Here is a 57,671-nt window from a genome sequence, read left to right as displayed (position 1 = left end):
ATGCGGCGAAAATCGCCACAGAAAAACTAAAAGAAATGGGACCGTTCAAAAAGTCAGAGCTTTCTATGGTGATCGTGTTTCTTTTGGTGCTTGTGCTGTGGATTTTTGGCGGCAGCTTCAACATCGACGCAACCACCACCGCATTGATCGGTTTGGCTGTTCTCTTATTATCACAGGTTCTGACGTGGGATGATATCAAAAAAGAACAGGGCGCTTGGGATACGCTCACTTGGTTTGCGGCGCTAGTGATGCTGGCCAATTTCCTGAATGAGTTAGGCATGGTGTCTTGGTTCAGTAACGCCATGAAATCCTCCGTATCAGGATTCTCTTGGATTGTGTCCTTCTTAATCTTAATTATTGTGTATTTCTATTCACACTACTTCTTTGCAAGCGCGACAGCCCATATCAGCGCGATGTATTCAGCATTTTTGGCGGTAATCGTGGCAGCGGGCGCACCGCCGCTTTTAGCAGCGCTAAGCCTCGCATTCTTCAGCAACCTTTTCGGGTCAACGACTCACTACGGCGCTGGAGCCGCCCCGGTTTTCTTCGGAGCAGGCTATGTTTCGCAAAGTAAATGGTGGTCCATCGGATTTATTCTTTCGATCGTCCATATTATTGTATGGCTTGTGATCGGCGGATTATGGTGGAAAGTACTGGGGATATGGTAGAAAGAAAAAGGCAGACGCGGTCTGTCTTTTTTATATTCACTCCATTCAACGAATCTACATTCCTCCAATATTTTGCCCTTTTCAAGATAATGGATTTTGAAAAATAAGAAAATTAGCTATGAAAAATGGTATGATCTAGGTAGAAAGGACGGCTGGTGCTGTGGTGAAAAAGCGGTTCCATTTTTCTCTGCAAACAAAAATAATGGGGCTGATTGCGGCTCTGCTGGTTTTTGTCATTGGTGTGCTGACCATTACGTTAGCCGTTCAGCATACACAGGAAGAACGAAGACAGGCTGAGCAGCTTGCGGTTCAGACGGCGAGAACCATTTCCTATATGCCGCCGGCTAAAGAGCTTATTGAGAGAAAAGGCGGACATGCGGCAGAGGCGCAAGAGGTCATTGAACAAATGAAAGAACAGACTGGCGCTTATGCTATTTATATTTTAGATGAAAAAGGAGGCATTCGGAGCGCCTCGGGCAAAAACGGCCAAAAGAAGCTGGAGCGCAGCAGAGAAATTTTGTTTGGCGGCTCACACGTTTCTGAAACAAAAGCGGATGAACGGCGGGTGATCAGAGGGAGCGCCCCGATTATGAAAGAACAGAAGGGATACAGCCAAGTGATCGGCAGCGTATCTGTTGATTTTCTGCAAACGGAGACAGAGCAAAGCATCAAAAAACATTTGAGAAATTTGAGTGTGATCGCTGTGCTTGTGCTGCTGCTTGGATTTGCCGGTGCCGCCGCGCTGGCGAAAAGCATCAGGAAGGATACGCTTGGCCTTGAGCCGCATGAGATCGCGTCTCTTTATCGGGAGAGGAATGCAATGCTTTTCGCGATTCGAGAAGGGGTTATTGCTACCAATCGGGAAGGCGTCGTCACGATGATGAACGTGTCGGCTGCTGAGATGCTGAAGCTTCCCGAGCCTGTGATCCATCTTCCTATTGATGATGTCATGCCGGGCGCCGGGCTGAAGAATGTGCTTGAGCAAGGAGAGATGCTGCCGAACCAGGAGGTAAGTGTCAACGATCAAGTCTTTATTATCAATACGAAAGTGATGACTCAAGGCGGGCAGGCGTATGGGATTGTCGTCAGTTTCCGGGAGAAAACAGAGCTGAAAAAACTGATCGACAAACTGACAGAGGTCCGCAAATATTCAGAGGATCTTAGGGCTCAGACCCATGAATTTTCAAATAAGCTTTACGCGATCTTAGGGCTGCTTGAGCTTGGGGAGTATGATGAAGCCGTTGATCTGATTAAAGAAGAATACACGATACAAAATGAACAGCATGATATATTATTCCAGAACATCGATTCACAGCAGGTACAGGCGATTTTGCTGGGGAAAATGGGCAAAGCTTCGGAAAAAAAGGTCAAGCTGGCTATCGATGATAACAGCTCGCTCGCGCCTCTTCCTGCACATATCGGCTTATCCCATCTCATTACGATTATCGGGAACCTAATTGATAACGCTTTCGAAGCTGTAGTCGATCAAAGCGTGAAGGAGGTATTGTTTTTCATCACGGATATAGGGCATGACATTGTCATCGAAGTATCGGACACAGGGCCCGGTGTGCCGCCCGATAAGATGGAAGCTGTGTTTCAAAGAGGCTTTTCTTCAAAGGGGATGAAGAGAGGCTACGGTCTGGCCAATGTCAAAGACTCAGTGCATGAACTGGGCGGCTGGATTGAACTGGCGAATCAAAAAACTGGCGGTGCGGTATTCACTGTATTTATACCGAAGGAGAAACAAAGGGGGAATCCATTTGATTCACATCGCGATTGCGGAGGATGATTTTCGGGTTGCGCAAATCCATGAGAGATTGATTGAACAGCTTGATGGATTCAAGGTTATCGGCAAGGCGGCAAACGCTAAAGAAACAATGGCGCTTTTGGAGAAACAAAGGGCTGATTTGCTTCTGCTGGATATTTATATGCCGGACGAGCTTGGGACCACATTGATACCTGAGATACGAAGGCGTTTTCCCGAAGTGGATATTATGATTATCACAGCGGCAACAGAAACCCGGCATTTACAAGAAGCACTCCGGGCCGGGATAGCCCACTATTTGATCAAACCCGTAACGGCTGACAAGTTCAGACAGGTGCTGCTTCAGTATAAAGAAAAAAGGAAGCTACTTTTGTCTCAGCCGGAGGTCAGCCAATCTTTAATCGATCATATATTCGGGAACGGTGTGAAGACATCTTTGCCGGCAGAGGAGTTGCCGACAGGCATTAATTCGATTACACTGCGAAAAATTAAGGAAGCGCTTCGGAATGCGTCAGCAGGATTGACAGCGGAAGAGCTTGGGGAAAAAATGGGGGCGTCACGAACGACTGCCCGCCGTTATGCAGAGTACCTTGTGTCAAAGGAAGAAGCAAGAGCCGAGCTTGAGTACGGGATTATCGGCAGGCCGGAGAGAAAATATTATTTGGCGGCGGATTAGATATGAAAAAATGTATGATTCTATTGATTGCGCTATTGCTTTTTATGCAGGGTGACATCCGGCAGGCGGCTGCGCCGCGCCTGCCGGACGGGCCGGTTGAAATTGTCGTCCCCGCCGAGCCTTCTGGCGGCTGGGATGTCACAGCGCAGGCGATCCAATCCGTTCTGCGGCAGAAGCAGATCGTAAAGGGTGAAGTTCATATCGTCTATAAACCGGGCGGCGGGGGAGATAAAGGCTGGAAGTATGTCAACAAAAGCAGTAAACAGACCATCAGCATGACGTCCAGTTTAATCCTGAGCAATGATCTTCTCGGGCAGAGCAAATTAAAAACGGGCGATTTTACTCTGCTTGCCATTCTCTCTAAGGAATGGCATACGGTTGCATTGCCAAAAGGATCGGCGATAGCAAACGGCAAGGATTTGCTGAATAAGATTAAGATGAATCCCGGTAAGGTAAAAATCGGCTTTGCGCCGGGGTTTGGAAATGATGATCAGCTTTCGTTCGTCAGAGCGGCAGATATGTACGGCATTGACCCTTTTAATATTCAATTTTTGCAGTATGAAAGCAGTGAACAGCTCATTCAGGCGCTGATCAGACATGAGATAGAAGCGGCTTCAATGACACTTTCTGAAGCGAAACCATATGAGCGGCACGGAGATATCACGTTAGCTGCTGTAACGTCTGATAAAAGACTTTCCGGTTTCCCGGACGTACCGACGTGGAAGGAGCAGGGGATCCCATTTGTGTTTTCTCATTGGAGAGGGATTTTGGGCCCGAAAAACATGTCGGAGGAAGAGATTTCTTACTGGGATCAAGCGCTAAAGAAGGTCACATCTTCGCCCGAGTGGAAGCGGAAAATAAACGAACAGGACTGGGAAAGCTTTTATTTGAACAGCAGGGAAACGAAACGGTTTCTTGAACAGCAATCCGCTTTTTATCAAAGCATTATGACAGGAAATTAAGATCCCGGCATGTCCGGGATTTTTTTCGTGTCGAAAAACCCTCGCATTCATTGTCAAGTCTGCGCGTCGGTGCTCACCAGTTATGAAAGGAACGGCGGCTAATCGCTCGGGCGTCCTGCATAAACGCCACCGTCATCACATCCTGTGAAAGTCTGCTCCAATGCTCGCCTTTCCTAGACTTCAAAGGGTATCAATCACGCTATCTTTTTATGTGCCCAGAAATGATCAAAAAGAACATAACGGTTTTTAAAATTTAAAAATACAAAAAAACCAAATTATTTACTTGTGATTGGTTTTCCCATACGATGGCAAAAAGGCAAGACAAAAAGGGGAGTAAGGGAGAAGAAATGTAAGCGGATTCATTTAAGGGGGAATGGATGTGTTAGCAATCTTAGGCTTTCTCATGATGCTCGTGTTTATGGCATTGATCATGACAAAACGGCTCTCTGTACTGACAGCGTTAGTTTTGACGCCGATTGTGTTTGCGCTCATCGCCGGATTTGGATTTACTGAAGTCGGGGACATGATGATTTCTGGGATTCAGCAGGTAGCGCCGACTGCGGTCATGATAATGTTTGCGATTTTATATTTTGGAATTATGATTGATACAGGACTGTTTGATCCTGTGGTTGGGAAAATCTTAAGCATGGTCAAAGGCGACCCGTTAAAAATTGTTGTCGGGACCGCGGTTCTCACGATGCTCGTCGCCTTGGACGGGGATGGTTCGACCACTTATATGATTACGACAAGCGCGATGCTTCCTCTCTATCTGCTGCTCGGCATCCGGCCGATTATCCTGGCGGGCATCGCGGGTGTCGGCATGGGGATCATGAACACGATTCCGTGGGGAGGCGCGACGCCGCGGGCGGCGAGTGCGCTGGGGGTTGATCCGGCTGAGCTAACAGGGCCGATGATTCCTGTCATCGCAAGCGGGATGCTTTGTATGGTTGCGGTTGCGTATGTGCTTGGAAAAGCAGAACGAAAACGCCTTGGCGTCATTGAACTGAAACAGCCGGCCAATGCCAATGAACCGGCAGCTGCGGTTGAAGATGAGTGGAAGCGGCCGAAGCTATGGTGGTTCAATTTATTGTTAACGCTTTCTTTGATAGGATGTTTAGTATCGGGGAAAGTCAGTTTAACCGTACTGTTTGTCATTGCGTTCTGCATCGCACTGATTGTGAATTATCCAAACCTTGAGCACCAGAGACAGCGCATTTCGGCGCATTCCGCCAACGTGCTTGCGATTGGCTCGATGATTTTTGCTGCGGGGGTTTTTACGGGGATTTTGACAGGCACCAAAATGGTTGATGAAATGGCGATTTCGCTCGTGTCTATGATTCCAGAACAAATGGGCGGGCTGATCCCGGCGATTGTGGCCTTAACAAGCGGCATTTTCACATTCCTGATGCCGAATGACGCGTATTTCTACGGGGTGTTGCCGATTTTATCAGAAACGGCTGTCGCATACGGTGTGGATAAAGTGGAAATTGCCAGAGCTTCTATCATCGGCCAGCCCATTCATATGCTGAGCCCGCTTGTCCCGTCCACTCATTTGCTTGTCGGACTTGTCGGGGTTTCTATTGACGATCATCAAAAATTCGCATTGAAGTGGGCGGTTCTCGCAGTCATCGTCATGACGGCTGTTGCTCTATTGATAGGCACCATCTCTATTTCCGTATGATAATTCAGGCGTAATGACATACACTAACGGCATCAACATACCGGAGGTGTCTTCATGAGTGATCCTTATATGCCGCTGACTTCAGTCAGAAGCGGAACGGGGTTTGAAGCGGCAAAAGGAGTGCACGGCGTAACTGTGCAAATTGCGAATGTTTATTTTATTCAGCTGCCTTCTGAACCTCACTCATTTGTTTTAATTGATGCCGGCATGCCTCAATCAGCCGACATGATAGTCAATGAAGCTAAACAACGATTTGGCGATGATTTTCAGCTCAAGGCGATTATCCTTACACACGGGCACTTTGATCATATCGGGGCAATCGAAGAGCTTCTTGAGCATTGGGATGTTCCTGTTTATGTCCATTCTCGGGAAATGCCTTATGTAACAGGTAAAGAGGATTATCCTCAGGCTCGTCCTGACAGCAAAAGCGGGCTGGTTGCCAAGCTTTCGCCGCTGTTTCCGCGGCACTCTATCGATATTTCGTCACAAGTGCAGGCACTGCCGGAAGACGGCTCTGTACCGTTTCTTGACGAATGGATGTGGATTGCGACTCCCGGACACACCCCCGGCCATATTTCGTTATTTCGCGAGGAGGGGCGTGTGCTTGTGGCAGGCGATGCTGTCATAACAGTGGAACAGGAGAAAATGGCTGACGTCTTGATTCAAAAACAGGAGCTTCATGGGCCGCCGGCTTATTTTACGCCTGATACAGAGACGGCAGCAGAATCCATTCAGAAGCTTGCCGGCCTTGAACCGGAAGCGCTGCTGACCGGGCACGGCATACCGATGACCGGCAAAAACTTTCGCAGCGACTTAACTGAATTGGCAAATCGCCTATCGTCTCTTTGACACCCGCACACGCGGGTGTTTTTATTGTTTTTCCAAGAAGATGCAGGGAAACCATTTGTCTTCCCGCTTAAAAACGATACAATGAGAAGCATGAATGCGATTTGAAGGAGAGAGTTTGTTGAAAGAAAAAGAAATACTCTGGAACGAAGCGAAAGCGTTTATTGCAGCATGCTATCAGGAGTTGGGGAAGGAAGAGGAAGTGAAAGACCGTCTCGATAGCATAAAAAGTGAAATTGACCGGACCGGGAGCTATACACATACGAAGGAAGAGCTTGCTCACGGAGCGAAAATGGCTTGGAGAAACAGCAATCGCTGCATCGGCAGATTGTTCTGGAATTCTCTGAATGTCATCGACAGGCGTGACGTCCGTACGAAGGAGGATGTGCGGGGCGCCCTTTTTCATCACATTGAAACCGCCACAAATAACGGGAAAATCAGGCCGACCATTACGATTTTTCCTCCGGAAGAGAAGGGTGAAAAGCAAGTCGAGATTTGGAATCATCAGCTGATACGGTATGCTGGTTATGAGTCAGGCGGAGAAAGAATCGGCGACCCGGCTTCCCGTTCCCTTACCGCAGCCTGCGAGCAGCTTGGCTGGCGCGGAGAGCGAACCGATTTTGACTTGCTGCCGCTCATTTTTCGCATGAAAGGCGACGAACAGCCTGTCTGGTATGAACTGCCGCGTTCACTTGTCATCGAGGTTCCAATCACACATCCGGACATCGAAGCGTTTTCTGATCTGGGGCTGAAATGGTACGGCGTGCCAATTATTTCTGATATGAAGCTCGAGGTCGGAGGCATTCATTATAATGCCGCGCCGTTTAACGGCTGGTACATGGGCACGGAGATCGGAGCAAGAAACCTGGCGGATGAAAAGCGATACGACAAGCTCAAAAAAGTGGCGTCCGTTATCGGCATCACCGCTGATTACAATGCTGATTTATGGAAGGATCAAGCGCTTGTTGAACTGAATAAAGCGGTGCTGCACTCGTATAAAAAGCAAGGTGTCAGCATCGTTGACCATCATACGGCAGCAAGCCAGTTCAAACGGTTTGAAGAACAGGAGGAAGAAGCGGGCAGAGAACTGACGGGGGACTGGACGTGGCTGATTCCGCCGATTTCACCCGCTGCCACTCATATCTTCCACCGTTCCTATGATAACTCAATCGTTAAGCCGAATTACTTTTATCAGGATAAGCCCTACGAATAAACAATGGAAAATCGTTGATGGCCTTCTAGGCTGCTGGATTCAGTGACTGAGAGGTCGGTAACCTTTGAGAAAGGACTGCCTTTTTTTACAGCCTCAAGAAACGATTGTAACGTGTTTTCCGGGCCTTCCGCCAAAATCTCGACACGGCCGTCATCACGGTTTTTGACCCAGCCTGCCAGTTTTCGCTTGTCAGCTTCCATTTGAACAAAATAGCGAAAGCCCACACCTTGAACCCGGCCGTCTGCAACGATTCGATATTGAAGCATGGAAAAACCACCTTTTCTTTTTATGATAATCAATCATTTTACAACCTGTAAAGGGGATGTGTTCGTATGAAACCACCGCACTATTCAGTTCTTTCTCTTAATCTCGGGAAGCCGCAGACGCTTGAATATGACGGAAAGAAAATCGAAACCGGCATCATGAAGCAGCCGGCTGATTCCGCTGTCATGCTGTATCGGGAGAATTTTGATGGAGACGGACAGGCGGATCTCATCAATCATGGGGGACCTGATAAGGCGGTCTGTGTCTATCCGGCAGAGCACTATCCGTTTTGGGAAGAGTTCCTCTCAAGACCGCTGCCAAGCGCTGCGTTTGGTGAAAATCTGACCGTCAAGGGCCTGACCGAGGAGAACGTTTGCATCGGGGATGTGTACAAGCTTGATGAAGCTGTTGTCCAGGTCAGCCAGCCGCGCCAGCCGTGTGTAAAGCTGGCGAAAAAGTTTGGCGTAAAGGATATGGTGATGAAGGTTCAAGAAACCGGCTATACCGGATTTTATTTTCGCGTGCTGGAAGCGGGCAGAGTGTCTCCCGGCGCCAAACTTGAATTGCTGTCCAGAGGCGAGAAAGACATATCCGTTCAATTCGCAAACCGTATCAAATACCATGATGCGAAAAACCTCGCCGCCATTGAACGGATTTTAAGTGAAGACACACTGTCGGAAAGCTGGAGAGCGTCCTTTATGAAAAAAAGGGACAGGCTGCAGCCGGCTGAATAGAAAAAAAGCCGCGCATACAACGTGCGCGGCTTTACTATTCTTAAGATCAATTTTTCTTTGTTTCAAGCAGGTTGGCAAGAAAATAGGTTTTATAGCTTTGAAGCTTTCTTCCTTCATAGTGCGTGATCCCCTGCTTTTTTAATTCTGCCACATACCAGCCTTTACTGCCGTAATGCATGTCAGAAAACTCCTTTCCCTATCTCTCCCGCTGGAGAGGATTTTACCAAGCGATTGGCATTGTAACATCTATGGAAAGATGCTGAAAAGAGGTGCGGGAAAAACTGAGCCTTTTGCACTAGCTGTAAGAATCTTCTTCTGTATGTATATGCGGAGAAAAGGCTGAGTATGATTTAATGGCCGGTCAGTTTGATGATGACAACGCCCAATGTCATAATGCTGAAAACAATGCCGATATATGTGAGCATCCCGTTTTTTTTCTTCACGCCATAAACGGTCATAATAATACCTTCAATGAAAAAAATGATGCCGAAAATAATAAACCACATGCAGATAAAGGCTCCTTTCGCAGACATAATAGTAGTGTAGCATATCTTGAAGAGCCGGGCTGTGACAATATCAAGAAAGCCGGGCAGCATATGCGCCCGGCTCTTGTTTTTTATTGTTTATCAACCAATTTGACCAGCAGCTGTGCCAAATGTTTTTTCTCGTCTTCATCCGCAACACTCCAAAGCTCTTGCAGGAGCATTTCTTCACTGTTGTGCGGCTCTTCATGCTTCGCGAGGTAGTCTCCCAGAATCGCGGCGCTTTTCACAAGCTTGCCGTCGTCCAATCCCAGCTTTTTGCCTCGGTTGACTTGTTTACTCAGGTAGTCTTTAAATTCCTCAAAGTCTTTTAAGATTTCTTCTTTTGTTATGCCATGCATGGCATTCATTTCGTTTTCAATTTGGATTTTTTCTGGATCTCTGTTCATCGCAATACCTCCTCCTGCGGGATAGTGATGTTTTACCTGCAATTGGAGGAGGTTAAACCTTCCGGCAGCCCGGAATGTGTTTTACAGTTTTGTCAGGATAATCGGCTCATCTTTTGTGATAACGATGGTGTGTTCAACTTGGGCAACCATGCTTTGATCAGGCGTCTTGAACGTCCAGCCGTCTCCAGCTTCAACAATTGTTTCCGCTTTCGTTGAAATAAACGGTTCAAGCGCGATAACTGTGCCGTTTTTGAAAAGCGCGTTATCAAACGGATCATAATAATTCATGATGTGGTTTGGCGCTTCATGCAGGCTTCTGCCGATTCCGTGGCCGGTCAGGGTTTTGATGACGGTAAAGCCTTTAGAGCGTGCTTCATGATAAACGGCTCTTCCGATTTGGTTTTGGCGCTTGCCTGCTTTTGCCTGCTGCAGCCCTTTTTGGAAAGCGTCTTCCGCGCATTGGCAAAGCTTATGAAGGCGTTCTTCTCCTTCGCCGAGCACAAATGAGATGCCTGTGTCGGAATAAAAACCGCCGAATTCAGCGGAGATGTCAATGTTCACAAGATCTCCCGCTTTTAAAATTTTGGAAGTGCTTGGTATGCCGTGAGCCACTTCATCATTTACGCTGATGCATGTCACACCCGGAAAATCGTATTCCTTCTCAGGAGCTGAAACTGCACCGTGCTCATCAAGAACCGCTTTTCCGATAAGGTCAAGGTCTTTTGTGCTCATGCCGGGCTCTGCTTTCCGTTTCATTTCTTCACGCGCCAGCGCTACGATTCTTCCGATTTTTTTCAGGCCTTCTAATTCTTGATCGTTTGTTACAATCATCTGTCATTCCCGCTTTCTTTTTAAATAATCTATTTTAAGCTTACCACAACTGCCTTAAAAATAGGAAACACACGGACCTGGGAAAAAAGAAACACCCCGGGAAAATTGGTATAGATCACTAGATATCCTATATGGTATATTTGAAAAAAAAGGGTATGAGGGGGATGGGTATGCTTTCATTTTTACAAAAACTCGGGAAGTCATTTATGCTTCCGATTGCGGTTCTTCCTGCGGTTGGAATTATCCTTGCGCTTGGCAGAGAGGATTTATTGAATATCCCGTTTGTCTATCAAGCGGGGGCGGCGATTTTTGATCATCTGCCGCTCATTTTCGCGATCGGAATTGCCATCGGCATTTCAAAGGACAGCAATGGGGCCGCGGGTTTATCAGGCGCGATTTCATATCTGATGCTGGACGCAGCGACAAAGACAATTGATAAAACAAACAACATGGCGGTGTTTGGAGGAATCATTGCCGGTTTAATTGCCGGTTACACCTATAACCGCTTCAAGGATACAAAGCTGCCTGAATATCTGGGATTCTTCAGCGGCAGGCGGCTTGTGCCGATTGTAACAGCCATTATTACGATTATTTTAGCCGGCATCTTCGGAACCGTCTGGCCGCCGATTCAATCAGGGATTAATACGTTTGGAGAATGGATGCTGGGGCTCGGCGGCATCGGGGCTGGCATATTCGGCCTGTTCAACAGGCTGTTAATACCGCTTGGTCTTCACCACGTGTTGAACAATATTTTCTGGTTCCAATTCGGAGAATATAACGGAGTGACGGGAGACCTGGCGCGCTTTTTCGCGAAAGATCCGACTGCGGGCACATATATGACCGGTTTCTTCCCAATCATGATGTTCGGTCTTCCGGCGGCGTGTCTGGCTATGGTTGTGACTGCAAAGCCGTCAAAACGGAAAGCAACGGCGGGAATGATGATCGGATTTGCCTTGACTGCGTTTATCACAGGGATTACGGAGCCGATTGAGTTTGCGTTTATGTTTTTGTCTCCGCTATTATACGCTGTTCACGCGGTCTTAACCGGGCTGTCTTTATTTATCGTCAACTTGCTCGGCATCCGCTCAGGCTTCTCTTTTTCAGCAGGAGCCATCGATTATGTGCTCAGCTACGGAATTGCAGAAAAGCCGCTGCTTCTGCTTCTGGTAGGCATATGCTATGCGGCTGTATACTTTATTGTGTTTTATGTGCTGATTAAGGCATTGAATTTAAAAACGCCGGGACGGGAAGATGATGATGTGGATGAAGTGCTGGATGAAAATACCGTTCAGGATGTGAATGAAAACATCATGCTCAAAGGGCTCGGCGGAAAAGAAAACCTTCAAACCATTGATCATTGCGCCACAAGGCTGCGGCTGACTGTGAAGAATACCGCTTTAGTGGATGAAGCGCTGCTAAAGAAAGCAGGCGCAAAAGGGGTTGTCAAATCAGGCGGACAATCGGTTCAAGTCATCATTGGCCCAAATGTGGAATTTGCGGCGGAGGAATTGAGAGCTGCGGTAAAATAAAAAAGCGGAGAGGGCATCCTCTCCGCTTCAGCGTGTCGACAAACCTTCGCATTCGTTGTCAGTCCTGCGCGTCGATGCTCACGAATTCCGACATTCGCTGTGCTTCGATGCTCGTCCTTCCTAGAATTCAAGGGTTTTCAATCACGCTGAAAAGATGACAAAATCCTAAAACTTAACCGTTTTAGGATTTTGTCAACAATATGAAGCGGAGAGGGCATCCTCTCCGCTTTTTCTTATTGATCTGCATCTTCCGTTGACGTTTCGGAAGAATCTTCGTCACGTTTTGTGTAATCATAATCAGAAGGGTTCACCTTCGTAAAACCTTTCGGCTCGTAGAAACGCAGCAGGTCTCCGTTTATGATTTTATCGGACATTTCAAGTTCTTTCTTGACGAGGGAGTCTTCTGACTTGTCGACTTCAGATTCCTCAAGCTCTTTTCCGGTTTTTGTATCGTAATACTTTCCGGATACTTTCGTGTACTTCGGTGAAACAAAGTCTCCGTTACGGAACGGAATCACTTCACGGTGTTCTTTAGATAAAATATCAGAACCGGACATCAGATAGTCTTTCGTATCCACTCCGAGCAAATGCAGAATGGTAGGAGCCACATCGACGTCTCCGGCATATTTATGAACTCTCTCGCCCTTCACGCCGGCAGCGTGGATAAAGAGCGGAACCCGTTGAAGCTGGGCGTTGTCATAATCGGTAATTTCATCTTTGTCAAGCACTTTGGCCATCGCTTTATTGTGGTTTTCAGAGATGCCGTAATGGTCTCCGTACATCACGATAATCGATTGGTCATATAGCCCGTCTTTTTTCAGGTCATTGAAAAATTGTTCAATAGACTGATCAAGGTAATGGGCTGACTGGAAGTAGTTGTTGACGACAGAGTCACCAAAGTCTCCAGCCGGGAAGTCTGTATCCCCCTCATCCATTCCGAATGGGAAGTGGTTAGACAGGGTAATAAACTTCGTATAGAATGGTTGCGGCAGGCTTTCTAACAGCGGCATTGATTCTTTAAAGAACGGTTTGTCTTTCATGCCGTAGTTTTTCGTGTTTTCTTCGTTCATGTCATAGTAGGCAGAATCGAAGAACTTATCAATGCCTTCCGCTTTGTACATTTCGTTACGGTTCCAGAACGTCTGCGTGTTTCCGTGGAACGAAGCAGATGTGTAATCCTTAGACTTCAGAATCGCCGGAACGGATTGAAGCGTGTTTTGCGCTTTGTTTACGAAAACGGAACCTTGAGCCAGCGGGTACAGAGAGTTTTCCATCATAAATTCCGCATCGGATGTTTTACCCTGTCCCGTTTGGTGGAAAAAGTTATCAAAGTAGAACGTTTCGTTATCATGTGCCAGTTTATTTAAGAACGGTGTGACTTCTTTGCCGTCAATTTTATAGTCGATGATAAAGGACTGCAGAGATTCAAGTGAAACATAAATGACGTTTTTTCCTTCCGCTTTGCCGAAATACACGTTATTCGGCACGTCGTAATTGGCTTTCATGTAGTTTTCCACTTCCGTCACGTCGCTGGAATCGGCAAGCGCGCGCTGACTGTTGGACTTGATATTCTGGACAGCGTCATAAATCGTGAAATTGTATGTGCCTAAGTATTTCACCAGATAGTTTCGGTCGAATGATCTTGTCAGCAATTCAGGGCGGTCTGATTCCGCAACTGCCAGGTTGATGAGGAAAACAAGAATCGAAGACGCAAGAACGATTCGGAACGATTTTTTGCTCGACGTTTCTACAGGCTTGTTCACTTTGATCGCCAAGATGATCAGAATGATCGTATCGATAAAGTAAAAGACGTCAGCCGGGCTCATCAGCGAAAATGCGCTGTCGCCGAGTTGGCCGCCGTTTGTTTTAGCCTGCATAAGGACCGGAATTGTAATAAAATCATTGAAAAATCTGTAGTACACAATGTTTGCGTACAGTAAAAAAGACATTAAAAAATGAATCACTATGATGGCTGTCTGCTGTAATTTTTTCTTGAACAAAAGTCCAAAGCCAAGAAAGAACAAGCTTGAGCTGAGAGGATTCACAAAAAGCAATATTTTTTGTATCGTGTTGTCTATTCCTAAGTTGAAATTCAGGACATAACCGACATACGTTTTGATCCATAATAGGACGACCGCGATTAAGAAGAAGGCCAGTCCTCTTTCTTTTATAAATGTTTTCATTGTTACACTCCTTTTTTCCGATCACAGTTCGAGCGAAACGATAGAAAAAACGAACGTATCAAATATAACACGAATCAGCAGATTAGAAAAGTGAAAATCGTCTGGTGGAAAAAGTGGCGAAAAACGCCGTCGAATCAATGTTTTTCTTTACATAGTGCCCTAATATAAAAAAGGTTTCTTTGTGGAAACGAAGGAATAAAATGGAACGATGGCTACTGTATGGTAAAATAGAGGAAATGGCTGAAAAGAGGTGAAAGGATGGATTTTTCCCATATTGTGTCTGAAGATAAAATAAAGCGCGCCATCAAAGACGGAGAATTTGAAAACCTGCCGGGAATGGGAAAACCGCTGCCGAAGGATGACGCGGCACACTTGCCGGAATCGCTCCGCATGAGCTACCGTATGTTAAAAAATGCGGGGATGGCAGAGGACGAGGGCGCGCTCAAAAAAGAACTCATGACCATCGACCATTTAATCGCAAAGTGTCTTGACGAAAAAGAACGGGAACAATTAATCAGAAAAAAAACTGAAAAGCAGATGATGCTTGATAAGCTTGTCGGCAAAAAAGGCATGTTTTCAAAGCCAGCATCCGCTTTTTATAAGAATAAAGTATATGACCGGCTTGGACGAAACAGACCTTCTTCCAGCTGATTTGTCTTGTCTAAAAGGATGGTGATTGATAAAAGCCATCCTCTTTATGTTCCAATGGTCTCTGTCTAAAATGTTTATGTTTATCCGTCGTGGGGGAAATGACTCATAAACGAAAAAAGGGTGATGGGATGGAACGACTATTAGAATGGGTAGAACGTATATCTGATTGGCTGTGGGGGCCGCCGCTAATCATCTTGCTGACGGGTACGGGATTGTATTTCACCATTTTGCTGAAATGTTTTCAATTTCGCTATCCTTTATACATTTTCAAGCAAACGATCGGCAGCGTAGGAAAGAAGCCGAAGGGAGAGGGCACAGTCACACCGCTTCAGGCATTGACGTCAGCCCTCAGCTCAACAATCGGTGCGGCGAATATTGTCGGTGTGCCTGCCGCTATTATGTTTGGCGGTCCCGGAGCGGTTTTTTGGATGTGGTTTATTGCCTTATTTGCCATGGCGATTAAGTTTTCTGAAAGTGTGCTTGCTGTTCATTACAGAGAAAAAAATGAGCAGGGGGAATTTGTCGGGGGACCGATGTATTACATAACAAAAGGGCTACGCATGAAATGGCTCGGCGTATTTTTCTCTGTAGCGCTGATCGTGGAGCTGATCCCGAGCATTATGGTTCAGGGGAATTCGGTTTCAGTCTCTCTTGCCCAAACGTTTTCTTTCAATAAAATATATGCGGGAATCGGCATTGCGTTTTTGATTGGATTAGTGGTGATAGGAGGGGTAAAGCGGATTGGAAAAGTAACAGAGTTCATCGTGCCTCTTATGGCAGGGGCATATGTTGGGGCCGGTCTCTTGATTTTTCTCACGAATCTTTCAGCGGTGCCGGCGTTTTTCTCTCTTATCTTTTCGAATGCGTTTACCTCAACTTCAGCAGTTGGAGGGTTCGCAGGTGCTGCGCTGGCTGAAACCGTTCGCTGGGGCTTTGCCCGCGGGCTGTATTCTAATGAAGCCGGAATGGGAACAGCGCCGATTGCACATGCGGCGGCCATGACTGATCACCCTGTGAGGCAAGGGTTCTGGTCTGTGATCGGCATTGTCATTGACACCTTGATCATCTGCACTACCACGGCTTTTATCGTCATTACATCCGGTGTTTGGACAGGAGGAAATGCCTCAAATGACCCGGCAGCACTGACAACGGCTGCGTTTCAGCACTATTTCGGTTCCGGCGGAGGGTACTTCGTCTCGATTGCCCTTGTCTTCTTTGTGATATCGACCATTATGGTTGTTATTTTTTACGGCGTTAAGCAAGCTGAATTTCTGTTCGGACGGCTGGCAGGACATGTGATCAAAATCGTATATTTAGCGGCTATTATCATAGGGGCCGCAGGCGGAGCAAAAGCCATCTGGGGATTTCTGGACTTAGCATTAGTTTTTATTGTCGTTCCGAATGTGATTGCGCTGCTGTTATTGAGCAGAAAGGTAAAAGCACTATATACCGAGTTTTTCACATCTGAACAGTACTACCTGAAAGACAGAGGAAAAACCAAACAGAATGCTGTTTATCAGACAAAAGAAACCAAAAACTCTTAGTGTTTTGCCCTCGCACCGGCTAGCGATTTCGTTTTGACAAATAGATAAATGAGCAAAGGCAGCAAAAAGGAAATGAACACATTGATGACCGGTTTGACTCTGTTAAAGTCGATCAGATGGTTTGTGTTTTGGAAAAACCAAAAGCTGCATACTAGAGAAAACATGCCGGTCGGTGTGTACATAGCTTTTACCTCAATTGTTGAATGTAAGAAGGAAAGCCCGTATACCACCTGCGATTTTCACCATAATGACGGGGATCCGCAAGGCTGCGATCTGAACGGTCTAAAAAATCAGTAATTCGGATATGCCTGATCACCATATAGGCCGGATCAAAAAAAGTAGATGTCAGGTTGGGACATCACCGCTAGCAATAAAGCTCCTAGCAGTATCGCGATAATGGTGTGTTTCAGCGGGATGCTCCAGCTTGAGAAGAGAAGCGGAAGGATGATCAATACCTCCATCGTCCCAAAGGCATCAAAACTGATTGGAGGTATTGGATCGGTCCTTCAAAGACCGGTGTTACATTTTGCAGCTCAATTTGTTCGGCAAGTGTAAACGGAAGGAACAAGGCCAAGGTGCCGAATGGAACTAAAAAGAGCCGCGCCATTCTGTTCAACGTTTCTTTTCCTTCTCTGGCAATACAGATCACTGCAGAAATAATGACGCCGCCAAGAACGGCCATTGGTGTTCGGGAGAAATAAAATATGAATCAGATTGATGAAAAAACCTATATCATGAGCGTTGATTAACAGGAAATAGAAAGAAAACAGAAAAATGATAAATCGGCCTTCTAGAAGCTGGGCGGCGACGGTATCGGGTCTTTCCGTGTATTGCAGCTGGGGAAAGGCGAGTACGTGTCGTCTTCGATAAACTCTTCAATATATCCGCTTTCTAACACGGCATCAATCTTGATGTTTTTGCTTCTTTTTTCACTTTGTCAATGACCTTTGGATCAGCAATCCCGTCAATATAGGCCAAGGCAATGTACCGATTTTAAAAGAGATCATTTTTAGCTGAAGCGTTTTGACGCGAAAGCGCACAAGAGCGGTACCCCTCTCTTAATCCTCTGATGATCGATTCTGTGATCGGTTCCTCAATGCTTCTTCTTTGCCCACCTTTTATTTTAAGGATCAGGCATTTTGAATGCCCGTCTGCAAACAAAACCGCGTTTCCCTCAATGATGGATTCAGCCACTTTGCTTACACTCGTTTCTGCCGCTACGTTTGATATCGATAGAGTGTTTTGCAGCGCTTCCTCATGTTCATCAATTTGATCTGTCAGATGCCTCAAGAAAGGACGGAGGGCGTTGTCCTGTATTTGTTCAACTTCAATATAAACAATAAACCCGCACAGCCCGTTTTCGAAGTCAAATTGCCTAAATACGATGTCTGAGCAGCCTTCTGTTCATAAGGTCAGATGATCGAGGTTTTCCTTAAATCAGGAGAGATCGGTCTGTCCTGATTGTCTTCAAGCTCTTTGATGAGCTGAAGCGCTTTTTCGCGTTTATCCCAAGTGGTTGATCCTGCTATTTCAATGTCTTATTCAACAAGTGCTTGTGACTTTTAGGGTAACCTTGTCTGTTTCAGATATTCTCAGTCTGGGATGAAAGCGCTATAAAAAGTTGTTGACTACATGTATATACAGGAATACAATGTAATCATGAGTTGTATATACAAGTTATAAAAAACGGATACGGAGGGGTTGGCATGGGGGAACTGAACACATCGGCACGGCAGATTGTCGAAGCAGTCGGCGGCGCCGAAAATATTGCAGCGGCAACTCATTGTGTTACACGTTTGCGTTTTGCATTGATAGATGAAAGCAAAGTTGACCAAGAAGTGCTTGATCAAATTGACATTGTAAAGGGATCGTTTTCAACAAACGGGCAATTTCAGGTCGTGATCGGCCAAGGAACGGTCAACAAAGTATATGCAGAATTGGTCAAGGAAACGGGGATTGGCGAGTCAACAAAGGACGAAGTGAAGAAGGCTTCAGAAAACAATATGAATCATTTGCAGCGTGCTGTGAAAACGCTTGCAGATATTTTTATTCCGATATTGCCTGCGATTGTCACGGCGGGTCTCTTGATGGGGATCAATAACATTTTAACGGCGCAAGGCATTTTCTTCAGCACAAAATCGATTGTGCAGGTCTATCCGCAGTGGGCGGATCTTGCTAATATGATTAACCTGATTGCGGGAACGGCCTTTACGTTTCTGCCTGCGTTAATCGGCTGGTCAGCGGTCAAACGGTTCGGTGGCAACCCGCTGCTTGGCATTGTGCTCGGCGTGATGCTCGTGCATCCTGATTTGTTGAATGCGTGGGGATATGGCGCTGCAGAACAAAGCGGAAAGATTCCGGTATGGAATTTGTTCGGCCTTGAGGTGCAGAAAGTCGGCTATCAGGGACAGGTGCTCCCGATTTTGCTTGCTTCTTATATGCTGGCGAAAATCGAGGTGTTTTTAACAAAAAGGACACCTGAAGGCATACAGCTGCTCGTTGTCGCGCCGATTACGCTTCTCGTAACAGGTTTTGCCTCTTTTATTATCATCGGCCCGGTTACATTTGCGATCGGAAACGTGCTGACTTCAGGGCTTATCTCGGTGTTCGGCTCTTTTGCCGCAGTGGGCGGTTTGTTATATGGCGGTTTCTACTCGGCGCTTGTGATTACCGGCATGCATCACACGTTTCTTGCAGTCGACCTGCAGCTCATCGGCTCAAAGCTCGGCGGCACATTTTTATGGCCGATGCTGGCGCTTTCGAATATCGCACAAGGTTCGGCAGCGCTGGCCATGATGTTTATCGTGAAGGATGAGAAACAAAAAGGCCTTTCCCTCACGTCAGGGATTTCTGCTTATCTCGGCATTACAGAACCTGCCATCTTCGGGGTGAATCTGCGATACAGATTCCCGTTTATCATTGCGATGGTCAGCTCCGGGATTGCCGGAATGTATATTTCTACTCAAGGGGTGCTGGCAAGCTCCGTCGGTGTCGGCGGCGTGCCGGGGATTTTCTCAATCATGAGCCAGTACTGGGGCGCGTTTGCAATCGGGATGGCAATTGTGTTGATCGTGCCGTTTGCCGGAACATACGCGTATGCAAGATTCAAACATAAATAACGAATGGGAGCGGGACGTGTTTTAACGTTCCCTTTTCCCGTTTTTATTTTATAAAACGGTGGTGGAGACAGATGAAAACAGAACAAACACCATGGTGGAAAAAAGCTGTGGTCTATCAAATTTATCCGAAAAGCTTTAACGATACGACGGGGAACGGTGTCGGCGATCTGAACGGCATTATTGAAAAGCTTGATTACTTAAAAACACTTCAGGTGGATGTGCTTTGGCTGACACCGATTTATGATTCCCCGCAGCATGATAATGGGTACGATATTCGTGATTATTACTCGATTTATCCTGAATATGGGACGATGGACGATTTTGAGCGGTTACTGTCCGAAGCGCATAAAAGAGGCCTGAAAGTCGTCATGGATCTTGTCGTCAATCATACGTCAACAGAGCACAAATGGTTTCAAGAGGCGATTTCGTCAAAAGACAGCCCATACCGTGATTTTTATATATGGAAAACCCCGCAGGAAAACGGTTCTGTTCCGACAAACTGGGAATCGAAATTCGGCGGCTCCGCATGGGAGCTTGATGAAGCATCGGGCCAATACTATTTGCACCTGTTTGATGTGACGCAGGCTGATTTGAATTGGGAAAATGAAGAGGTTAGAAAGCATATCTATGACATGATGCATTTTTGGTTTGAAAAGGGAATAGACGGCTTCAGGCTTGATGTCATTAACCTGATCTCTAAAGATCAGCGCTTTCCGAATGCGGAAGGCGGAGGCGATGGCCGTTCCTTTTACACTGATGGGCCGCGGGTGCACGAATATCTGCATGAAATGAACGAAAAGGTGTTTTCGCATTACGACAGTATGACGGTCGGCGAGATGTCTTCAACGACCGTAGACCATTGTATCCGGTATACAAATCCCGCCAATAAAGAACTTGATATGACGTTCAGCTTCCATCATCTCAAGGTCGACTATCCAAACGGTGAAAAATGGGCCTTGGCGCCGTTTGACTTTTTGAAGCTGAAGAAGATCTTATCCGAGTGGCAGACGGGGATGCACGTTGGAGGGGGATGGAACGCTCTGTTCTGGTGCAATCACGATCAGCCGCGCGTTGTATCCAGATATGGAGATGACGGCGCGTACAGGGTGAAATCGGCGAAAATGCTCGCTGCCGCCATTCATATGATGCAGGGCACGCCTTATATTTATCAGGGCGAGGAGCTGGGAATGACGAATCCGAAGTTTACCGACATCAGCTCCTATCGGGATGTCGAATCACTGAACATGTATCACGCTTTTAAGGAAAAAGGGATGGCTGATCAAGAGATCACAGCGATTTTACAGGCGAAATCCCGAGACAACTCCAGAACGCCTGTCCAGTGGGATGATACGCAGAATGGCGGTTTTACAACGGGCGCGCCATGGATACCGGTCGCCGGAAACTATCATGAAATCAATGTCGAAGCGGCGCTGAAGGATCAGAACTCAGTGTTCTATCATTATCAAAAACTGATCCAGATTCGAAAAACGTATGACATTGTGACAGAGGGGACGTATGAGTTAATCGCAAAGGATGATCCGAACATTTTTGCATATCTCAGACACGGCAACAATGAAAAGCTGCTCGTGATCAATAACTTTTACGGGATTGAGGCAGCCTTTACAATGCCGGACTCTTTAGCGCCTGGCGAGTGGAAGGCAGAGGTGCTGTTGAGCAACGATGATGTGAGGGAAGGACTGCAGAACATGACGCTCCGTCCGTATGAGTCCATTGTTTATCGTTTAACGAAACCGTGTTAAACTAAGCTGGGTGGTCCATAATGAAGGCGAATAAATTTATTGCAATTTATAAAGACATCGCACAGCAAATTGAAGGCGGCCGGTGGAAAGCGGAGGAGATTCTTCCGTCTGAACATGAGTTGACCGCACAGTACGGTACATCGAGAGAAACGGTCCGAAAGGCGCTTCACATGCTTGCGCAAAACGGCTATATCCAGAAAATCAGAGGGAAGGGCTCCGTCGTTCTCAACCGTGAAAAAATGCAGTTTCCCGTCTCGGGCCTTGTCAGTTTCAAGGAGCTCGCGCAAACACTTGGCAAAGAAACGAAAACAACTGTACACAAATTCGGGCTCGGGCCTCCGTCAGAGCTGATCCAAAAACAGCTCCGTGCTAACTCGGATGAGGACATCTGGGAAGTCATCAGGTCAAGAAAGATTGACGGAGAACATGTGATTTTGGACAAGGATTACTTTTTCAGAAAGCATGTGCCCCACCTGACGAAAGAAATTTGTGAGAACTCTATATATGAATATATAGAAGGAGAGCTCGGTCTTTCGATCAGTTATGCGCAAAAAGAAATTGTAGCCGAGCCGTGTACGGATGAGGACAGGGAGCTGCTTGATTTACGAGGTTATGACCATATGGTCGTGGTGAGAAACTACGTCTTTTTGGAGGATACGAGTCTCTTTCAATATACGGAAAGCAGACACCGCCTGGACAAATTCCGGTTTGTCGATTTTGCGCGGCGGGGAAAATGAGAAAGGCGCCTGCCTGCGGCAGCGCGCTTTTTTTGTTTGGTATCAAAATTGATACTATCCAACAAAAATGTGCGTACTTTTACTTTTTGCGATAACGGCTACAATAGAGTTGAGAGTAACCAAAAGGAGAGGTGTTTTACATGGCAGATCTAAAGAAACAAATTCTGGATGCGTACCATTTCAGACATGCGACAAAGGAATTTGACCCGAATAAAAAAGTATCAGACAGCGATTTTGAATTTATTTTAGAAACAGGAAGACTGTCTCCGAGCTCACTCGGCCTTGAGCCTTGGAAATTCGTTGTCGTTCAAAATCCGGAATTTCGCGAGAAGCTTCGCGAATACACATGGGGCGCTCAAAAGCAGCTTCCAACCGCAAGCCATTTCGTTCTGATTCTTGCGCGTACAGCGAAGGATATCAAATACGATGCGGACTACATCAAACGTCATTTAAAAGAAGTGAAACAAATGCCTCAGGACGTTTGCGAAGGCTATCTCAGCAAAACGGAAGAGTTCCAGAAACACGATCTGCATTTGCTTGAAAGTGACAGAACATTGTTTGACTGGGCTTCAAAACAAACTTATATTGCGCTTGGCAACATGATGACTGCCGCTGCGCAAATCGGTGTTGATTCCTGCCCTGTGGAAGGCTTCCAATATGATCACATTCACCGTATTCTTGAAGAAGAAGGCCTTCTGGAAAACGGAAGCTTCGACATTTCTGTGATGGTGGCGTTCGGCTACCGCGTGAGAGACCCTCGCCCGAAAACAAGAGCGGCTGTTGAAGATGTTGTGAAGTGGGTGTAATAAAGAAAGCTGCTCGATGACGAGCAGCTCTTTTTTATGCTTGATTCGCTTTATTTTGTTTTCTCCTCTGATGCAAGTACAATGCCGTTCCGAGCGCGCTGATCAGAAATCCGGCCAAGAGGATCGAGTACATGGATGTGGCTGTGTCCGGAAGCAGGCCGCCAGCCGGGCCGTCCGTACCTGATCCGTTTCCTCCTGATCCGTTTGTCGGGTCAGTGCCGGGAGGTGTATCATGTCCTCCGTTTCCGTCAGTCGGCTGTTTTCCGCCTGGTTTGTCAGAACCTCCGCCATTGCTGCCGTTATCACCGCTTGTCGGCTGATCGGACGGGAATGCCGGCGGTTTGTTGTTCGCACCGGAATTTAAGATCGTGTATTCGCTGAAATGGGTTGTATATCCTGTCACGATATCATCGTCGACTGAACCCTTTTCAGTCTTTGTGAAAGTTTTCTTTTTCCGGTCAACGTGGTAAATAGCAGGGTTATGGGCTTCTTCAATATCAAACATGCGAAGCGAAAGCTGAACAGGTTCCTTGAATGATTTTATTTCTTTTCCTTTTTGTTTCACTGTAAAGTCATATACATCTGCAAGTGAAACATTCAATTCTCCCGTTGACTTGATGCCGATTGCAGTGTCTGCGGTTTTGAGGTTCGCCATTGGCAGCTTCATGCTGTACCAATAGTTGAATACCGTCAATGAAGGATCTGACTCTCTTTCTTTCAAAAGTTTGACCTGATCTTCTTTTACTTTAAGATTGATAGGCTTCTCGTGAGATCCTTCTGATGTTTCATAATAGACAAACGGCGTGTTGGCATTTTTGGCATATATCGAAAATTTGTCTTCATCGAGTGTCCAGCTGCCATCCTTCTGCTTTGTCGGCAGGAATACTTCTTTGATTCGTCCTTCGATTTTAGGAGATACCTTGTTTCCTAGTTTTTTCAGCTGTTCAGTGAAAATCTCATAATCTACGTAACCAAGGTCCTCACCATGGGATGCTTTCGTAAAGACAGAGTATCCGTCTCCTCCGGCGCCGACAAAGTTATTCGTTGCCACGCGGTAGGTCTTATCGGAATCGAGATGAACCATGTCTCCGTTAGGTGATTCGAGTTTGACTTCAAGAACTCGGTGTCCGGGTTCCTTGTTTAATGTAAACGTATATTGGATTCCGGCCACCTGAGGGAAGGCGCCGCCTCCGTTTTCCACATTGCTCAATCCTTGTTCAAGGGCTTCTTTAATTTGTTTTCCGGTTAAGTCGGCCACGTAAAGCGTGTTGCCGAACGGCATGACGTTCAGCACCTCGCCGAGTGTGATATCGCCTTTGTCAATGCCGGCTCTGATGCCGCCGCCATTTGTGATCGCTATTCTGGCGCCAGCTGCTTCTTTCGCTTTTGCCAGCATGCCGTCCGCGATGAAGTTTCCGAGGTTCGTTTCCTTCGTGCGCACATGCTCACGCTGGCCGTCAAGCGCTACATCCGTGTAGCCGACTTTTTCCTTTTTGATGTCCTCTAATTCATGTTTGAACTGATCAAGCTCTTTTTTTGCCTCTGCGTTTTCTTCTGTATGTTCATCAATTGGCAGCACGCTCAGATTTGATTTGTCTGTTTGCACAACGCCGTTTTCATCAAACACGACATCGACGCGTCCCAAATATTCGCCGTATTCTTTTGCCTGCGCCACGATCGTCGGCTCTTCATTGTTCACGACTTCCATTTTGTCTACGAGGGTGTGGGTGTGTCCGCCGATGATCAAGTCAATGCCTTTTACTTTTTTGGCCAGCTCAAGATCACGGTTATGCCCGATATGGGTTAAAGCGATAATTTTATTTGCTTTTTCTTCTTCCTGAATCGTTTTGACAGTGTTTTGCGCTGTTTCAAACGCGTCATGAAATACGATGCTTTTGCCCGGGCTTGACGTAGTGGCTGTATCTTCCGTTGTCAGTCCGAATACAGCGACTTTCTCACCGTCAACATCTAACAGAATGTAAGGGTGGATGCCGGGCTCTTTCTTTTCACCTGCCGTAAAGGTTTGCGGCTTTTTGACATAGGAAGTCAGCTTAGGTTCGTTTGACACATCTACGTTTGCGCTGACGAACGGAAATTCAGGCGCTTCAAAGTGATAGCGGTTCGCCGGATCGACTGTTGCGCTGTTTCCGCTGAGAAAATCAGAAAGCACTGTCGGGCCTTTATCAAATTCATGGTTTCCAAAGGTCATGGCGTCATAGCGCATCATATTCATCAATTTCAAATCGGCTAAACCGTTCCACTTTGTGAAATACAGATCGCCGGAAAACACATCTCCCGCATCAAGGAGAATGTTGCGGTCTGTTTCGTTTCGCACTTCGTTGATTTTCGTCATTCGTCTCGCCGCGTCATCGAGGTGGGCATGCGTATCATTGGTGTGCATGACAGTCAGATCCCACAGTCCGTCCTTAGGGGGCTCGGGATTTGAATCATCGTCGAATTGCAGCTTGTATACACCATAGCCTTCATTCGCAGACTCGCCTACATAAGCGACATCGTCTGCTTTATCCGCAAATGGCTTGGCCAAAAGTGAGGACTCAAACGTCAAATTCGTGCCGGAAACAGCCGCGATTGACCAATTGTTGTCCGCTTTTGGATTGACTGTTTTCTGTTCAATAATGTAATCCATCAGCACCTGCCTGTTTTCAACCGCGGAGCCGTGGACGATTTTATCGCTTGTCAGGTGAGGGAAACCGCCGCCTCCGGACGCACGATAATTATTGGTGACGACGAGAAATTCCTGGTTTGTGCTGATGGGCTTGCCTTCATAGGAAAGGTTGATGATCCGGGACGAGCCCGCGTTGATCACTTTTCCGTTCTCATCGTATTTCGTCGGTTTTGTGACATCGACCTGATATGTGACGCCGTCAATCACGTCAAAATTATAGGAGCGAAAATTCTCATTCAGTAAGGCTTGATCGCCGCCTTTTGACGGATCAATTTGATTGAATTGGCCTGCTGACATCTCAAGCCAGTCCTTGACCTCGCTTCCAGTCAGCTTGACGATCTGAACGGTATTATCGTAAAGATACAAGTCACCGACGTTTTTAATGGCGAGATCTCCGGCTGGAATATTCGTATAGTAATTGGCTCCGTTTCTGCCGCCTGCTTTAAACGGCGCCCCAGCGGACAAAATCGGGAGGTCTTTGTACTCGGTATCCTTCATTTCCTTTTCCGCATACCATTTTTGCGCGTCTGTCACGATCTGAATGGAAGGGTCATCTTTGACCTGAGCGAAGAAGCTGTTAATATCGGCTTCTGTGTTGCCGACTGGTTTTCTAACATACTCCAGTGTGTTTTGATGCGTTTGCTTGATGGTGTTTGTGACGGTTTCATTTCCGGATGTGACGGTGCCTGCGATAGATTCAACACTGGCCTTCGAATCTGCTACCTTCCATGAGCCGTCCGTCTTTTTGAGTTTAAGGTCAATCATGCCCAAGTATTTGCCCCAGCTGCTTGGCATGACGACTGGAATGCCGTTGATTGTGCCTTTTTCAACATCGAATTGGGCAGCGCCTGCATACTCGGCGGAAGGGAAAAGTCCATGCTGATGGCCAGAGATGATCGCGTCAATGCCTTTTGTTTTGGTGGCTAGGTCAAATACAGCGTTTTCCGCGCCTGGCGATTGGGCTTGCTTTTCAATGCCGCTGTGGGCGAGGGCGATAATGACATCAGCGCCTTCCGCCTTCATTTTCGGGATCGTTTCATTGGCGGATTCTACGATATCCTGCACCTGCACCTGACCTTCGAGATGCTTTTTGTCCCATGTCATAATTTGCGGCGGAACGAAGCCTATGTAGCCGACCTTTATTTTTTGCTCATGGCCGTTTTCGTCAGTGACGGTTTTATCTGTAATGACATACGGCGTATACCGGTTTTCACCGCTTGTTGTTTTGACATTTGCATTTACAAGCGGGAAATCGGCTCCTCTAATCGTGCCGTCGAGAAAGTCGAGCCCGTAGTTGAATTCATGATTGCCCAGTGTGCCGGCGTCATATTTCAGCGCATTCATGACACTGATAATCGGGTGGGTTTTCGCGCCGGAAATAATGTCGTCTTTTTCATACTTCACCGCGTATTCTCCAAGCGGATTCCCTTGAATCAAGTCCCCGTTATCCACAAGCAGGGTATTGGGGTTTTGTTGGCGGTGCTTTTGGATCAGCTGTGCCGTTCTTGCCAGCCCGAAATCCGTCGTTTCTTTGTCGCTATAGTAATCGTAATCCATCATGTTGGCATGAATATCAGTCGTGGCCAAAATACTCAGATGCACCTGAGGAGCCGCGCTTTCTTCTGCATGAATGGGTGGTGTTGGAAGGATTAGGCTAAGTATCATAATAGGGGGCAAAAGAATACGGAGAATGTTACCGACGTATGTTCGTCTTTTCTGTATTCTCACCAGTTCTCCACCTTTCAACGAAATTTGTGTTACAACTACTATTGTAAGAATATTTTGTAATCATTTGTAGGTATTTCTTTATGATTATTGTAAAAGGGAAAAAAATGAGTATTATGTAATATCGTCAAACGACAAATGCCGGGTATTTATGCTTATTGTTTGTCAGGTCTGCGAAAATGTTTATTTTAGTGTGGCTGGGGAAGAGTGTTTTATGTAGACAGATTAATCGGGAGGTTATGAAAAATGGGGAAAAAAATAGCAGTTGTTTTGACAGATTATTTTGAGGACAGCGAGTACACTGAACCTGCGAAAGCCTTTAAAGAAGCGGGACATGAACTGACTGTCATCGAAAATGAAAAAGGCAAAACAGTAAAAGGCAAGCAGGGGAACGCGGAAGTGACAGTAGACGCGTCCATTGATGATGTAAACCCTTCAGACTTTGATGCGCTTTTAATTCCCGGAGGATTTTCACCAGACCAGCTTCGCGCTGATGACCGTTTCGTCCAATTTACAAAAGCGTTTATGACTGACAAAAAACCGGTATTCGCCATTTGCCACGGTCCGCAGCTCTTAATCAACGCGAAAGCGCTCGATGGCCGAAAAGCGACAGGCTATACGTCCATTCGTGTTGACATGGAAAACGCGGGTGCCGACGTTGTGGACAAGGAAGTGGTTGTTTGCCAAGGGCAATTGGTCACTAGTCGCACACCGGATGATATTCCGGCATTTAATCGTGAATCGTTGGCATTGCTTGAGAAATAAGAAAAACGGACGCCTGGCGGGGCGTCCGTTTTCGGTTGATTACAGTTTGACATCGGCCTGAGCACCCGTCAGTTTCTTGTATCTGTAATACAAGAAGGCGGCTGCAGCTGTTCCGATAACCGCAATACAGAAGTCGAACATAAAGATATGGGCGATGCCTCCCGCTTTTGCGATAAGCCCTGTGGCAATCGGCAGCAAAATCGACGCGAGGCTTGAAGCGGTCGCTACAATTCCGGTAACGGTTCCTTTTCGCTTCCAGAAAAGCTCTGTCATTAATGTAATGGTGATTTGAAACACACCCGCGGTTGAAAAGCCTAAGAAAAAGGCGGTGATGTCCAGCACAACCGGCACATGAACCGTCAGCATGACCGCAAGCGTACATAAAGTAATAACCGGATACAAGAGCGTAATCATGACTGGCTTTACCCATCTGTTCAGCAAAAGGGCTAATAATAAAACGGATGCCAGAGATCCAACACTATAATAGCTCAGCAATTGCACGGAAGCTGATTCAGCTAAACCGGCTGCTTTTTGCGCGTAGCTCGGAAGCCAGATTTGAGAAACCGTAAATAAAGCTGTTGATGTAAAACCGATCATAATCAGGGCGGTGCCTTCTTTCCGAAAAACGGGTTCAGACAAGAAAGCGGGAGCTTCCTGTTGGCCGCTGTTATTTGGTTTCTTCTGTTTCTTAGGAAACGAAAGCGTTGATAAATAAACGATATTCAGTACATAGACGGCAGCCGGGAGATAAAAAGTAAATCCGTAAGACATGCGGTGGTCTGCTAAAAATGTGATCAAAAGCGGCAAAAGTGCGGCCCCCAGAGACATAAAGGCTTTGACCAGAACATTTGCCGAGCCGGGCGCAGCCGGGAAGAGCTCGGTCAGGGCCGGATATGTTCCGGCATCCATCGCTGAATTTGCGACTCCGGCTAATAAGGCGAACACAAACGCCAGTTCATAGCTCGGTGATAAAGGAATACCGACTAAAAAGACGGCCATGATCCCCGCGGAAGCGACAACAAGCGGTTTTCTGCCGATTTTATCTGATAACACGCCGGAAATGCCGTAGGTCAGCAGCTTGCCGAACCCGATAGCGGCAATGACATAACTAATGCCGGTCGGGTCGGTATTCCACTGTTTTGTTAAGGAGGACATATTGGATGCGAGAATAATGTTGACCATTCCCAGAAAGAAGTAGTTGATATACATTCCGGAGGCTGTTTTGATAGATGTCGTTTTCATGGCTTGTACTCCTTCAAATCTTATTCGAACATTTTCATTAATATGGATTTCTTTACCGAGGAAAGCGAACAGCCGGCATGCCGGGTGTGTTCATCATGTGAAGCCTTCTTCACCCGCTTTGATCAGGCCCAAGCCCTTATAACCTGCTTTATAACCGCTCAGTGCTGCAATCATCCGATCAGCTGTGTTCTCCAATGATAAAAAAGACTCGCCGGGTTTCCGGCCAGTCTCAATTATTTACGAAGCGAGGCGAGCTCTTGAGCTATCGCCTGCATTTCACTAGGGCTGAATGATTCTTTTTTCATCACCATGCTGTGAAGGTACGTGAGGTCTTCTATCTTTTCATCACTGAAATCCTCCGCTTTGATCACGCCGACGTTCAGCATGTTCAGTTTTTGGGAAATCTCTTCAATCATTTGAGTCAATGTCTCTGTATTTGGGCTGGACAAATGGTTCCATCCTTTCTTTATGCGATATTCGGTATGTTTTATTCTAACAGAATTCAATCAGAAAAAAACCCTCTTCTAAGAGCAAGCTTTTGATTTCAAAAAAGTGGAGTCATCAGTTGAAAAGAAAATGAACATCCTACTAAGATATTCATGAAGGTTTTTTTTTAGAGAAATATGGGCAAAGAATAGGGAGGTTGCACAACATGATAAGCGTGTTATTTGTTTGTTTAGGAAATATTTGCCGGTCTCCGATGGCAGAAGCGATTTTTCGGGACCTGGCAGCCAAAAAAGGATTAGAGGGGAAAATCAAGACAGACTCAGCAGGTATCGGCGGCTGGCACATCGGCAATCCGCCGCATGAAGGAACACAGGAGATCTTGCAGAGAGAAGGAATCAACTTTGAGGGTATGCTTGCACGTCAAGTCAGCGAACAGGATCTGGCCGATTTTGATTACATCATTGCGATGGACGCAGAAAATATCGGGAGCCTCAGAAGCATGGCGGGTTTTAAGAATACCTCGCATATCAAAAGGCTCTTGGACTATGTTGAAGATTCAGATCTTGCCGATGTTCCTGATCCTTACTACACAGGAAATTTTGAAGAGGTCTGCCAATTAATCAAGTCGGGCTGTGAGCAGCTGCTTGCATCCATTCAAAAAGAAAAACAATTGTGAGTGAAAGGAGAATTTGCATGAACAACGAACGTTTAATGCTGAAAGGTATTTTTCTTGGAGCTGCGGCAGGCGCGGCGTTATCGCTGCTCCATAAGCCGACAAGACAGGCATGCGGCATGAGATGGCTGACATGCAAGCATAAACTTTCACTGTACAAAAGCAATCCGGAGCTGTTGAAAAACACGGTCAGCACAAAGATGGATGAGGCCAAAAAGCTGGCCCAATCCTTGTCAAATGAAGTCGGGTTTGTCAATCAGCAGGTGAAAGAGCTGAAGAAAACAACGCCGCAAGTGATGGAGCTTGTGCAAGAAACGAAAGAGCATTTTTCAAAAAAATGATCAAATATGCGAGGTGAGGCGACATGAATTTTTTGAAAGAGCTTTTCAGCAGATACACCCTTCATGAAGGGCCGAGCAAATCAGCGGAGCTGGCGTATTTTTTTCTTTTGTCATTGTTTCCGTTTTTGATTTTTATGCTGACGCTCACCGCGTATCTTCCGATTTCTACCGATGATGTTCTGGGAGTTGTCAAACAATACGCGCCCGCCAGTGCGATGTCCCTCGTTGAATCCATTACACAACAAACCTTAAACAACCGAAATGGCGGTTTGCTGTCATTCGGGATTATCGCGGCTTTGTGGTCTGCGTCTAATGGAATGAACGCCATCGTCCGATCGCTAAACCACGCGTATGAAGTGGATGAAAACCGCTCTTTTATCATCGTTCGTCTAACCTCAATTTTTTTGACGATTGCCATGGTATTTACGATTTTAGTGGCCTTGCTTCTGCCGGTATTCGGCCGGCAGATCGGGGTGCTCGCTTCAGACTTCGTCGGCGCGTCGGATCTGTTTTTATCCGTTTGGGCAGCAGTGCGCTGGGGTGTCAGTCCGCTTGTGCTGCTGATCGTTTTTTCCGCACTGTATTTCATCGCGCCGAACAAAAAACTGTCCCTCCGGTTTGTCATGCCGGGTGCGGTGTTTGCGGCCTTTGGCTGGATAGTTGTCAGCACCCTGTTTTCATTTTACGTCAGCACGTTTGCGAACTTCAGCGCCACGTATGGGAGTATCGGGGGAATCATCGTCCTGATGATTTGGTTTTACTTGAGCGGCATTTTAATTATCTTAGGGGGAGAAATCAACGCTCTTTTACATAAACGTAAAAAGCTTCCTGATGAAAATCCCTATCTTTAGCGCACCCTATAAATGAACTTCGGTTCAAAAAGATATAGGGGGGCCAACGTGATGAGTAAGCAAAAAGGCGGAAGCCATAATAAACAAAATTCGAAAAGCAAACCGAGCCATAAAACAAGCGGAAGCGCCAACGGGCAAAACGGCTATCATTAGTATAAAAGCCTCCTGACACCATGTCAGGAGGCTTTTTGGTTTAAGAAGATGAAGAATAGGTTTCGGCTGGCGACCAGCTTTTCGGTTTGCCCAGCACAAGAGCAAGCCAGACACCGCTAAGCGTGAGGGTAATAAAATAAAACAAGTTTGCGCTATCAAATGTCTGCATATACCAGCCGCCGGCAATCGGGCCGAGGATGCTGCCGAGGCTGAATGTAATGCCGCAAAGCAGGTTCCCCGCCGGCAGCAGGTGGGGCGGAAGAAGATCCGTCATATAGCTGATGCCAAGTGTAAAGGTTGAGCCGACTGCCATTCCCGCCATAAAAAAGCAGCATCCGATCACGTAAGGTAAAGGGAATACGCCGGCGATCAAAAAGCAAAGCGCCCCTGTCAGCAAAATCACAAGCAGGACATTCCGCCGCCCGTATGTATCGCTGAGGATGCCGAGTGGAAACTGAAAAATAATGCTTCCGATCGCAAATGCGGGCAGGATCAGCGCCACTGCGTCCACAGAGATCCCCAGCCGGAGCGCGTACACCGGAAAGCTTCCGTTTAGCGCCGTCTCGAGAAAGCCATAACCGAATGTGGGCATAAAGGCAACCCATCCAAACAGTATCGCTTGATAAAACCGTCTGAAACTATTGTCTGATTTGGTTTCGTGAGGACTGGTTTGCGGGTATGCGTTTTGTAGAAAGAAAACAAAAAGCCACGCAAACAGGCTGAAGCAGCCGGACACGATAAAAGGCAGCGCCGGGTTCAGCTTGACAAGCGGAACCATGAACGGACCCGCGGCAAAGCCAAGGCCGAAGGAAAGCCCGTAAACAGACAGGTTTCTTCCACGATTTTGTTTTGATGACATGGAAGTCACCCACGTTTGCGTAGAAAAGTGAAGCATGTGGTCGCCGATTCCGATAAACAGGCGAAGCAGGAACCAGATCCAAACCGACTGAAGCCAAATAAATCCAAATAAGCTTAAAATGACAATGCTTCCGCCAATGACGATCAGCGGCTTAAATCCGAGCTTTCTAAGCGGCGCTTCCATAAACGGAGAAGCCAAAAGCACGCCGATGTACAGTCCCGTCGCGTGCAGGCCGTTGATAGCGGCCGATTCACCATTTGTTTCAAAGATGATCGAGATAACAGGCAGCAGCATGCCTTGCGAAAACCCAGAAATGGAAACGAGCAAGACAAGGATAAAGAAATGAAATCGTGACATTTTGTCTGTTCTCCTTATGTGGAATCTATGTTGATCGTACAATGTTTTCCAAAAGCGGGCAACCTGAAAAAAGCCTATATCACATGTGAACATGCGACCTCGTGTAAGCATGATGATTTTTGTGAAGAATAAAAATAAAACAAGTCATATAAAAGGAGCCAATTCACCATGAATCGTATTTTTTTTATTTTAGTGGCGGCGGGTGTTCCGCTTTCTGTGATCGGCAGTTTGATGCATTGGCCTTCTGTCATTCTCTTTGCCTTGTATTGCGTAACGATTATCGCGCTTGCAAGCTATATGGGAAGGGCGACAGAATCATTGTCCATCATCGCAGGCCCGCGGATCGGCGGTTTGTTGAACGCCACCTTTGGGAACGCGGTTGAGTTAATCATCTCTTTATTTGCACTAAAGGAGGGCCTGACCGGAATCGTGCTTGCCTCTTTAACCGGTTCAGTGCTGGGGAATTTGCTGCTGGTGGCGGGGCTATCGTTTTTTGTCGGCGGTTTAAAATATAAGCGGCAGGAGTTTAATATCCATGATGCGCGCCATAACTCCGGTCTTTTGATTTTTGCCATTATTGTCGCTTTTGTGATTCCGGAGGTATTTTCCGTTGGTATGGGTAACGTGGGCAAGCTCAATTTAAGCATAGGCATCAGCATCATTTTGATGCTGTTATATGTGGCGGCTCTTTACTTTAAACTTGTCACACACCGCGGTGTTTATCAGCCGAAGAACAATTCCACCCAGCACGTGGAAGAGGAAGAGCCGGAATGGTCGGGCAAAATTGCCACAATTGTCTTGTTTGCGGCAACGATTGCTGTGGCATACATATCCGAAAACCTGGTGCACACGTTCCACTCGGTAGCTGAGCAGTTCGGCTGGAGCGAGCTGTTTATCGGGGTTATCATCGTGGCAATAGTCGGTAATGCCGCGGAGCACGCATCAGCCATTATCATGGCCTATAAAAATAAAATGGACGTTGCGGTTGAAATTGCGGTTGGTTCGACGCTGCAGATTGCTATGTTTGTTGCGCCGGTTCTTGTGATCTGTTCCATCTTTTTCCCGGTAAGCATGCCGCTTGTGTTTACATTGCCGGAGCTCGTTGCGATGGTATCATCGGTTTTCTTGATGATCGCGATTTCGAATGACGGCGATTCCAACTGGTTTGAAGGAGCGACACTGCTTGCCGCCTATGTCATTATGGCGATCGGCTTTTTCCTTCTTTAACTTGAAAAAATGATGGATAACAACAAAGCGGGTTGAAAAGACTAAGGGAAAATGCCATAGAAAGAGTGATATGATGAAAAAGCTATTTCATTCCACACTTATTGTGCTGTTATTCTTTAGTTTTTTCGGCGTTCAGCCCATCCACGCGAAAAAGCAGTTTAAGGTTCCTGACTCTGTCGCAAGCATCTCGAAGGAAAACACGTATCCGAATGCTTCACAGGATCAGCCGATGCTTCAGCCGAGCAAGCTTGCAAAGGAATTGCTCGATCATTCTGATGTGAAGATTGAAAACCCGCACCTCATCAAAATGCTGAATGAATCCAACATATCCGGCACACCGCTTGCGGTCGGCTACCGGGCGACAATCTTTCTCGGGAAATGGGCGCTCGGCTATGAATCAAACGAAACAGTCGCAAATTGGGAATATAAAAAAATCAATACAAACCGTGCGGATAACCGCGGCGGAAAAGAAACGGCTGAAATGCACTATGCCCAGGAACAGCAATACAAAGTGAAGGGCGGCCTGACAGCTAAGGTTCCAAATGCTGAAGATGTTAAAAGCATGATGATGCTGAAAGCAATGAAGAAAACGAACCTTCCGCTGGCATTTGATACGGTCGTCGGAGCGGGTACAAAGCGGGATCAAATTTATAAAGTCGCTCCTAAGAAACTTGGTTATCTAAACGCATATGCGCCGGCTGTGAATGAAAAAGGAAAAGTGACTTACGGAGAAGTATACTTAGTGCTGAAAGGGAATAAACGAAAACTTGTCGTGAAAAATGTCACATCACAGGGTATCGGTGCTTGGATTCCGGTTCAAGACCATGTCACATTTGGCTTTCAGCTTTCCTCGCAGCCAAGATAAATAAAAAACTGATTCCATTCAGGCGGAATCAGTTTTTTTGTTTATTGTGTTCTCTCGATTCTGACCGCTTCTTCAAGCATTTGCACATTGTTTTGGTACAGCTGGCGAACGAGAATCCTTCTGGCTGCAAGGCTGGCGCTGAAATAATCGTCATCTTTGACCATGCCTTTTACCGTAAATTCGACGCCGCGATTGATATGATTCAATGCGGTGATCCCGTGTATTTGAAAGGGTTCTGCCGGATTGCCGAATTCATTCAGCTTCAATGAATCCCGAAGCTCTTCATTCAGCGTGTCGCATGCCTCTTCTAATACACTGTACACGCGGTCCGGATCTTCCTTAAAGCTGATGACAAAGGATTCGGTAATCCGCATAAAATCAATATTATAGTTCTCTATCTGCCTGACTTCGCCGTTGCTGATGGTGAGCAGCTTCCCGCTCCATTCCCGGATTTGCAGCGAGCGAAGGCCGATTTCCTCAACAGTTCCGTTAAACAAATTGTTAACGGTGACATAATCGCCTTTGTGCAGCTGGCGTTCATAAATCAAAAACACACCTGCCAGCACATCTTTAATCAGTGATTGGGCGCCAAAACCGATGACGATACCGGCTACACCCGCCCCGGCTAAAATTTTGCCGAAATCATGAACAAATAAAGACATAACATAAAAGATAAAAGCGATTGTCGCTGTGTACTGGGTGACAGAACGGATAAGGCTTTCAATTGTTTTTTCTTTTCTTTCTTCAATGAAGTCCGTCCGTTTAAAAAATAGCTGGACCAGCCGGTTGATGATAAAAACACCGATCCACAGAATGACAGCAACGAGAAGAATATCGACGATTTTATTCTGGAAAATCTCTGTAAGTTTTTCTTCCATTCGCATCTAACTCCTGGCTTGACGTTTTGTGAAATCTGCATCCTGATAATAACTGTTTTTGACGAGAACATTCGGCCCGAGGCATCGGACATTCGGGCAGTGGCAATTCAGCTCTTTGGCAAGCTTTGTCTCTCTCCATTTTTCATAGGCGGAAGGGAGGCTGTCCGTCTGGATATTGCCAAGCGGCGGTGTATCGCCGAAATCTGTTACGATAATGTTTCCGTCGAAAATGTTCACATTCAGGCGGGAACGGCCGTCAGGGTCGTTTCTCACCGTGACGTTTTTCGCGGCGCGAAGCCGGTGAAGCAGCTTTTGATCCTCTTCGTTCGAACTGCAGGCATAAAACGGGAGTGTCCCGAACAGCATCCATGTATTTTCATCACGAATGTCCAGCAAACGGTGAATGGACTGTCTCATCTCTTTCAGGCTGAGAGATTCAAGAGCGCTTGCGAAATCGCTCGGGTACATCGGATGGACTTCGTGACGCTGACATTTCATATCTTCTGTGATTTGGCGGTGAATATGCTCAATATGCGGAAGTGTCCGTTTGTTCAGCATCGTTTCCGCAGAAACCATCACCCCGGCATCCACGAGCGTGCGGCTGTTTTCGATCATTTTTTCAAAATAACGCGCGCGCTGTTCGAAAGTCGGTTTTCTGTCCATCATGGCAAAGCCGATCTCTGCAAAATCTTCAACTGTACCCCAGTTATGCGAAATATGCAGGACATCAAGATACGGAATAATCCATTCGTATCGATCAATATCAAGGGTCAGGTTGGAATTGATCTGCGTCCGCACGCCCCGTTCATGGGCGTATTTTAATAACGGAACGACATATTCCTTTACTGATTTTAATGAAAGCATCGGCTCTCCGCCTGTAATGCTGATGGATCTCAGACGCGGGATTTCCTCCAGCCGTTTTAACAGAAGGTCTATTGGCAGAGCATTCGGGTCTTTAGGCTGCAATGTATAGCCTACAGCGCAATGCTCGCATCTCATATTGCACAGTGTCGTTGTTGTGAATTCAACGTTTGTCAGCTGCATGTCTCCATACTGTTCAACATCCATATAGGCTTCCCAAGGATCAAACTCGGGTGTGATGGGATGCAGCTTCGTGTTTTGTGTCATGACTATCTAACTCCTTTATAAATGGGGCATACTAATGCTGCCAACAGTTAATTTTAGACCTGATTTGTCAAGATCGCAAGTAGCGCAGCGATTGAAAAACGGCAAAAAATGAGCTACCATAATAAAAAATGAATGGAGGAACAGAATGGGAAACGCCGTAAATAATAAGGATCAGCAGCTTGATTATTTAAAGAACAGACTCGACATGTTTATGAACGTCGTTGATTCATTAGACCCTGAAGCAACTGACGTTGAAGATATAGACAGACTCATCAGCATGCTTGATGATCTGGAAGCGAAATACGAACGCTTTAAAAAAGACTGGGAATAAAACCGCGCGCACGCTGCGGTTTTTTATTTTGACATAAAGCGTCAGTATAAAACGAAGCGCCTTTCTGTAAAATATAAAAAAATGCAGAAGGAGCGCTGGCCATGAAGTGGATGTGTTCAATATGCTGTGCCGCCGTCTTGCTTGCCGGGGGAGCAGTACAGGCGAGAGCAGTGCCGAATGACCCGATTAACTGGGGCTTTAAACGAAGTGTCAATCATCAGCCGCCTGATGCCGGGGAGCAGCTGAACCGTTTAATTGAAAAATATGACGCGTTTTATTTAGGCAATACAAAGGAAAAAACGATTTACTTAACGTTTGATAACGGCTATGAAAATGGCTATACGCCAAAAGTGCTTGATGTCTTAAAAAAACACCGCGTAACAGGAACCTTTTTTGTCACCGGGCATTTCGTGAAGGACCAGCCTGAGCTGATTAAGCGCATGTCAGATGAAGGGCATATTATCGGCAACCATTCGTTTCACCATCCGGATCTGACGAAAAAAACAGCGGACCAGATTCAGGACGAACTCGATTCAGTCAACGAAGAGGTCTATAAAATTACGGGAAAGCAGGACAACCTGTATTTGCGCCCGCCGCGCGGCGTGTTCAGTGAATACGTGCTGAAAGAAACGAAACGCCTAGGCTATCAAACCATTTTCTGGTCGGTCGCTTTTGTTGATTGGAAAATCAAAAACCAAAAGGGGAAGAAATATGCCTACGATCATATGATCAAGCAGGCGCACCCAGGAGCCATTTACCTGCTTCACACCGTATCGAAGGACAATGCCGAAGCACTGGATGATGCGATCACAGACCTGAAAAAACAAGGCTACACATTTAAAAGCATTGATGATTTGATGTTTGAGAAAGAAATGAAACTGCCGTCCTTGTAACGAGAAAGCCTCTCCATGAACGGAGAGGCTCAGCGTGTCGACAAACCCTCGCATTCGTTGTCAGTCCTGCGCGTTGATGCTCACGTGTTATGAAAGGAACGGCGGTTAAATGCTTAGGCGTCCTGCCTAAACACCGCCGTCATCACATCCTGTGAAAGTCTGCTCCAATGCTCGCCCTTCCTAGACTTCAAGGGTTTTCAATCACGCTGAAAAGATGACAAAGTCCTAAAACGAAAACCGTTTTAGGACTTTGTCTGCAATCTGAAAGCCTCTCCATGAACGGAGAGGCTTTCTTCTTATTTGATACATTTAATGAGTGCGGCCCAATCCAGATCTCCAAAGCCTTTTTCAATCCCGCTTTCAAAATGGCTCTTGGCCAGCTCGGCAAGAGGGAGGTGTGCAGACACTTGTTCAGCGGCGGCAAGTGCCAGATTGGTATCCTTCAGTCCTAAAGACATTTTGAAACCGGCAGGCTCAAATTTCTGCTCAGCCATGATGGTTCCGTAATTTTGATAGACAGGAGAGCCAAAGAGAGCGCTGGCGATTTCTAAAAATTGTTTTTGTTCTAAGCCGTACTTCTCCATCATTAAGAATGATTCAGATAACGCCTCCAGCATAGACACGAGCAAGAAATTGATGCTGATTTTGGCCGCGTTTGCCGTCTTGCTTTCTTCGCCAACGTCAAATACCTGCTGGCTCAGGCTGTCAAGCAGAGGCTTGGCGGTTTGCTTCGCTTCCGCCGGCCCGGCTGTTATGATGCGGAGCGCGGCTTTGGCGGCCGCATCCGGTCTTCCGAGTACTGGAGCGGCGAGGAAGGATTGTCCTTTTTCCGCATGAGCCGCTGCGAGCTTTTCAGAGGACTCGACACTGATTGTGCTCATTGAAATGTGGATGCCGTTCTGGGCTAATCCTTCAATCAGCCCGTCTTCTCCGAATGTCACGGCGCTGACAGCATCGTCATCTGAAAGCATCGTTATGACAATATCAGCGGACTCTGCCGCCTGTCGCGGCGTGTCAGCTGCCTGTGCACCTTCTGTTACAAATTCCTTCGTCTTTTGTTTCGTCCGATTATAAACAGTCAATTCATAGCCTTCCTGAAGCACGTTTCGGGCAATGGGCTGTCCCATATTGCCGAGTCCGATAACAGCAATTTTCAAACTGATCACTCCCTGAACATTTTTTCCATTATAAACAAATTGAACATCATATGCATGAAAAGCGGCTTGCCAATATAAAAAAGAACAGCTTTACGCTGTCCTCATTTAAATATGTTGAACCATCCTTTATGTACAAACCATATCAGCATCCCGATCACAAGCGCAGCCATCAGGCCGAGTACGGCGAAATATCCGTAATCCCAATGAAGCTCGGGCATGTAGTCGAAGTTCATCCCGTACACACCGGCAATAAAGGTCAGTGGGATGAAAATGGTCGACACGATCGTCAGTGTCATCATAATCGCATTCATCCGGTTTGTATTCAGTGTCACATAGCTGTCGCGCAAGTCGGACGTCATGTCACGGTTGGATTCCACAATCTCAGATAATTTTAACAAATGATCGTATATGTCGCTGAAATAGGCTTTCGTTTCGTGATGCTCTTTCACATGATCAAGGGTTAAAATCCGATAGAGCAAATCACGCATCGGAATAACCGTCCGTCTCAGATGCAATAGATCTGTCCTCAGATCAAACACCTCATTCATCAGTGTTCCATATGTTTTATGGGGCCGGCTTTCTTCAATTTCGTTCAGCCGGTCTTCAATTTTGTATACGAGTGGAAAATATTCATCAACAAGCTGATCCATGATCATATAAGAGATATGCCCAGGCCCTTTTTTGAATAGGTCCGGTGAAGCATACAAACGCTCCCGGACTTTGGCGATCCCGGGCGTTTCGTGTAAATGGAAGGTGACGACAAATCTTTCGCCTTGAAAGATATCCACTTCCTCAGTCTCCAGCGTCTCTTTATTCAGCGCATGAATCACGTAAAAACGATAGCCGTCATAATGGTCAAGCTTCGGCCGCTGCATATGCTGGAAGCAATCTTCAATGGCAAGCGGATGAAAATGAAAAAAATCTCTCAATAATGCCGTTTCCGTATCCTCCGGGCCGTATAAATCAACCCAGTACCACGCAATATCAGGTTGTTCCACTCGTTCGATCGGTATATTTTTCAGCAGCTGATGCTCTGTTGTCATTGCGGTAATGTTGATCATAAACAACCCTCCACCTGCCATTATATCATGCGGCCTTTATGAGAAAAGTATACGGTGTTCTGCCTATTTCCAGCGGCGTGTTATACTGGACAAAAAACGGAAAAAGGGTGGATTGCATGTGGAAGGAAAACGTATCTGTCACGCCTCCGTACCATTTTGACCGCGTGTTGGACAGACTGTCTTTAGACCCTCTCAATGCGGCAGATAAAGAAGCGCGGGAAATACGCGTGCCGATCAGAAACCAAGGGGGAGACGTGTGCATTGTAAAGGTACAGGCGTTGGGCCATGCTGATGAGCCTGAGTTTCTCGTCAGCGGGGAAACGGATCAGGAAGAGATGATGAAGGAAATCAAGCGGATTTTTCAATGGGAACATGATCTGCAGCACGTTCTCGATCATTTTTCAAAAACGAGTCTGTCCGCCATTTTTGAAGCGCATGCAGGCACGCCGCTTGTACTGGACTATAGCGTGTACAATTGCATCATGAAATGCATCATCCACCAGCAGCTCAACCTCTCCTTCGCTTATACGTTAACCGAACGGTTTGTTCATGCGTTTGGCGAACAGAAGGACGGCGTGTGGTGCTATCCAACGCCGGAAACGATTGCGGAACTCGATTATCAGGATCTGCGCGATCTGCAATTCAGCATGAGGAAAGCGGAATACGCCATTGATACGTCAAGGATGATCGCTGAAGGCACACTCGACTTGTCGAAGCTGCCGGAGATGACAGATGAAGACATCATGAAGAAGCTGGTCAAAATCAGAGGCATCGGCCCGTGGACCGTGCAAAACGTTCTCATGTTCGGGCTTGGGCGCCCAAATTTGTTCCCGCTTGCCGATATTGGACTCCAAAATGCGCTCAAACGCCATTTTCAGCTGGACGACAAACCGGCAAAGGATGTCATGCAGGCGATGAGCAAGGAGTGGGAGCCTTATTTAAGTTATGCGTCTTTGTATTTGTGGAGAAGTATTGAATGAAAAACGGCTGCCTTTTCGGCAGCCTCTGAGATTAATCAATCTTCACTGTCATGCTTTGGCCTGAATCGGCACTTTTAACAGGTGAAAACGTGATTTTTAATTGGTGAAGATCTTCCGCTTTTCCGCTGTATACCGCTCCTATCACACCTTCGTTTTCTGTATGCGGCGCAATCTGATGTTCATTGCCTTTTAGGATATTATTATCTGCAACTGTCAGCTTTTGACCGTCATCTGTTTCTACTGATTCGATACCTTGCCACTCCATTTGTGTGTCTCCGGTATTCTCGGCTTTATAAGTGATTTGAATGTATCGAAGCGGCTCAGACACTTTTTGATCTGTCATTTTTTTAAAGAGTTTCAGCTGTAAAGGGCTGATATTGGTACGCGACAGCAATTTGACTTGGTCGACAGTAATCGTTAAGGGTTTCATTGCTGTCTGTTTCTGGACATCAGCAATTTTGTCTAATGTAACAATTTCTCCATTGTCCTCGGTGGATGTTTCACCGGGCTTAGAGAGGATTTTTTTCCGTTGTCTTGGCTTGAATCATCTGGTTAATTGTCGGTATCCAGCGGCTGATCGCTTTCCTGAATTAGCTGGTTGTCCAAATCAATAAATCGAATGGTCGGTTCGCTGCCGTCATAATAAGACGAATGCTTATACAAATCGCGAAGAAACTGATCAAAGAAAATTGCAGAGAGACCGTTTTCCATCGATTTTCCGTCTGAGTTGTTAAAAGTGATGACAACTGTATTGTTTTTTATTTCCACTTTTTTAACCACTTTTTCTCCATTGGAATTGGTTTCAGTCATTTTTTCAAACGCGCCGTTCAGATCCTTTTTGGAAATGTGGATTTTTTTCCAATCTTCTTTGGTGATGCTGTTAAAGTCCTTTTTCAGCAAATCCAGATTTTTGCTTTCATCTTCTGATGCTTTTTCGGTTTTTGCAGAGCTCGAGCTGCTGCTGTTTCCGCATCCTGCCGCACTAAGTAATAATCCCAATGCGCAGACAGCAGTTAGAAATTTCTTCATTTTATCCCTCTTTTATGTAATAGTCATAAACTGTATCGGTTGACTTGCTAGATTATTGAGTATAAATGGAAATGTTTTTGAAAAATATGAAGGAATACTGGGAAGCGTGTTATACTAGTTAGATGTGAAAAAACATTTCACTTTCTGCCATCCGCAGAAAGCTTCATATAGAAACGGAGAGAAAAACGTGAACCAACAAAAGAAACAGGCGCCCGTCGAACTGAAGGTCGGACAAACCTTTCCGCTGACGATTAAGCGTCTCGGCATTAACGGAGAAGGTGTCGGCTATTTTAAGAAAAAAGTCGTCTTCGTGCCCGGCGCGCTTCCTGGTGAAGAGGTTGTGGTGCAGGCCACAAAGGTCCAGCCTAAGTTTTCGGAGGGCCGCATTAAGAAAATCCGCAAAGCGTCTGAGCACCGGGTGGCACCGCCTTGCCCCGTGTACGAACAATGCGGCGGCTGTCAGCTCCAGCACCTTGCATACAGCCAGCAGCTTCGGGAAAAACGCGACATCGTCATTCAGTCTCTTGAACGCCATACGAAGTTTAAAGTAGAGAACATGGAAATCAAAGAAACGATTGGCATGGACAATCCGTGGAATTACCGCAACAAAAGCCAATTCCAGATCGGGCGCTCGCAAAGCGGCAGCATCATCGCGGGCTTATACGGCCTTGATTCTCATGACATCGTTCCGATTAAAGACTGTATCGTTCAGCATCCGGCAACCAACAAAACAACAGGCATCATCCGCCGCATTTTAGAGGACTTCAATGTGTCTGTTTATAATGAAAGAAAACGAAAAGGCGACGTTCGCACGATCGTGACGAGAGTCGGCTTTGAAACAGGCGAAGTGCAGGTCGTACTTGTAACCGCAAAAGAAACGCTTCCGCACAAGGAAGAAATCGTCAAAGCCATTCAAAAGCGATTGCCAGAGGTCAAATCCATTATTCAGAATGTAAACGGGGAGAAAACCTCAGTGATTTTCGGTGAGAAAACGAAACCGCTCGCCGGAAAAACAGTGATCCAAGAGGTGCTCGGCGATGTATCTTTTGAATTGAGCGCCCGCGCTTTCTTCCAGCTCAATCCCGAACAGACCGTCAAGCTGTATGACGAAGTGAAAAAAGCGGCGCAGCTGACCGGAAAAGAAAAAGTCGTAGATGCGTATTGCGGCGTCGGCACTATCGGCATGTGGGTGGCGGACGGAGCGAAGGAAGTCCGCGGCATGGACGTCATCAAGGAATCAATTGACGATGCCAAGAAAAATGCCAAAAAACACGGCATGGCAAATGCCACATACGTAACAGGAACAGCCGAGCACTGGCTCCCGAAATGGACGAAAGAAGGCTTCCGCCCGGACGTCGTCATCGTCGACCCGCCAAGAACCGGCTGTGACAGCACGTTCCTGGACACGATCAAAAAAGTCAAACCGAAACGCTTCGTCTACGTTTCCTGCAATCCATCCACGCTTGCGAAGGATTTGCAGGCGCTGTCAAAAGACTATCGTGTAGAATATATTCAGCCTGTGGATATGTTTCCGCAGACGGCTCATGTGGAAGCCGTGGCGAAGCTTGTATTAAAATCGTCTAATTAAAAGAAACGATTCCTAATCAGATCTGGATTTCGGCGAATGAACACTGCCGATTTCCGGGTCTTTTTCATGCGCCAGCGTTGCCCTGCTGTCTTTTATGTAACTAGGGCCAAAGAAACAATATGTGATAAGCCCCCAGCTATTGATAAGAATAATGTCAGAGCCATAGAGCAGAAACCCGAGTCATGTGCCTAACCCTGTGATCGGTGTACTTTATCGCTATTTATGTGTTATGGGTAAAGGTTTAAATGTTCAAAATTTACTATCGTTTGATAAGAAGCGCTTCAGCATGCTATAAGTGTAAAAGAACATTTTTGCTTCATTACGTTTGGCCTGGTATCCATAATGAAAGGATTTGAATGTGTGATGATAGATAATTTCTGGCGTGAATTGCCACGACCATTTTTTGTACTGGCACCAATGGAAGATGTGACTGATGTTGTTTTTCGCCATGTTGTGAGTGAAGCAGGCAGACCTGATGTGTTCTTTACGGAGTTTACAAACTCGGAGAGCTATTGTCATCCAGATGGAAAGGATAGTGTGCGAGGCCGTTTGACCTTTACTGAGGATGAACAGCCAATGGTGGCGCATATATGGGGAGATAAGCCTGAAAACTTCCGGCAAATGAGTATTGGCATGGCGGAATTAGGGTTTAAGGGTCTAGATATCAATATGGGCTGTCCTGTACCTAATGTGACGGGGAATGGAAAGGGAAGCGGCCTTATTTGCCGTCCTGAAGTTGCGGCAGAATTAATACAAGCAGCAAAAGCAGGAGGATTGCCTGTGAGTGTGAAGACAAGGCTTGGTTACACGGATGTGGACGAATGGCGCGACTGGCTGACACACGTACTGAAACAAGACATTGCGAATCTTTCCATCCATCTGCGTACAAGAGCGGAAATGAGCAAAGTAGATGCGCATTGGGAACTGATTCCGGAAATTAAGAAACTTCGTGACGAGGTGGCACCAGATACACTTTTGACGATCAATGGAGATATTCCTGACCGTGAAACTGGCATGAAACTTGCTGAACAATACGGCGTTGACGGGATAATGATTGGACGCGGTATTTTTACAAATCCTTTTGCTTTTGAAAAAGAGCCGAAAGAGCATAGCAGTAAGGAATTGATTGATCTTTTGAGACTGCATCTGGATCTCCATGATGAATATTCAAAAACAGAAGCTCGAGCATATAAACCGCTTCCTCGCTTTTTTAAGATATATCTCCGTGGATTCCGCGGGGCAAGTGAATTAAGAAACCAATGTATGAACACAAAGTCAACAGATGAAGTGCGTGCATTGCTCGATGAATTTGAGAGAAAGTATCTTAATGGGGCGGAGCAATAGCAGAGATCCCAATTCAAGGGTAAAGCGAAGTGGGACGTTAAACTGGTGGAAGCGGTATTGAACCCGATTATTCCTGCCAATTGTCATCATTTGAAAAATTTGATATGCGGGAAGACATTCTGCCGAGAAGCTGTTGAAGTATGATAAGAATCAAGATAGCAGGGATAATTGTCCTTGCTATCTTTTTTTATCTAAAAGGATCAGATAAAATACATGGTAATAACAGGAGATGGTGCGGATACAAAGAAGGGGGAGTTTATGGTGAAAGAATTTCCTATAATTGAAACAAAAAGATTATTGTTAAGAGAAGTAAACGTTGAAGATGCTAAAGATATGCTAACATATCTTTCAGATCAAGATGTTGTTAAGCCGATGGGGTTAGAACCCTTTGAAACAACTAGTGATGTTTGGGAAGAGATTAGGTGGTATAAATCCATATATGAAAAAGGTACAGGTATCAGATGGGGCATTACACTTAAAGATTCTGGCATCGTCATAGGAAGCTGTGGATTTCTTAATAGACTTGCAAAACATTATCGAGCTGAAGTTGGGTATGAATTAAGCAAAGATTACTGGCGAAAAGGAATCGTCAGTGAAGCACTAGAGGCTGTTGTCAAATATGGATATAACCACTTGCAGTTGGAAAGAATTGAAGCTCTTATTGAACCTTCTAATATTTCATCGATAAAACTAGTGGAAAAACAAGGTTTTAGCAGAGAGGGCTTGCTGAGACACTATGAATTTGCTTGTGGTAAATTTGAAGATTTATATATGTATTCAATGATCAAAGAAGATTTTACATCTGGTTTGGGAAAATGAATTTTAACTAATGCCTCTTTCACAATAATGTGAGGAACTAACTGCCCGGGATATGAAAAATGAAACAGGGGACACTTGTTATTTCAACTATTATATGAAACAGAAATAGGGGGAAGAGAAAAATGAAACGACTATGCATCATCCCCTGCGGCAAGAAAAAAATATGGGACGTCCGGCCTGACGCGGGTCCAACAAGGGCGGAAGACGCTTATCTCAGCCCGTTTCATCAGGCGTGCGAGCGGTATGCAAAAGCGTTTTTTGACGAGTGGGTCACTTTGTCTGCAAAGCACGGATTCCTTCGCCCAGATGATATCGTACCCGAAAATTACGATGTGGCTTTTGGAACCGGTCATCCGGAGATCATGACAGCGGAGGAGCTGAGCCGCCAATTTCGCGAAAAGGACTTTTTCGAAAAAGAAGAGGTCGTCATGCTCGGCGGGAAAAAATATCGCAGTGTCCTTAACGCCGTCATCAGTGAACACCAGCACATCAGCTGGCCGCTAACACCGTACAAAGGCATTGGCTACATGCTTCAGGCACTGAACAGAGCGGTTGAAGAAAAGCATGAACTGTAAAAATATATTTTCGGAAAAGAGTGTGAAAATGAAAAGAATTGTGTTCGGCTTCCTTGCCATTGCTGTATTTGGATGTGGCTTGTATATCTATCATGTTTTATTCGGTGATCCTTTTTCGAAAAATGCCGCAGAGCAAAAGCTCACATCATATGTGAAACAGACCTATCCTAAAAAAGAAATCAACATCACGAATGGGGTATATAGCGCTAAAACCACTGAATATGTGTTCCAAGCAAACATCCAATCTCATCGCTATCCAATGTGCACGAAGGGATTTCTCCATCCGAAAGTCACGTGCGATGGAATTGAAGAAGCGTATACCGAATCAGTAGCAAAACACTTAAATGAAGAAGCATCGAAGGAAATCAAAGCAGATCTGAAAAAAGAGGTGCCGCAAATCATAAAAGCTGACGCTGCTTTGATCATTGAAAACGGCCAGTTCACATTAGATACAAAATGGAACAAACAGCTGGCTGAAAAAGCGCCTATGAACATGGCGATTCAGTTAGACGCGAGCGGGTTATCAAAAACAGAAGCCGCAAAGATGGCGGAAACAGTAAGAAAAACACTTAATGAAAAGGGATATACATACTCAAACGGCACGGTAGACTGTATGCAGAAGGACGGGGACGGCGGTTTCGGATATGTCAAATATTCAATTGATTTTCTTCCGAAAACAGCCATTCAGCCAAACGATGCAGAGGAATTAGGGAGTTAAAAGATTTCCGAGGAAATAAATACGTCGATCATTGTCAAAGACTGGGTGATGCCCGGTCTTTTTTGCATGCCATAAAACGAGACAAATGGATCAGATCGAGACAAAATGAGACACCTGTCTCAAACTGTCTCTAGTGTAAAAATGAAAAGACTGATTTTACGGGCATCAAAGACTGGCACACTTCTTGCATTGATAAATGTGAACCCTAAATAGAAGGAGGCGCACAAAATGGAATTGTTAAAACGTGAAGGCTTGTCATTAACTGAGGAGAAAGCGTTGTGGATGTACCAAAAGATGCTGGAAATCAGGGGCTTTGAAGACAAAGTGCATGAACTGTTCGCACAGGGAGTGCTTCCCGGCTTCGTCCATTTGTATGCTGGTGAAGAAGCGGTAGCGGTAGGCGTGTGCGCTCATTTAGATAATGGCGACAGCATTACAAGCACCCACAGGGGACATGGACATTGTATCGCCAAAGGCTGTGATCTGGACGGCATGATGGCGGAAATTTTCGGGAAAGCGACCGGACTGTGCAAAGGCAAGGGCGGTTCTATGCACATTGCGGATCTCGATAAAGGCATGTTAGGGGCAAATGGAATCGTCGGGGGCGGATTTACGCTCGCATGCGGATCAGCGCTCACCGCTAAATATAAACAGACTAAAAATGTAAGCGTTTGCTTTTTCGGAGACGGAGCAAACAACCAAGGCACCTTCCATGAAGGGCTGAACTTAGCGGCAGTATGGAACCTTCCTGTCGTGTTTATCAATGAAAACAACGGCTACGGCGAAGCCACCCCATTTGAATACGCGTCGGCCTGCGATTCAATCGCTGATCGGGCGGCTGCCTATAATATGCCTGGGGTCACGGTGGACGGAAAAGATATTTTAGCAGTTTACCAGGCAGCCGAGGAAGCGATAGAAAGAGCAAGAAACGGCGGAGGCCCGTCTTTGATTGAATGTATGACCTACAGAAATTACGGCCATTTCGAAGGGGATGCCCAAACGTATAAAACGAAGAATGAAAGAGCTGAGCATCTTGAAGAAAAGGATGCCATTCAAGGCTTTAAAAACTACCTTTTAAAAGAAACTGATGCCAATAAACTGTCAGACATTGAAGAGCGTGTCAATGAATCAATTGAAAAAGCCGTCTCGTTCAGTGAAGACAGTCCTTATCCAAAAGAATCAGAACTGCTGACAGACGTCTACGTGTCATATGAAAAAGGGGGAATGTGAGATGGCGAGAGTCATAAGCATGTCAGACGCGATCAATGAAGCAATGAAGCTTGCGATGAGAAGAGACGAAAATGTGCTTTTGATCGGCGAGGATGTCGCCGGGGGAGCGGCGGTCGATCATTTGCAGGATGATGAAGCTTGGGGCGGTGTATTAGGGGTCACAAAGGGGCTCGTACAGGAATTCGGGCGCACAAGAGTGCTGGATACACCGATTTCTGAGGCGGGCTACATGGGTGCGGCCATGGCTGCGGCATCAACAGGGCTGAGACCGATTGCCGAGCTGATGTTTAACGATTTTATCGGCACGTGCTTTGACCAGGTGATCAACCAAGGCGCGAAATTCCGCTATATGTTCGGCGGAAAAGCGCAAGTGCCGATTACCGTCCGCACCACATATGGAGCGGGGTTCCGGGCCGCTGCCCAGCATTCACAGGCGCTGTATGGCCTTTTCACCAGCATTCCGGGACTGAAGACGGTTGTTCCGTCCAATCCGTATGACGCTAAAGGACTGCTGCTTGCAGCAATCGAAGACAATGATCCGGTGTTCTTTTTTGAAGACAAAACGTCCTACAACATGAAGGGCGAGGTGCCGGAAGATTATTATACAATCCCGCTCGGAAAGGCGGACATCAAACGCGAAGGCGGAGATATCACGCTGTTTGCGGTCGGCAAGCAGGTCAATACCGCGCTTAGTGCGGCTGCACAGCTTTCAGAGAAAGGCATCGAAGCCGAGGTGCTTGATCCCCGCAGTCTGTCTCCTCTGGATGAGGAAGCGATTTTCACATCGTTGGAAAAAACAAACCGGCTGATCATCATTGACGAAGCCAATCCGCGCTGCAGCATTGCAACGGATATTGCTGCGATTGTCGCCGACAAGGGCTTTGACTTGCTTGATGCGCCGATTAAACGAATTACAGCGCCGCATACACCGGTGCCGTTTTCACCAGTGCTTGAAGATCAATATTTGCCGACAGCAGATCAAATTGTCAGCGTCACGCTAGAATTGCTTGGCGAGCCGGCAATGAATTAATGGGGGGGACACAAATGGCGGTAAAAGTAGTGATGCCAAAATTGGGAATGGCCATGAAACAAGGGGAAGTATCGATATGGAATAAAAAAGTAGGCGATCCGGTTGAAAAAGGAGAAAGCATTGCCAGCATTCAATCGGAGAAAATTGAAATGGATGTTGAGGCGCCTGAAAAAGGAACGCTGATCGATATCAAAGTAAAAGAGGGTGAAGAGGTTCCGCCCGGCACAGCGATCTGCTACATCGGGGACGCCAATGAATCGGTGCCGGAAGAGGCGAAAGCACCTGTTGCAGAAGATAGCGAACCGCTAGCCGTCCAGCCCGAAAAACAAGAAAACAAACCCGTAGCCGCGAAAAAAGAACGAATCAAAATATCTCCAGTCGCCAGAAAAATAGCGGAAAAAGCGGGATTAGACCTGAAACAGCTGAAAGGCACAGGGCCAGGCGGGCGAATCGTAAAAGACGATGTGACAAAGGCGCTTGCTGAACAGAAAAAAGATCGGCCAGAGCCGGTTTCTGAGCAGAAGGCGCAAGAAACGCCGGTGACAGGGATGAGAAAAGTCATCGCGGCCCGAATGCAGGAAAGCCTGGCAAACAGCGCGCAGCTGACGATTACGATGAAGGCTGATATCACCAAGCTGGCAGCCCTTCAAAAACAGCTTTCTCCAACAGCGGAAGAGAGGTACGGCACAAAGCTGACGATGACTCATTTTGTGTCGAGAGCCGCCGTTCTCGCCCTGCAAGCTCATCCTATGCTGAACAGTTTTTATCAAAATGAGCGCATCATCACCCATCCTTATGTGCACCTCGGAATGGCTGTGGCCTTGGAAAATGGATTAGTTGTGCCTGTGATTCGCCACGCTGAAAAGCAATCGCTGGTTGAACTGGCCCAATCCATCTCAGAACATGCCAAAAAAGCGCGCGAGGGACGTGCGGGAAGCGAAGAACTGCAAGGCTCAACCTTCTCCATTACAAACCTTGGCGCTTTCGGAATCGAGCATTTCACACCGATATTAAATCCGCCGGAAACAGGCATTCTCGGCATCGGAGCAAGCTATGACACGCCCGTGTATCAAGGGGAAGAGATTGTGAGAAGCAAGATCCTGCCGCTTAGCCTGACATTTGATCACAGAGCCTGTGACGGCGCCCCTGCCGCTGCATTTCTGAAGGCGATTAAAAGATATCTGGAAGAACCGGCAGCATTAATTTTATAGGAAAAGCAGGTGAAAACGACATGACACTAGCCATTATCGGCGGCGGACCTGCAGGCTATGCGGCTGCAGTCTCCGCGGCACAGCAGGGCAGAACCGTGCTGCTGATTGACAAAGGCCCGCTTGGGGGAACCTGCCTGAATGAAGGCTGCATCCCGACAAAGTCTTTATTAGAAAACGCAAACGTTCTTGATAAAATCAAGCATGCCGGCCACTTTGGAATCGAACTTCCGCCCGGTGCAATATCGGTTGATTGGAGCAAAATGCAGAACCGAAAACAACAGGTTGTCAGTCAGCTTGTCCAAGGCGTTCAATACTTGATGAAGAAAAATCAAATACAGGTTGTGAAGGGGACGGCCTCCTTTCTTTCTGACAGAAAGCTCTTAATCGAAGGAGAGAACGGAAAAGAAATCAGAGAGGCGGACCAAGTATTGATTGCATCGGGATCAGAACCAATTGCGCTGCCATTTGCCCCGTTTGACGGCGAATGGATCATCGACAGCAAGGACGCGCTTTCTCTTTCTGAGATTCCGTCTTCACTTGTCATTGTCGGCGGCGGTGTTATCGGCTGCGAGTATGCCGGGCTGTTTGCCAGACTGGGATCGAAGGTGACCATCATTGAAACAGCTGGCCAGCTGATCCCGGCTGAGGATGAAGATATTGCCCGTCTCTTTCAGGAGAAGCTCGAAAAAGACGGTGTTGAAGTGCATACTTCATCCAGATTAGAGCGGGTGGATCAAGCGGCCAAAACGGCAATATGGAAAAGCGGGCAGCGGGAGTTTAAATCGAAGGCCGATTATATGCTGGTGGCGATCGGTAGAAAACCCCGTCTTGACGGATTGCAGCTGGAGCAGGCCGGGGTAGATTTTTCTCCAAAAGGCATTCCGGTGAACGGGCACATGCAGACGAACGTGCCTCATATTTATGCGTGCGGAGACGCAATTGGAGGCATTCAGCTGGCGCATGCGGCTTTCCATGAGGGCATCATCGCTGCTTCTCATGCTTCCGGCAGGGATGTCCAAATCAATGAGAAACATGTGCCCCGCTGCATTTACACATCACCGGAAATCGCGTGTATCGGAATGACAGAACAACAGGCAAGAAGCGAATACGGGGATGTGAAGATTGGTGAGTTTCCTTTTTCCGCAAACGGCAAAGCGCTCATTAAACAGCAAGCGGAAGGAAAGGTCAAGATCGTGGCGGAACCTGAATTCGGGGAAATCGTCGGTGTCTCGATGATTGGTCCTGATGTCACCGAGCTCATCGGCCAGGCGGCTGCGATCATGAATGGTGAGATGACCGCTGATATGGCGGAGCATTTTATCGCCGCCCATCCGACACTGTCGGAAACATTACACGAGGCGCTGTTAAGCACAATTGGGCTTGCAGTGCATGCATAACACGGGAAAAAGCAGGCGCGGGGAATACAAGGTGCCTGCTTTTTTATTGTTGAAAGCGCTTTATTTTTCCCCTACAATAGATGAAAACGGCGTGTAAGGGAGGAGCGATCAAGGAAATGAATTCGATCCCAAACGATTTGCAAACCTGGAAACGTTTTGTGAAAGACGGTGTACTTGATGAAGCCCGGTTAAGAAAACGGATCGCCGAGTCATGGCATCGCTGCAAAAAAGCTGAGGTCAATCCATATTTAGAAAAAGGCCCAAAGGTTTTACAGCAAACGGAGCTGGATCAACAGTCAAAAAAGCATTCATTTTTCCTGAAGACCGCACAGCATTACCTCGAAAAACTGCTGCCTGCCATAAAAGAAATGGAAATGATGGCGCTGTTAATTGATTCAGAGGGTGTTGTTCAGGCACTCGACGGCCATCCCCGCGCGCTCTATGAAGCCAAACGCATCAACTTCGTCAAGGGCGCATGCTGGACGGAAACGGCTGTCGGAACAAATGCGATTGGCACGGCGCTCCACATGATTGAGCCGGTTGCGATACAAGGATCAGAACATTACTCCATCGCTTCCCATCACTGGAACTGTTCAGCCGCTCCGATTCACCATGAGGATGGCAGCCTTGCGGGTGTGATTGACATATCGTGTCCGGCGGCCGGCGCGCATCCCCACATGCTTGGTATAGCCACTGCGATCGCCTATGCCGCGGAACGGGAACTGGCAGCTAAAAGCCGCGAGAAAGAGCTGGAGCTGATCAGCCGTTTTGGAGATAGGGCTGCATCCCGTGTGCCAATGGTCCTCTGCAATACCAAACAGCACATTATCAGCGCGAGCATACCGATTCGAACCCTAATACCGGATTGGCAGGGCCGGCACCTGTATGAATTGAAAGAACGGGGCTTTTCAATCGAAAAAGCAGTCACCATGGGAGATGGCGGCACGTGTTTTTATCTCTCGGAACAAAAGAAAAAGCCGGCATTTCGTTTCAATGGAGTTATCGGGCAAAGCGGCCGATCGCAAGGAATGCTGAAGAACCTTGAACGAGCGGCTGCGACGGATGCAACGGTCTGTCTGTCGGGCGAAACGGGTACGGGGAAGGAAGTCGCGGCCCGCGCGCTTCATGAGAACTGCGAGCGTCGGCACGGCCCGTTTGTTGCTGTCAATTGCGGAGCGATCCCGTCTGACTTGATTGAAAGCGAGCTATTCGGCTATGCGGAGGGCGCTTTTACGGGAGCGAAACGAAACGGGTACAAAGGCGCCTTTCAAAAAGCGAATCATGGGACCTTATTTTTAGATGAGATCGGAGAAATCTCCCATTCGATGCAGGTTGCGCTTTTAAGGGTGCTTCAGGAACGCAAGATTACGCCGGTCGGCGGGGCGAAAGAAATTCCGGTTGATATCAGAGTCATTGCCGCCACACATTGTGATTTACGCGAGCTTGCTGAAAGCGGGAAAATCAGAGAGGACTTGTTTTACCGCCTTCATGTCTATCCAATCGAGCTTCCTCCTTTACGCGACCGCCCCGAAGATATTCCGGACCTCTTTCAGTACTACAAACAGAAAAATCATTGGCCTGGCGACCTTCCCCTTGCTTTGTTGGATGTGCTGAAACAATGGAGGTGGCCGGGGAATATTCGCGAGCTGTTTAATGTGTTTGAACGTCTTTCCATCAGATTTCCGGACGGCCGGCTGAGAGATCAGCCGCTCACCGCTTTACTGGAAGCCGCTGGACTGCCGATCAGCCCGGCAGAAAAAAAGCCGGATGCGGCCGGCGCGCTGACCCTTCGTGAGCAAATCCAAAAAGATATGATGATCAAAGCGCTTGAATCCGCAAAAGGTAACGTCTCTCAAGCCGCCAAAATCAGCGGAATCCCCCGAAGCACTTTCTACAAACGGCTGAAAAAATTCAACTTGGCCGCTGAATCATAAAGCATACTTCTTTCAAGAAATGGAAACGTTATGTATGAAGGAGGGTGTTTGAATGAATATTCAAAGGGCGAAAGAAATTGTAGAATCTCCCGACATGAAGAAAGTAACATATAACGGAGTTCCTATTTACATTCAGCACGTGAATGAAGAAGACGGAACAGCGAGAATTTATCCGCTTGATGAACCGCAAGAGGAGCATGAAGTGCAGCTGACCAACTTAAAAGAGGATTAAACAAAAATGGCCCGCTTCATAAGCAGGCCATTTTGTTATCCGCGCGGCGCAAATAAAATGACACAGACGCCGAGGAGACAAATCAATGCGCCGACCCAGTCATACAGATCAGGTGTTTTCCGGTCGACAAGCCACCCCCACAGGACCGCAAGCACGATGAATACTCCGCCATAAGCGGCGTATACACGGCCGAAGGAAGGGAAGGACTGAAACGTTGGAAGAATGCCGTAGACAATCAGGATCAGCGCTCCGGCGATCCCGTAGCCGACTGGCTTTGCCTCTCTCAGCCACAGCCAAACCAAATACCCGCCGCCAATTTCGGCAAGCCCCGCCGCGAGAAATAAAAGAATGGTCATCAGCATCACGCGCACTCCTCAACTTGCTTTTCTCTTTCATTATAAAGGAGGAGTGCTGTTAAAGCTTCGGATGATCCTCAAATTCCTTCAAATAAGCGTTTCTCTGAATCTCCGTAAACTGGCTGATCCAGTTGCTTTTCGCCTCTTCATTCAGATGGGGGAGGATATAGCGTTCAACCGCTTCAAAAAACAGAGGGTTCGCGATAATGTTCCAGGTAGGGATGCGAACGGCCTTGCCATCTGTTTTCTCGATGATGATATCCTCAAAAAAGATCCCTTTCAAACTGTTATGATGCCGTCCCATATAAATCTGTTTGATTTCTGAAAAACGCGCACTGCGATTTCGCGAGAAAATCTCGCCATCAGGACCTGTCTTTACGCTGAAAATAATATTTCCCCGGCTTGTGAACGCCGGAAAAGCCATAAAAAATGTGATTAATCCATAAACAATCGCCATTAATCCTCCGCCCAAATAAAGCAGGGCATACTTAGATTCAAATGTGAGTGCTTCAGACACCAGCCACACTCCCGCAATAAAGGCGCCCCCTGTGGCGAGGAACAGCCAAGCTCTTAGAAACATCATGCTTTTTACTTCAATCAATGTACTGCTCCTAAAGCTTCGGATGATCCTCAAATTCCTTCAAATACGCGTTTCTCTGAATCTCCGTAAACTGGCTGATCCAGTTGCTTTTCGCCTCTTCATTCAGATGGGGGAGGATATAGCGTTCAACCGCTTCAAAAAACAGAGGGTTCGGAACAATGTTCCAAGTGGGAATGCGAATAGTTTTCCGGTCAACAGTCCGAATCATTACATCTTCCTGAAAAAGCCCTTTTAGGCTAGATTTATGCCGGCTCATCTCAATTTTCTTTATATCGATAAATTTCACAGACACTTTGTCAGTGAACAACTCTCCATCTTTTCCTGTTTTGATGAGGAAGATGGTATTTCCCCGCGGGGTGAACGCCGGAAAGAAGATGATAAATAAATATAAACAAAACAAGGTGAACAGAAAGCCGGCAGGAATGGCTAAAAGGTAATATTTCGTTTGAAAGGTAATACCCATATAAAAGAGCCACAAACATGCTAATCCCATACCGGCAGATCCGACAAAAGCCCATATTCTTAGGAACATTCTGCTTTTGACTTCAACAATTTCTTGGTTTTTCAATGCTTTTCTCCTTTTGTCCATTCAGATTCTTATTCACTTTTTGAAATGATTTGATTTACAACATCCTTATGAGCAGGGAGGACAGAAAATTCATTCTGGGTGATGCCTGTAACAAGCCAAGTATGACGGGTTCCGGGCAGAACAAATGCCATGTCAGCTACTTCAGGAGCGTTATCTTTGTCATACGCCAGGCGCATCAGTGTATCCATTTTCCCTTTTCGTAAAGCCAGATCATTTACAAATCGGGTAACGTCCTCTTGGTGGTCATGTTTTTCAAGGAATTCTTTTAGGTATGAAGGGTTGTCCGAAGCGCCCTCCAAGAGTTTTTCAAATTCATTTGATGTCAATGACACAATCGAGTCTCTTTTATCCTCTGTATCTATTATACGTAAAAACTCATCAGTCTTATCAATTAGTCCTTCACTTGATTCCATTTTTGTGATGCGATGCACTTGTTCGTCAAAAAGGAGTTCGTGAGAGTAGGTACCGAACTTTGATACATGGCAGGAAACATTCAGTTCGGCGCCTTGTCCGTCAAATTTAGAAAGCTTCACTGTATAGTCAGCGTCGTTTAATACATGGATAAACGGACAATACTCGTCCTTCAGCCGATATTGATGATTCCGATATTCCGCCGCATCCTTAGCTAAGAGTGAACGGCATGCAGCTTCAAATAAAGCGCCCAGCTGTTCATCTTCTATCTCCGGAAAATAGGCTTGCTTCAAGGCCATGCCTTGTTCAAAAAAACCTTCACTGTAAAAACAAAATAAAAGCTCTTCTATGCTGATTGTAAACTGCTTCATTGATTATTCTCCTATCCAAATGAAAATTTCCCTTTAAGGAAATGGGTTGCGCCATGTATAAGCGAATCCGCTGTTTTCTTTGCTTTTTCCATGCCTTTTTTCGCGCTGTCTATCCCTTTATGTATCGTTTCATTCGCAGCATCTATGCCGTCATTCACGGATTTGACGACTTTACCGGCCGATTCCAGCCCTTTTTTGGCTTTATCAACGACAGCATGAATGGGTTCCTTCAGCGTTAAGGCTGCTTTTTCTGCGAAACCGGCTGTATATTTGGCGATTTGTTCTCCGACGACTCCGCCAACATATGCACCGGCTGCCCCAAGAAGAACAGTACCCACAGGTCCTGCAAAGCTTCCGAGCGCACCGCCGATGACAGCGCCTGCTGTCGCTCCACCGGCAATAAATACGGTGTTATTCACAGCATTCCCGACAGCCTTGGCGTTTTCACGCTTGAGAACGTCCGGTTTGTCTTGGTATTTCGCGTAATTTTCAGCAATTTTCAAGCCTGCTCCGAACGTTTCAGTCGCTCCGGTGATCAGTGTGGCGGTAATGGCATTTCCTTTGGCGAACTTCAAGCCTGTTTTTCCGACATCCTTCAAAGTCGAGCGTACGCCGGCTTCATTAAGAAATCCTCTTGTGTAGCTTCTGACACTGTTTGAAAAATCCACCGTATCCTGAGGGAAGTACTTTGTAAACTTTTTATGTACCAAATCTGAA

At 46.6% G+C, this 57,671-nt stretch carries 57 protein-coding genes and 2 pseudogenes (2 of these 59 running past the window's edge); 35 read left to right on the top strand and 24 right to left on the bottom strand.

Translation table 11 applies throughout. The annotated features are described in order from the left end of the window. From V6D44_RS15830 to nosA, 7 genes are all read left to right on the top strand, one after another. Nucleotides 1–668: the 3' portion of an anion permease gene (locus tag V6D44_RS15830; RefSeq protein ID WP_087992531.1), read on the top strand. It extends 769 nt beyond the left edge of the window; only the last 668 of its 1,437 coding nucleotides appear in the window; its start codon lies beyond the left edge, outside the window; it ends in the stop codon at nt 666–668. A gap of 160 nt (nt 669–828) precedes the next feature. Continuing rightward, nucleotides 829–2,457, top strand: coding sequence for a sensor histidine kinase (locus V6D44_RS15825; RefSeq protein WP_202328296.1), 1,629 nt, complete (start codon nt 829–831; stop codon nt 2,455–2,457). Further along, nucleotides 2,429–3,109, top strand: coding sequence for a response regulator (locus tag V6D44_RS15820; RefSeq protein ID WP_333516710.1), 681 nt, complete (start codon nt 2,429–2,431; stop codon nt 3,107–3,109). Before V6D44_RS15825 ends, V6D44_RS15820 begins: the two co-directional genes overlap by 29 nt. 2 nt (nt 3,110–3,111) lie before the next feature. Then, entirely contained in the window at nt 3,112–4,071 is a 960-nt protein-coding gene (locus tag V6D44_RS15815; protein ID WP_087992534.1) for a tripartite tricarboxylate transporter substrate binding protein, read from the top strand. 379 nt (nt 4,072–4,450) lie between these two features. After that, a complete protein-coding gene (citM, locus tag V6D44_RS15810; RefSeq protein ID WP_087992535.1) occupies nt 4,451–5,752 on the top strand; it encodes a citrate transporter CitM in 1,302 nt (433 codons plus the stop codon). Nucleotides 5,753–5,806: 54 nt separating this feature from the next. After that, a complete protein-coding gene (locus tag V6D44_RS15805) occupies nt 5,807–6,601 on the top strand; it encodes an MBL fold metallo-hydrolase (protein ID WP_087992536.1) in 795 nt (264 codons plus the stop codon). A 118-nt stretch (nt 6,602–6,719) separates the two neighbouring features. Further along, the gene (gene nosA, locus V6D44_RS15800; RefSeq protein ID WP_253268936.1) at nt 6,720–7,811 is read left to right on the top strand and encodes a nitric oxide synthase; all 1,092 of its coding nucleotides are present in this window, start codon (nt 6,720–6,722) and stop codon (nt 7,809–7,811) included. On the opposite strand, the gene V6D44_RS15795 is transcribed toward nosA, so the two are convergent. After that, a complete protein-coding gene (locus tag V6D44_RS15795) occupies nt 7,802–8,077 on the bottom strand; it encodes an acylphosphatase (protein ID WP_087992538.1) in 276 nt (91 codons plus the stop codon). The genes nosA and V6D44_RS15795 overlap by 10 nt on opposite strands. Before the next feature lie 66 nt (nt 8,078–8,143). Here V6D44_RS15795 and V6D44_RS15790 point away from each other — a divergent pair, with 66 nt between their 5' ends. Next, nucleotides 8,144–8,809: an MOSC domain-containing protein gene (locus tag V6D44_RS15790; RefSeq protein WP_202328292.1), complete on the top strand. Its 666-nt coding sequence runs from the start codon at nt 8,144–8,146 to the stop codon at nt 8,807–8,809. A gap of 46 nt (nt 8,810–8,855) precedes the next feature. On the opposite strand, the gene V6D44_RS15785 is transcribed toward V6D44_RS15790, so the two are convergent. From V6D44_RS15785 to map, 4 genes are all read right to left on the bottom strand, one after another. Next, the gene (locus tag V6D44_RS15785; protein ID WP_087992540.1) at nt 8,856–8,987 is read right to left on the bottom strand and encodes a YflJ family protein; all 132 of its coding nucleotides are present in this window, start codon (nt 8,985–8,987) and stop codon (nt 8,856–8,858) included. Between the two features lie 172 nt (nt 8,988–9,159). After that, entirely contained in the window at nt 9,160–9,315 is a 156-nt protein-coding gene (locus V6D44_RS15780; RefSeq protein WP_148963599.1) for a hypothetical protein, read from the bottom strand. Between the two features lie 110 nt (nt 9,316–9,425). Then, nucleotides 9,426–9,740, bottom strand: coding sequence for a DUF3243 domain-containing protein (locus V6D44_RS15775; RefSeq protein WP_087992541.1), 315 nt, complete (start codon nt 9,738–9,740; stop codon nt 9,426–9,428). A gap of 81 nt (nt 9,741–9,821) precedes the next feature. Further along, nucleotides 9,822–10,571: a type I methionyl aminopeptidase gene (gene map / locus V6D44_RS15770; RefSeq protein ID WP_087992542.1), complete on the bottom strand. Its 750-nt coding sequence runs from the start codon at nt 10,569–10,571 to the stop codon at nt 9,822–9,824. A gap of 170 nt (nt 10,572–10,741) precedes the next feature. Between map and nagE the strand changes: the two genes are divergently transcribed. Beyond that, nucleotides 10,742–12,100, top strand: coding sequence for an N-acetylglucosamine-specific PTS transporter subunit IIBC (gene nagE / locus V6D44_RS15765; protein ID WP_087992543.1), 1,359 nt, complete (start codon nt 10,742–10,744; stop codon nt 12,098–12,100). 233 nt (nt 12,101–12,333) lie between these two features. Here the strand turns inward: nagE and ltaS are convergent, their stop codons facing one another. Then, nucleotides 12,334–14,283, bottom strand: a complete 1,950-nt coding sequence (ltaS, locus tag V6D44_RS15760; protein ID WP_087992545.1) for a lipoteichoic acid synthase — start codon at nt 14,281–14,283, stop codon at nt 12,334–12,336. 258 nt (nt 14,284–14,541) lie between these two features. Between ltaS and V6D44_RS15755 the strand changes: the two genes are divergently transcribed. Continuing rightward, entirely contained in the window at nt 14,542–14,934 is a 393-nt protein-coding gene (locus V6D44_RS15755) for a J-domain-containing protein (protein WP_087992546.1), read from the top strand. Between the two features lie 128 nt (nt 14,935–15,062). Continuing rightward, complete coding sequence (locus V6D44_RS15750; RefSeq protein WP_202328291.1) at nt 15,063–16,478, top strand: alanine/glycine:cation symporter family protein; 1,416 nt, start codon at nt 15,063–15,065, stop codon at nt 16,476–16,478. Here the strand turns inward: V6D44_RS15750 and V6D44_RS15745 are convergent. The 3 genes and pseudogenes from V6D44_RS15745 to V6D44_RS21165 all read right to left on the bottom strand — a co-directional run. Next, nucleotides 16,475–17,272 (bottom strand): annotated as a pseudogene (locus V6D44_RS15745) (endospore germination permease); the annotation flags it as partial. The gene V6D44_RS15750 and the pseudogene V6D44_RS15745 overlap by 4 nt on opposite strands. A 33-nt stretch (nt 17,273–17,305) precedes the next feature. Beyond that, nucleotides 17,306–17,376, bottom strand: a pseudogene (locus V6D44_RS21170) (hypothetical protein); the annotation flags it as partial. Nucleotides 17,377–17,471: 95 nt separating this feature from the next. Continuing rightward, nucleotides 17,472–17,819 (bottom strand): spore germination protein, encoded by a 348-nt coding sequence (locus V6D44_RS21165; protein ID WP_442893325.1) that lies wholly within the window; start codon nt 17,817–17,819, stop codon nt 17,472–17,474. A gap of 365 nt (nt 17,820–18,184) precedes the next feature. Here V6D44_RS21165 and treP point away from each other — a divergent pair, with 365 nt between their 5' ends. The 4 genes from treP to V6D44_RS15720 all read left to right on the top strand — a co-directional run bounded on the left by treP (nt 18,185) and on the right by V6D44_RS15720 (nt 22,900). Next, entirely contained in the window at nt 18,185–19,597 is a 1,413-nt protein-coding gene (gene treP, locus V6D44_RS15735; protein WP_333516709.1) for a PTS system trehalose-specific EIIBC component, read from the top strand. A 71-nt stretch (nt 19,598–19,668) separates the two neighbouring features. Then, nucleotides 19,669–21,357 carry an alpha,alpha-phosphotrehalase gene (treC, locus tag V6D44_RS15730; protein ID WP_333516708.1) on the top strand — a complete coding sequence of 563 codons (1,689 nt, stop codon included), beginning with the start codon at nt 19,669–19,671 and terminating at the stop codon, nt 21,355–21,357. A 20-nt stretch (nt 21,358–21,377) separates the two neighbouring features. Next, a complete protein-coding gene (treR, locus tag V6D44_RS15725; RefSeq protein WP_289346687.1) occupies nt 21,378–22,094 on the top strand; it encodes a trehalose operon repressor in 717 nt (238 codons plus the stop codon). 140 nt (nt 22,095–22,234) lie between these two features. Continuing rightward, entirely contained in the window at nt 22,235–22,900 is a 666-nt protein-coding gene (locus V6D44_RS15720; protein ID WP_202328289.1) for an NAD(P)H-dependent oxidoreductase, read from the top strand. Between the two features lie 34 nt (nt 22,901–22,934). On the opposite strand, the gene V6D44_RS15715 is transcribed toward V6D44_RS15720, so the two are convergent. Continuing rightward, the gene (locus V6D44_RS15715; protein WP_333516707.1) at nt 22,935–27,314 is read right to left on the bottom strand and encodes a multifunctional 2',3'-cyclic-nucleotide 2'-phosphodiesterase/3'-nucleotidase/5'-nucleotidase; all 4,380 of its coding nucleotides are present in this window, start codon (nt 27,312–27,314) and stop codon (nt 22,935–22,937) included. A 243-nt stretch (nt 27,315–27,557) separates the two neighbouring features. On the opposite strand from V6D44_RS15715, the gene yfkM reads away from it, so the two are divergent. Further along, nucleotides 27,558–28,076, top strand: coding sequence for a general stress protein 18 (gene yfkM, locus V6D44_RS15710; protein WP_087992552.1), 519 nt, complete (start codon nt 27,558–27,560; stop codon nt 28,074–28,076). A 39-nt stretch (nt 28,077–28,115) separates the two neighbouring features. Here yfkM and V6D44_RS15705 read toward each other — a convergent pair whose 3' ends face one another. Beyond that, nucleotides 28,116–29,318 carry an MFS transporter gene (locus tag V6D44_RS15705; protein WP_148963610.1) on the bottom strand — a complete coding sequence of 401 codons (1,203 nt, stop codon included), beginning with the start codon at nt 29,316–29,318 and terminating at the stop codon, nt 28,116–28,118. A 233-nt stretch (nt 29,319–29,551) separates the two neighbouring features. Next, a complete protein-coding gene (locus V6D44_RS15700; RefSeq protein ID WP_010330293.1) occupies nt 29,552–29,767 on the bottom strand; it encodes a DUF1128 domain-containing protein in 216 nt (71 codons plus the stop codon). A gap of 203 nt (nt 29,768–29,970) precedes the next feature. Between V6D44_RS15700 and yfkJ the strand changes: the two genes are divergently transcribed. The 3 genes from yfkJ to V6D44_RS15685 are packed head-to-tail and all read left to right on the top strand — an operon-like array spanning nt 29,971 to nt 31,630. After that, nucleotides 29,971–30,441, top strand: a complete 471-nt coding sequence (gene yfkJ / locus V6D44_RS15695) for a protein-tyrosine-phosphatase (RefSeq protein WP_087992554.1) — start codon at nt 29,971–29,973, stop codon at nt 30,439–30,441. Between the two features lie 17 nt (nt 30,442–30,458). Continuing rightward, on the top strand, nt 30,459–30,779 hold the full coding sequence (locus V6D44_RS15690; RefSeq protein WP_202328287.1) for a hypothetical protein: 321 nt from the start codon (nt 30,459–30,461) through the stop codon (nt 30,777–30,779). 23 nt (nt 30,780–30,802) lie between these two features. After that, nucleotides 30,803–31,630, top strand: coding sequence for a YihY family inner membrane protein (locus V6D44_RS15685; RefSeq protein ID WP_087992556.1), 828 nt, complete (start codon nt 30,803–30,805; stop codon nt 31,628–31,630). Nucleotides 31,631–31,823: 193 nt separating this feature from the next. Here the strand turns inward: V6D44_RS15685 and V6D44_RS15680 are convergent, their stop codons facing one another. Then, a complete protein-coding gene (locus tag V6D44_RS15680) occupies nt 31,824–32,999 on the bottom strand; it encodes an MFS transporter (protein ID WP_087992557.1) in 1,176 nt (391 codons plus the stop codon). Nucleotides 33,000–33,167: 168 nt separating this feature from the next. Between V6D44_RS15680 and cax the strand changes: the two genes are divergently transcribed. Continuing rightward, nucleotides 33,168–34,226, top strand: coding sequence for a calcium/proton exchanger (gene cax, locus V6D44_RS15675; protein ID WP_253268941.1), 1,059 nt, complete (start codon nt 33,168–33,170; stop codon nt 34,224–34,226). Nucleotides 34,227–34,296: 70 nt separating this feature from the next. After that, a complete protein-coding gene (locus V6D44_RS15670) occupies nt 34,297–35,091 on the top strand; it encodes a YfkD famly protein (RefSeq protein WP_202328286.1) in 795 nt (264 codons plus the stop codon). A gap of 41 nt (nt 35,092–35,132) precedes the next feature. On the opposite strand, the gene mscC is transcribed toward V6D44_RS15670, so the two are convergent. Next, nucleotides 35,133–35,975 (bottom strand): mechanosensitive ion channel protein MscC, encoded by an 843-nt coding sequence (gene mscC / locus V6D44_RS15665; protein ID WP_087992560.1) that lies wholly within the window; start codon nt 35,973–35,975, stop codon nt 35,133–35,135. Continuing rightward, on the bottom strand, nt 35,976–37,097 hold the full coding sequence (gene yfkAB / locus V6D44_RS15660; protein WP_087992561.1) for a radical SAM/CxCxxxxC motif protein YfkAB: 1,122 nt from the start codon (nt 37,095–37,097) through the stop codon (nt 35,976–35,978). It abuts the gene before it with no gap. Between the two features lie 145 nt (nt 37,098–37,242). On the opposite strand from yfkAB, the gene V6D44_RS15655 reads away from it, so the two are divergent. Both V6D44_RS15655 and pdaA read left to right on the top strand, forming a co-directional pair. After that, nucleotides 37,243–37,428: an SE1561 family protein gene (locus tag V6D44_RS15655; RefSeq protein ID WP_087992562.1), complete on the top strand. Its 186-nt coding sequence runs from the start codon at nt 37,243–37,245 to the stop codon at nt 37,426–37,428. A 101-nt stretch (nt 37,429–37,529) separates the two neighbouring features. After that, the gene (gene pdaA / locus V6D44_RS15650) at nt 37,530–38,321 is read left to right on the top strand and encodes a delta-lactam-biosynthetic de-N-acetylase (protein WP_253268942.1); all 792 of its coding nucleotides are present in this window, start codon (nt 37,530–37,532) and stop codon (nt 38,319–38,321) included. A 296-nt stretch (nt 38,322–38,617) separates the two neighbouring features. Here pdaA and V6D44_RS15645 read toward each other — a convergent pair whose 3' ends face one another. Further along, the gene (locus V6D44_RS15645) at nt 38,618–39,478 is read right to left on the bottom strand and encodes an NAD(P)-dependent oxidoreductase (protein ID WP_253268943.1); all 861 of its coding nucleotides are present in this window, start codon (nt 39,476–39,478) and stop codon (nt 38,618–38,620) included. Between the two features lie 101 nt (nt 39,479–39,579). After that, the gene (gene corA, locus V6D44_RS15640) at nt 39,580–40,539 is read right to left on the bottom strand and encodes a magnesium/cobalt transporter CorA (RefSeq protein ID WP_253268944.1); all 960 of its coding nucleotides are present in this window, start codon (nt 40,537–40,539) and stop codon (nt 39,580–39,582) included. A 116-nt stretch (nt 40,540–40,655) separates the two neighbouring features. Between corA and V6D44_RS15635 the strand changes: the two genes are divergently transcribed. Next, nucleotides 40,656–41,519: a DNA-3-methyladenine glycosylase family protein gene (locus V6D44_RS15635; protein ID WP_202328283.1), complete on the top strand. Its 864-nt coding sequence runs from the start codon at nt 40,656–40,658 to the stop codon at nt 41,517–41,519. Between the two features lie 31 nt (nt 41,520–41,550). Here the strand turns inward: V6D44_RS15635 and V6D44_RS15630 are convergent, their stop codons facing one another. Both V6D44_RS15630 and V6D44_RS15625 read right to left on the bottom strand, forming a co-directional pair. Further along, nucleotides 41,551–41,949 (bottom strand): hypothetical protein, encoded by a 399-nt coding sequence (locus V6D44_RS15630; RefSeq protein ID WP_333516706.1) that lies wholly within the window; start codon nt 41,947–41,949, stop codon nt 41,551–41,553. Between the two features lie 122 nt (nt 41,950–42,071). Further along, nucleotides 42,072–42,548, bottom strand: coding sequence for a hypothetical protein (locus V6D44_RS15625; RefSeq protein WP_333516705.1), 477 nt, complete (start codon nt 42,546–42,548; stop codon nt 42,072–42,074). Between the two features lie 187 nt (nt 42,549–42,735). Here V6D44_RS15625 and rlmD point away from each other — a divergent pair, with 187 nt between their 5' ends. The 11 genes from rlmD (at nt 42,736) to V6D44_RS15570 (ending at nt 54,626) form a co-directional block, all read left to right on the top strand. After that, the gene (gene rlmD, locus V6D44_RS15620) at nt 42,736–44,136 is read left to right on the top strand and encodes a 23S rRNA (uracil(1939)-C(5))-methyltransferase RlmD (RefSeq protein ID WP_333516704.1); all 1,401 of its coding nucleotides are present in this window, start codon (nt 42,736–42,738) and stop codon (nt 44,134–44,136) included. Nucleotides 44,137–44,499: 363 nt separating this feature from the next. After that, nucleotides 44,500–45,480, top strand: coding sequence for a tRNA dihydrouridine synthase (locus tag V6D44_RS15615; protein ID WP_333516749.1), 981 nt, complete (start codon nt 44,500–44,502; stop codon nt 45,478–45,480). A gap of 261 nt (nt 45,481–45,741) precedes the next feature. Beyond that, entirely contained in the window at nt 45,742–46,299 is a 558-nt protein-coding gene (locus tag V6D44_RS15610; RefSeq protein WP_253269151.1) for a GNAT family N-acetyltransferase, read from the top strand. A 122-nt stretch (nt 46,300–46,421) separates the two neighbouring features. Then, nucleotides 46,422–46,874 (top strand): DUF6884 domain-containing protein, encoded by a 453-nt coding sequence (locus tag V6D44_RS15605; protein WP_087992569.1) that lies wholly within the window; start codon nt 46,422–46,424, stop codon nt 46,872–46,874. A gap of 28 nt (nt 46,875–46,902) precedes the next feature. Next, complete coding sequence (locus tag V6D44_RS15600; RefSeq protein WP_333516703.1) at nt 46,903–47,592, top strand: YfjL-like protein; 690 nt, start codon at nt 46,903–46,905, stop codon at nt 47,590–47,592. A 228-nt stretch (nt 47,593–47,820) separates the two neighbouring features. Beyond that, nucleotides 47,821–48,822, top strand: a complete 1,002-nt coding sequence (gene acoA, locus V6D44_RS15595) for an acetoin:2,6-dichlorophenolindophenol oxidoreductase subunit alpha (RefSeq protein ID WP_087992571.1) — start codon at nt 47,821–47,823, stop codon at nt 48,820–48,822. 1 nt (nt 48,823) lies between these two features. Next, entirely contained in the window at nt 48,824–49,852 is a 1,029-nt protein-coding gene (acoB, locus tag V6D44_RS15590) for an acetoin:2,6-dichlorophenolindophenol oxidoreductase subunit beta (RefSeq protein ID WP_087992572.1), read from the top strand. A gap of 14 nt (nt 49,853–49,866) precedes the next feature. After that, nucleotides 49,867–51,063 carry a dihydrolipoamide acetyltransferase family protein gene (locus V6D44_RS15585; protein WP_333516702.1) on the top strand — a complete coding sequence of 399 codons (1,197 nt, stop codon included), beginning with the start codon at nt 49,867–49,869 and terminating at the stop codon, nt 51,061–51,063. A 20-nt stretch (nt 51,064–51,083) separates the two neighbouring features. Next, nucleotides 51,084–52,460 (top strand): acetoin dehydrogenase complex dihydrolipoyl dehydrogenase, encoded by a 1,377-nt coding sequence (acoL, locus tag V6D44_RS15580; protein WP_333516701.1) that lies wholly within the window; start codon nt 51,084–51,086, stop codon nt 52,458–52,460. A gap of 116 nt (nt 52,461–52,576) precedes the next feature. Then, complete coding sequence (locus tag V6D44_RS15575) at nt 52,577–54,394, top strand: sigma-54-dependent Fis family transcriptional regulator (RefSeq protein ID WP_333516700.1); 1,818 nt, start codon at nt 52,577–52,579, stop codon at nt 54,392–54,394. A gap of 52 nt (nt 54,395–54,446) precedes the next feature. After that, complete coding sequence (locus tag V6D44_RS15570; RefSeq protein ID WP_087992576.1) at nt 54,447–54,626, top strand: small acid-soluble spore protein H; 180 nt, start codon at nt 54,447–54,449, stop codon at nt 54,624–54,626. A 35-nt stretch (nt 54,627–54,661) separates the two neighbouring features. Here the strand turns inward: V6D44_RS15570 and V6D44_RS15565 are convergent, their stop codons facing one another. The 5 genes in view from V6D44_RS15565 to V6D44_RS15545 are tightly spaced (at most 49 nt apart) and all read right to left on the bottom strand, a layout consistent with a single transcriptional unit that may run on beyond the window. Beyond that, nucleotides 54,662–54,991, bottom strand: coding sequence for a YnfA family protein (locus V6D44_RS15565; protein WP_087992577.1), 330 nt, complete (start codon nt 54,989–54,991; stop codon nt 54,662–54,664). A gap of 49 nt (nt 54,992–55,040) precedes the next feature. Further along, nucleotides 55,041–55,583 carry a YfjD family protein gene (locus V6D44_RS15560; protein ID WP_301272155.1) on the bottom strand — a complete coding sequence of 181 codons (543 nt, stop codon included), beginning with the start codon at nt 55,581–55,583 and terminating at the stop codon, nt 55,041–55,043. A 10-nt stretch (nt 55,584–55,593) separates the two neighbouring features. Beyond that, nucleotides 55,594–56,151, bottom strand: a complete 558-nt coding sequence (locus V6D44_RS15555) for a YfjD family protein (RefSeq protein WP_333516699.1) — start codon at nt 56,149–56,151, stop codon at nt 55,594–55,596. Nucleotides 56,152–56,180: 29 nt separating this feature from the next. Continuing rightward, entirely contained in the window at nt 56,181–56,954 is a 774-nt protein-coding gene (locus tag V6D44_RS15550) for a hypothetical protein (RefSeq protein ID WP_087992579.1), read from the bottom strand. An 11-nt stretch (nt 56,955–56,965) separates the two neighbouring features. Then, nucleotides 56,966–57,671, bottom strand: partial view of a hypothetical protein gene (locus tag V6D44_RS15545; RefSeq protein ID WP_202328278.1) — the 3' portion only. 518 nt of this gene lie beyond the right edge of the window; only the last 706 of its 1,224 coding nucleotides appear in the window; its start codon lies off the right edge, out of view; its stop codon occupies nt 56,966–56,968.

Origin of the sequence: Bacillus sp. 0209A (genome assembly GCF_036765095.1) — a bacterium.
Lineage (GTDB): Bacteria > Bacillota > Bacilli > Bacillales > Bacillaceae > Bacillus > Bacillus subtilis_G.
This window is presented reverse-complemented; position numbering and strand designations above follow the sequence as displayed.

Coding starts and splice junctions, on each gene's coding strand:
- ltaS (WP_087992545.1), bottom strand. CDS start 14,283: ATGAAAACATTTATAAAAGAAAGAGGACTGGCCTTCTTCTTAATCGCG.
- yfkAB (WP_087992561.1), bottom strand. CDS start 37,097: ATGACACAAAACACGAAGCTGCATCCCATCACACCCGAGTTTGATCCT.
- acoA (WP_087992571.1), top strand. CDS start 47,821: ATGGAATTGTTAAAACGTGAAGGCTTGTCATTAACTGAGGAGAAAGCG.
- V6D44_RS15755 (WP_087992546.1), top strand. CDS start 14,542: ATGGATTTTTCCCATATTGTGTCTGAAGATAAAATAAAGCGCGCCATC.
- V6D44_RS15575 (WP_333516700.1), top strand. CDS start 52,577: ATGAATTCGATCCCAAACGATTTGCAAACCTGGAAACGTTTTGTGAAA.
- V6D44_RS15805 (WP_087992536.1), top strand. CDS start 5,807: ATGAGTGATCCTTATATGCCGCTGACTTCAGTCAGAAGCGGAACGGGG.
- treP (WP_333516709.1), top strand. CDS start 18,185: ATGGGGGAACTGAACACATCGGCACGGCAGATTGTCGAAGCAGTCGGC.
- V6D44_RS15680 (WP_087992557.1), bottom strand. CDS start 32,999: ATGTCACGATTTCATTTCTTTATCCTTGTCTTGCTCGTTTCCATTTCT.
- V6D44_RS15585 (WP_333516702.1), top strand. CDS start 49,867: ATGGCGGTAAAAGTAGTGATGCCAAAATTGGGAATGGCCATGAAACAA.
- V6D44_RS15815 (WP_087992534.1), top strand. CDS start 3,112: ATGAAAAAATGTATGATTCTATTGATTGCGCTATTGCTTTTTATGCAG.
- cax (WP_253268941.1), top strand. CDS start 33,168: ATGAATCGTATTTTTTTTATTTTAGTGGCGGCGGGTGTTCCGCTTTCT.
- V6D44_RS15615 (WP_333516749.1), top strand. CDS start 44,500: ATGATAGATAATTTCTGGCGTGAATTGCCACGACCATTTTTTGTACTG.
- corA (WP_253268944.1), bottom strand. CDS start 40,539: ATGATCAACATTACCGCAATGACAACAGAGCATCAGCTGCTGAAAAAT.
- yfkJ (WP_087992554.1), top strand. CDS start 29,971: ATGATAAGCGTGTTATTTGTTTGTTTAGGAAATATTTGCCGGTCTCCG.
- map (WP_087992542.1), bottom strand. CDS start 10,571: ATGATTGTAACAAACGATCAAGAATTAGAAGGCCTGAAAAAAATCGGA.
- mscC (WP_087992560.1), bottom strand. CDS start 35,975: ATGCGAATGGAAGAAAAACTTACAGAGATTTTCCAGAATAAAATCGTC.
- V6D44_RS15720 (WP_202328289.1), top strand. CDS start 22,235: ATGGCAGATCTAAAGAAACAAATTCTGGATGCGTACCATTTCAGACAT.
- V6D44_RS15570 (WP_087992576.1), top strand. CDS start 54,447: ATGAATATTCAAAGGGCGAAAGAAATTGTAGAATCTCCCGACATGAAG.
- V6D44_RS15630 (WP_333516706.1), bottom strand. CDS start 41,949: ATGAAACCCTTAACGATTACTGTCGACCAAGTCAAATTGCTGTCGCGT.
- pdaA (WP_253268942.1), top strand. CDS start 37,530: ATGAAGTGGATGTGTTCAATATGCTGTGCCGCCGTCTTGCTTGCCGGG.
- V6D44_RS15600 (WP_333516703.1), top strand. CDS start 46,903: ATGAAAAGAATTGTGTTCGGCTTCCTTGCCATTGCTGTATTTGGATGT.
- yfkM (WP_087992552.1), top strand. CDS start 27,558: ATGGGGAAAAAAATAGCAGTTGTTTTGACAGATTATTTTGAGGACAGC.
- V6D44_RS15750 (WP_202328291.1), top strand. CDS start 15,063: ATGGAACGACTATTAGAATGGGTAGAACGTATATCTGATTGGCTGTGG.
- treR (WP_289346687.1), top strand. CDS start 21,378: ATGAAGGCGAATAAATTTATTGCAATTTATAAAGACATCGCACAGCAA.
- V6D44_RS15635 (WP_202328283.1), top strand. CDS start 40,656: ATGTGGAAGGAAAACGTATCTGTCACGCCTCCGTACCATTTTGACCGC.
- V6D44_RS15785 (WP_087992540.1), bottom strand. CDS start 8,987: ATGCATTACGGCAGTAAAGGCTGGTATGTGGCAGAATTAAAAAAGCAG.
- V6D44_RS15780 (WP_148963599.1), bottom strand. CDS start 9,315: ATGTGGTTTATTATTTTCGGCATCATTTTTTTCATTGAAGGTATTATT.
- nagE (WP_087992543.1), top strand. CDS start 10,742: ATGCTTTCATTTTTACAAAAACTCGGGAAGTCATTTATGCTTCCGATT.
- acoL (WP_333516701.1), top strand. CDS start 51,084: ATGACACTAGCCATTATCGGCGGCGGACCTGCAGGCTATGCGGCTGCA.
- V6D44_RS15685 (WP_087992556.1), top strand. CDS start 30,803: ATGAATTTTTTGAAAGAGCTTTTCAGCAGATACACCCTTCATGAAGGG.
- V6D44_RS15705 (WP_148963610.1), bottom strand. CDS start 29,318: ATGAAAACGACATCTATCAAAACAGCCTCCGGAATGTATATCAACTAC.
- V6D44_RS15625 (WP_333516705.1), bottom strand. CDS start 42,548: ATGAAGAAATTTCTAACTGCTGTCTGCGCATTGGGATTATTACTTAGT.
- V6D44_RS15605 (WP_087992569.1), top strand. CDS start 46,422: ATGAAACGACTATGCATCATCCCCTGCGGCAAGAAAAAAATATGGGAC.
- V6D44_RS15690 (WP_202328287.1), top strand. CDS start 30,459: ATGAACAACGAACGTTTAATGCTGAAAGGTATTTTTCTTGGAGCTGCG.
- V6D44_RS15670 (WP_202328286.1), top strand. CDS start 34,297: ATGATGAAAAAGCTATTTCATTCCACACTTATTGTGCTGTTATTCTTT.
- V6D44_RS15775 (WP_087992541.1), bottom strand. CDS start 9,740: ATGAACAGAGATCCAGAAAAAATCCAAATTGAAAACGAAATGAATGCC.
- acoB (WP_087992572.1), top strand. CDS start 48,824: ATGGCGAGAGTCATAAGCATGTCAGACGCGATCAATGAAGCAATGAAG.
- treC (WP_333516708.1), top strand. CDS start 19,669: ATGAAAACAGAACAAACACCATGGTGGAAAAAAGCTGTGGTCTATCAA.
- V6D44_RS15790 (WP_202328292.1), top strand. CDS start 8,144: ATGAAACCACCGCACTATTCAGTTCTTTCTCTTAATCTCGGGAAGCCG.
- V6D44_RS15655 (WP_087992562.1), top strand. CDS start 37,243: ATGGGAAACGCCGTAAATAATAAGGATCAGCAGCTTGATTATTTAAAG.
- V6D44_RS15795 (WP_087992538.1), bottom strand. CDS start 8,077: ATGCTTCAATATCGAATCGTTGCAGACGGCCGGGTTCAAGGTGTGGGC.
- V6D44_RS15550 (WP_087992579.1), bottom strand. CDS start 56,954: ATGAAGCAGTTTACAATCAGCATAGAAGAGCTTTTATTTTGTTTTTAC.